This is a genomic window from Silvibacterium sp. (assembly GCF_047605705.1).
Classification (GTDB): domain Bacteria; phylum Acidobacteriota; class Terriglobia; order Terriglobales; family Acidobacteriaceae; genus Silvibacterium.
The window spans coordinates 57672-115342 of the sequence record NZ_JASGFD010000006.1 but is presented as its reverse complement, the minus strand read 5'-3'; the positions used below and the strand labels follow the sequence as shown (position 1 = coordinate 115342).

Here is a 57671-nt window from a genome sequence, read left to right as displayed (position 1 = left end):
ACTTCGCCTTGAATCTTGAATTCCTCGAGGCTCAGTTCTACACGCTCGCAACGACCGGCATGACGCTAAGCCAGGCGGGGCTTTCGATCGATAGCGGTAGCGGCAGCGCGGGCGGCAGCGTCACGGTCAAATCCAGCCCTATGGTTCCCTTCCTCTCCGGGGACTCGCTCCAGTCGTTCGCTATGGAAGTCGCGGAAGATGAGCAGAATCACGTGAAATTTCTCCAGTCCGCATTGGGTTCAAGCGCTGTTGCCATGCCGAACATTGATTTACTCAATAGCTTCAACGCGCTTGCCCAGGCAGCAGGACTGGGCAGTTCCTTCGATCCCTTCGCCAGTGAGACGAACTTCCTCATTGGCGCTTTTATCTTTGAGGACGTTGGTGTGACTGCGTATCAGGGCGCAGCAGGACTGATCTCCAGCAAGACGTATCTCGATAAAGCAGTGGGCATTCACGGCGTCGAGGCTTATCACGCCGCAGGCATCCGAACGCGAATCTTTCAGGCAGGGACCGCAGCCCAGCAGATCTCCCAGGCTGTGGCAGCAACGCGCGCAAAACTCGATGGCACCGGCAACGATGACATCGGGGTATCGATCAATTCCAGCGGAGCCGCAACGATTGTCGACAACGACTCCAACGGCATGACTTACGCGCGCACCACCACGCAGGTCCTCAGCATTGTGTATGGCGGCGGCGCGGCTGGAACGGGTGGCGCCTTTTATCCCGACGCCATGAATGGAACTATCAAATAGCCAGGTGACCGGGAGATGCGGACAGGTACAGCGGCTTCTGCTCGCATCCCGGCCCAGGGTCCGACAGATGGATAGTGCAGATAAATTTTCGACGTCCGGCTCGGAAATCGGAAGGAAGGCATCCAAGCTAGCGCGTACTCGCCAACTGGCCCTCGCCCTAGTACACCTGAAGAGCACTTCCTATCCCTGATGGACCACGTGCCCCCGAATCCGGCAGAAGATAATAGCGCACACATGCCTGCCGAAGGGACTGGCGTGCGTAGCGACTTGTCGCTTCTGCTCGCCATTCGAAAACGGGATCAAGGGGCGATGACAGAACTCTTCGACAAATACGGATCTCTGGTTTACTCCGTTGCCTTTCGTGTACTGCGCGACGAGAGCCAGGCGCAGGACGTGGTGCAGGACGTATTTTTCCAGACTTGGCAGTCGGCTCGCGACTGGTCAGGAGAGCAGGGCTCATTAGCAGCGTGGTTTGCAGTAGTTGCACGCAATCGTGCCATCGATCTGCTGCGGCGACGTCGGTACACCGATAATGTCGACGAGGTCATCCTTGCTTCCCCATGTAATGTGGAGTCAGAGGCGGAACGTATCGAATTGGTGGCTCGCGTAAGAACCGAGTTGCAGAGCTTTCCTCCCGAGCAACAGAAACTGCTCGAACTTGCATTTTTTGAAGGGCTCACCCACGCGGAGATCGCCGAACGGACAGGCGATCCACTTGGGACAATCAAGACCCGCATCCGTTTAGGTTTGAACCGTCTGAGGAAGGCGCTTGGCAGATGACAGATCCAGTTCACATCTCGCCTGACGATCTCGCGCTTTTTGCGCTGGGAGCTCTTTCTCCCGATGAGAGTGCGGCCGTAGCATCGCATGTATCCGGCTGCGAGCAATGCCGCCGCCAATTAGCAGAGTTACATGGCGACATGTCCCTGTTGGCCTTTACAGCGCCAGAAAGACAGCTCCCCGCGGCCGCGCGCGATCGCTTTCTTGCAAGCATCGCAACAGCGTCTAAGCAAGCGCAGGAAGAAAAAGTAAAGATACATACACGTCCTTTCCCGTCGCGCTCCTTCGCACGCTCCGCTCGCATCTGGCAATCCATCGCTGCCGTACTGTTCATTATTTTGGCGTTGCATGCTTACAAGGTGCACACCTTGCAACAGCGCTCAAGGGAAGACCGGTCACGGATTGCACGCCTCGAGAATGAGAACAGGGTACTTCGCACCGGTAACGCCAGGGCTCAGCAGATTTTTGAAATACTCACGGCTCCAGACGCGCAGCATATCGTTCTGGTCGCCTCGCACCTGCCGCCTGATCCTCAGGGCCATCTCACCTACATCGCTTCTCAAGGTTCGATCCTCTTTCAGGCGAGCCATCTGAAGCCATTGCCTCCGGGCAAAACCTACGAGCTTTGGCTAATCCCTGCCAATGGATCTTCGCCCTTGCCCGCAGGGCTTTTTACGGCAGACGCTTCCGGCAATGGCAGCGTCGTGCTTCCTCCGATTCCGCGCGGCATCGCGGCGAAGGCCTTCGGCGTCACGATGGAGCAGGCTTCCGGTTCAGCGACACCGACCCTGCCCATCCTATTGGCGGGTTCGACGGGATAAGCGTTGAGTCAATAAAAGACACAACTAAGAAATCCTCTTCGAAAGCAATCCAGTTCTCCACTTCGATGCGTTCATTCGGTGTGTGCAAGAGGAGCAACTCCTCACACAGCTAGGCGTAATCCGAGGAGAACCCATGAAGAAGTCCGTGATGAACGTTTTTGCCTGCGCGCTGTTAGTCGTCGCTCCAATCGTCGCCCAGGCCCAAAAGCAGGACCCGATGGTTGGCGGTGCTGCCATGTATGCCAGCAAGCCAATCCCCGTAAATGCATCCGCTGCCCCTAACCTCACGACATTAGTGACTGCGGTGAAGGCAGCGGGCCTTGTCGACACGCTTGCCGGCCCTGGCCCTTTCACTGTCTTTGCGCCTACCAACGACGCATTTGCAAAGCTTCCTGATGGTACGGTCAGCACTCTCGTTCAACCTGAGAACAAAGCCAAGCTCACGAGCATTCTCACCTACCATGTCGTACCCGGCATTTACGATTCGCAGAAGCTCATCAAAGAGATCAAGAAAGGACACGGTACCGCCACATTAAAGACGGTACAGGGCGAGCCTCTTTCTTTCGCCATAGACGGCAACGCGATCAAGATTACGGATGCGAAAGGCGGGTCAGCCGAGGTGACAACTGCTGACGTCTATCAATCCAATGGCGTCGTACATGTGATCGACAGTGTCTTGATGCCGTAGGCTTCAGGCATCCATGAAGACGCGGGGATGAGTCTAGGCCTAACCGGTGCCATCCCCGCTTTCTCTTTAACTCAGTGAAAATTCACTCGCACGCGTTAAGCCTTCCCACTCCGTTGTGACAATGCACTTCAAGTGAGCGAGGGATTTCGCTTTCATGTTCATTCAAGTCAATGATGGGTACGATGGGGCCTTTTCTGGGCTGAACTTCGGCTCCTTCTAGACATGACTGCATCGGCGGCTTGATCGAAATTGGATTTTATTTTGTAGCATTCGAGCGTCTTCCGGTCGAACGCCGAACATGCGGCAATGCCCCGGCTGCCAACTCCCGGTCGATCTACATTCCAGTGAAGATCAGAATTGCCAAAGGATGCGGAGCGCCCGAGCCCTTTGGCATGAGCGCTGATCATGTCCGCGCCCGAGCGATCGACCCTGGAGATAAAGGATGACGCCTCTATGCACGTTTCCGCTCTCGTGCTTGTTCTACTCTCCGCCTCTTACACGCAACGTGGAACGCACAACTTAAGTTCGGCAAAGATCAGGCTCAGTTCATGGCGAGCATGTCTCTGGTTAGCGCGGTGTGATGCTCTTGGTCAGTAGCAATGCCACAAAGAGCAGCGCCGAAATATCCATTGCACAACCGGCTACTAGCCGGCGTTTGAAACCGCAGACTGGGCTCGACGAACTGTCTTCTGCTAAATCTGCTTCTCATCATCGATGCTGCGCTGAAAAGGACGGCGTTTCTCGCCGGTGTTCTGTGGTTCTTGCTGCGATGTGAGCCATATGGCCCCGATATATTTTTCCTGAGTCACGAGGCGAGCGCTCCGTTTTCGTCCTTCTCACTTCACTGAGCTTCTTTGGCTCGTTCTCACTCGGCGGCAGCACGACTGGGCACGGAGAGCTCTCCCGCAGGCTGTCGCTCGCTTGCGTGTCTGCGCTGGGATCTGTGTCGATCCTGCTGGGCCTGGCACTCACGGGAAAAACCCACACCGTTCCCAATTGCAGTGCGGTCCCAATACTCCGGAAGGGGCCCTGGCCCGGGTGGGGAACGGCAGGACGCTTTTAGTCAACTCCGCGAACGAGGTAAAGAAAGTAAACGTGGGCAAAAACGTGCATGGCGTGATCTCTATTCGCATCTATAAGGGTGAGATCAACCTCCCGCCGTACGGAGAAAAACTTGTGCAATAACCTACGCTTACCAGGCGAAGTCTTGTAGCTGGCTCACCCTTAGCCGAAGAAGAATCAATGTGTCTCAAAGTACAAGTCGTGAGCTCTTGGCTTCGCAATTGCTCTCTTGACGAGCCATGGACTGTTCCAGGCTCATCTCAGGTCAGGATGCGGAAAGAGTAAGCGTCAAGACTCTCGGGGTCTCGAGCGGGGAGTCTGACCTCTAATGCATCTGCGGTCTGCTCAAATACCAAGGGGCCTGCGTGACCAAGCATCTCAACGCCATGGATGGGCTGCGGGTATACGCTGCTGCCCTTCGCGAGCGTCTTCACCCGTAGGATGCCGTCGCGTGGCCAACCGAGTGCAAACGCATAGATCTGGTTGCCCTTACGCGTAAAGCGAATATCCTCTGCCGTATAGGGTCGCGCATGCTGTTCGTTGAAGTTGTGCGCCCCTACGACATCAGGTGGCCCTTCACCGAACACCGCGAAAGGCCTGGTGCCATAGATGGCTTCTCCGTTCACAGACATCCACCCTCCGAGGTCGCGCAGGAATTCATGCTCGTCCTCATCAATGGAGCCGTCGCCGCGTACCGGTATGTTGAGCATCAGATTTCCATTTTTGCTCACAATATCGATGAGCATCTGTGCCACCGTGCTGGGGCGCTTGTAGGTATGCTCTTCGAAGAGCGATCGGCGGTAGTGCCAATCTCCGATGCATGTATCGGTTTGCCAGGGAGCCTCAAGGATGCCTTGCGCGCGGCCGCGTTCGATGTCCAGCATGGACGCACCGAGGTGTTCGGGAGTGTACTCTTTGGCTGCGACAATCGCCTCCTCATTGCGCCAATGAAGGTTCGCGTTATAGTAGTGGGCGACGACGTCGAGCCCAGCCTGGCCAAGTGGCAGTTCCGTATCGTCGAAATACAGCATGTCCGGTTTGTACTTGTCGACCATCTCCTTGCAACGTAAAAACCATTTGCGCGTAAATTCAGGATTGACCGGGGGAGCCTCCTCGTGCCACTTTCCATCTCCGCCTTCATGCCAGGCATTGGCTTCAGCGATGGTTTTGAGACCATCCGGCATGACGATGTTACGGCCTGTGTAGAGCTCTTGCGGATCGAGCCCATCCCACCACTGGCCTTTGCCATCTGCTTTCGCTAAGGTATACGCGTCGTAACGCAGACCTGCCATTGGACCCTCTGGATCGTAGCCGTATGCGGGCTGTAGCCAGTGCCAAGCGTGCGAAGAATGGTTTGAGATGCCGAACCGGAGACCGCGCTGACGCACTATCTTTTCCCAGGTACCAACGATGTCTTTCATCGGGCCAACCCTGGTTGTGTTCCAGTGGTTATGGGAAGAATCAAAGCAATCCAGGTTGTCGTGATGACAACCCAACGCATAGAAGTATTTCGCACCGGCGGCAACATACAAGTCCATCAGTTGCTCCGGCTGCCAGCGCTCCGCCTTCCACAGATGATCAATCTCTTTGAACCCGACTCTGGAAGGATGCCCATAAGTCTTGCAATGGAACTCGTATTGGGGATTGCCCTGAATATACATGTTGCGGGCGTACCAGTCGCCTTGTTCGGGTACGCACTGCGCCGTCCAGTGCGCCCAGATTCCGAACTTTGCATCGCGAAACCATTCCGGCATACGCCACTGTTTCAACGAATCCCAGGTGGGTACATATTTTCCCTTCATGATCTCGTTGGCACTTGAGCCAAAGGTCTGGGCTCGAAGGTGTCTGAGGAACGGAATAGACGCCGCGGCGAGTGCACTTTGCTTTAACAGCGAACGTCGGGATAGATTAAGTCGATTCATTGAGTCCCTCCCATGCAAAGTACGGTCTTGGGGGCTAAGGCCGTGCCTGCACTTCACTTCAATCTCTATAATGGAACATCATCATCTCTGAGCGTTGGCTGCCACGGCTCGGATGACGACGGATGTCGCCAGAGACAAGACTATCGGGGCCGACGAGTTAGGCCCTCTACATAGATTATTGCTAGACTTCGGACATTCGATTTCTCAGTTGAAGACATACAACAGCGTTGTCTGATCCCCTAGCTCGAGACCGCTGAGGCGTGGCTAATTTCGGACCAAGCTGCCCGGACTTTGAACACACGCAATCGAGCCTAGTCGCTAGTGGTGCGCGAAACTTTTCTAAACTTCCATGCTGAGAATGTTGCGCAAACCTTAGTCAGGATCGGTGCCCGTCCGCTAATCTGAAGCGCATTCGACATGAAGACCATTCCCTTCCGATGCTTACCCTTGCGGTTACAACATGGCGCGATCCGTAACAGTCAAGGGTACGGCGATGGCCCGGGTGCCCCTAGGGAGCACCCGGGCGAATGACTCTGGCAAGCCGCAAAGGTTCCTTTGGAACCTCGCAAGAACGGCGCCACAGTTTGGGTCTACCGCTGGCGCGAGTCGAACGGACAAACTCACACTGCGCAAGCAAATCGTGGGCACGGTTCGTGAGCTTCGCACTCAGGCCGAGGCGCAAAGGGGAGCCGAAGCGCCTCGCCTAAGCATCAACCGGCACGCGATTGAACAGGGCGGTCCTCCTCCTACCGTGGCCCGACTTGTCGAGCATTACAAAACTGAAGGAAATGCCCATGGACACACACGAGGGCAAAACTAGAGGAACGAAACTCGGATACCAGAGCAACCTCAAACTCTACATCCTTCCGCGCTGGGGCGACTATCCGCTGCGTCGTGTAACGAGTGTGGAGGTGGAGGACTGGCTGAAGACCCTGAAGCATCTTGCTCCGGGAACGAAGGCCAAGGTTCGCAATGTGATGAGCACCATCTTCCGGCACGCGATCCGCTGGGAATGGCTGTGGCAGAACGAGAACCCCATTACGCTAGTTCGGTGCAGTTCTCGGAGGAGGCGCACACCGGACACGCTCACCGCGGAAGAATTTCAGGCGCTTTTTCTTTGCTTGCCTGCAAGGGAGCGGGCGCTTGGTATCCTCTGCGCAACCACAGTGCTTCGCATCAGCGAAGTGCTGGGGTTGAAGTGGGAGGACATCGACTTCGAGGACAAGTCGATGAAGGTGCTGAGGTCGTACGTCGACGGAGCTATCGGGCCGTGCAAGAGTGAGACCTTGCAGCAGCCGGTCCCACTGGACGAAATCGCAGTCGAAGGGGTGCTGGAATGGCGCGCTCTTTGCGCCTATGGCGGGGACAAGGATTGGACTTTCGCCAGTGAGATCCTTTTTGGCGAGCATCCCATGTGGCCGGACAACCTGCGTACCAAGTTCCTCAAGCCAGCGGCGAAGAAGGCGGCCATCGCGAAGCAGATCGGCTGGCATACTTTCCGTCATACCTACTCGACGTTGCTGAAGGACAACGGAGAGGACGTGAAGGTAGTACAGGAGCTGATGCGGCACACCAACATCACGACGACCATGAACATCTACACGCACGCACTGACGTCGACCAAGCGGCGAGTGCAGAGCAAGGCGGTCGATGTGCTCTGCAGCCGTTCGCCGCAACCGGTCGTGGCGCAGTAAGGGATGTGTGTTCCCACGGAAATCGCAATTGTTCCCGGGATTATCTTGTAAGTGATTGAAAATTTTTGGTGGGCGCAGCAGGATTCGAACCTACGACTTCCACCGTGTGAAGGTGGCACTCTACCGCTGAGTTATGCGCCCGGGTGGGTTCGATTCTTAGATTAACATTCGATGAGCTTTATGCCAACTCGCCGCGGCGCTTCGCTGTGGATCGTGCGGCAGGAATCCGCGAAATATCCTTACGCGGCAGTCCTGCTGTGCGCCCCAGCAGGATTGCCGCGAAGGCTTTCACTCAGCGTGCGATGCTCGGCCCGATCCTTGTTTCAATTCCTGTCTCGATTCTTGTCTCGATCCGGGGCCCATACCGGCGCGCAGAGGGCATCGGCAGAATGCGTGCAGCCTGCGCCGCAGCGAAGACCAGCGTGCGCTGCAGTTCATAGGCAAGGAAGAGCATCTTGCCGCCGGCAAATAACAAGTAGGCTCCAAGCAGGGCGATCTGCGCGGCTACGCTGGCCCCGGATACAGCCAGTCCTGCAATTGCGCCGGACAAGAGGATCGAAAGCCCGCCTGCCGCGACCAGCATTCTCTGTTCTGCATGATGCCGCCGGACTCTCGTTCCGAGGAGCAGGGAAATGCTTCCGAAGAGTAGTGCATGGGCGGAGCCCAGGCCCATCAGCCATTCCGTTGTTGCCTGCGGTGCATAGCCGAGCACAACGGCTGTCACTGCCATCACTGCGCCGGAGCCGGTATAGAGCACGAAGCTGTGACGCCGGAGAGGTCCTTCCCCGATTGCCGCAAGCCAGTCCGTGATGGCGGCCAGAAGCAGCGCCGCCGCTGAGAGAACCAGCACGACGATCACGGCGAGCGCCTCGAAGAAGAGGTTGGTGATGGTGGCGCCAACGTAGAGAAACGCAGCGCCCAGCAGCAGAGACAATACCCCATGCACCGTGAGTACATCCGCGCGTGTCCGCATGCTCTTCAGCATGGGATGGCCACCTCCGCAGCCAGTTCTTCCGCGCGCACGCTGGCTCCTGCGCGGACGCAGAGCACCGGGCAGTTGACCTGCGCGATCACATTCATCACCGTGCTCGCAGGGAAATCTTCCTCGGTCAGCTCGTTCTCCGGCGCTCCCAGGACAACCAGGTCGGCGTGGGTGCGCCGCGCGAAGCTGGCAATCATGCATGCGGGGTCACCCGGTGTGACCACGTGCTCCACCGGCACAGTGTGCGATTCGTTGAAGGGCGCAAGGAAGCGTAACTGCTCCAGCTTCTGCGACAACTCCTCGCCCACGCTGTGAGAAACATGCAGGGCCAGCAGCTGAGAGCCCGCGATGCGATGTGCCGTCACCAGAGCCGTAAGCGAGGCGGCTGAGAAGTCCGTTGCTGCGAGGATGCGGCGCCAGCGTCCGGCCCAGGGAATGAGCGGCTCCGCGTCCGGAGCAACGGTGAGAATGGGACACGGTGCTTTGGCGAGCAGCTGGCGGGCGATTGTGCCGAGCGCGGCGCGTCCGGCGCCGGTGCGCGCGCGCGTTCCCAGCACCAGCAGATCGGCATGGTGATCTGCCACGGCCTGGAGAATGCGTTCGCACACCGTGCCGCGCTCGAGCACCGAGCGCACGGGGATGTTCTGCTCGCGCAGCTCGGCTTCGATGCGTTGAAATTCGCGGCGGGCCTGCTCATCGGCGGCGATGCTCTGCGGAGCGCCTTCGGGAAAGGCATAGCCCACCGGGTCGATGACATGCACGACCACCAGCGTTGCGTTGTGATGATGGGCAAGCTCCTGCGCATAGCGCAGCGCGGAGGATGCCTGGTGGCTGAGATCCGTGGCGACGACGACTGTAGAGAACTTCAGGAGGGTGTTGTTCATGGCGCGTCCCCTTTTTCAGGACTACTATCGCGCCAAGATGCGGGGTGGTGCCGTGACCGGCATCACCTCCGCTTGTGATGCCGGTCACTGGCTGATTCGTGTGTCAGTCCGCGCAGTTGACCAGCGCGTCGGGGTTCAGAATGGTCATGGTTGCGCCCTTGCGCGTGATCAGCTGACTGCGCTCGAAGCGGTTCAGCAGCCGCGTTACGGTCTCGCGGGATGTCCCGGCCATATTGGCCAGCTCTTCGTGGGTGAGGGCCATCGTAAAGCGCAACTCCGGCTTGCCGCAGGCCGCGGCGCGTCCCCACTCGAGCAGCAGTGTGCCCAGGCGGCTCGCTGCTGAGCCGGATAGCGCCAGGCGGCGCGCATCGAGAAAGACTTCCTGGTATTCCCGAGCCATCACGCGGGCAGTATTGCTGCCTACCTCGCGGTAGTTCTCAAGGAAGGACAGGAACTCGTGCCGCCGGATGGCCTTGAGACGCGTGGGTTCGAGCGTCTCTGCCGTAACCTCATGTGGAAGATTGTTCAGCGCGGCGCTCAGGCCGAGCACATCGCCTGCCGCAGCAAGCCGCAGGATCATCGTGCGGCCTTCCCTCGAGGTGGAGGAAAGCTTCAGCTGGCCGTCGCAGACAATGAAAATATCACGCAGCGCTTCGCCCTCTTCGAAGAGCACGGCGCGTCCCGGCAGGGAGACGAATACACCCATCCCGTCGAGGCGGGTGAGCGCTTCGTCGTCGAGGTTGCAAAAGAGGCGCAGGGAGCGCTGCGTGCAGTTCGCGCAGTTCTCTGCACCAGTGCGTCCGGAGTTTCGCATAGGCACCAAGATGGAAGAAGTCTGCAATTCCATGGTGCTCTCCTTTGGGGCTTCCCGCAAGCGCGCGGCAGCCTCACGAACGGGTGCGGCGATCATGCGGAAAGCGGCTGTTCGGCCGCGTAAGGTTGTGTCTGGGTGAGATTCACCGGGCGCGAACGGCGAAGTTGTTCGCCGGCCGGACGCCATCTGTCCACGGTCCATTCCGAGGTGCAATCCGCGCAAAGCCATACCAGTCGCTGTCTCCGCTCTTTCGAGCTCAGCTCCTGATCATCGATGCTGTGCAGGCTGCCGCTGCGGAAGTATTTCGCCTCTGTGCCGCAGGAAGGGTTGGCACAATGCATAGTCACGTCTTTCTTCCCATAACGGGAAACTGGTTGCAATTCTCTCCGCCGCGTCTTTCCGGCACAAAAAAGGCCGGCCTGCTCAGGAGGAGAAGTTCCGAGCAGGCGCGGTTGCGCCGCGTTCTTCGGCGGCGAGGAACGGTTCCAGCCTGGTGCTGCCAAAAACCTGTCCGCAGGTGAGCACCGGGCAGGGCGACTTCGCCATCACCTTGTAGGCTGTGCTCTCCCGGAAGGGCAAAAAGGGAAGCGCCGGGGGGACGCCGACGAGAATCCAGTCCGCGGAGATGCGCTCGGCGTGTTCCAGAATTCTCTCCTCGCGCTCTCCGCAGCTCACTGCAGTGAAAACGGGAACCGCCGGATTCGCAGGGACCAGGGCTTTGAGCAGGGCATTGCCCTGTGCCAGGGCTTGCTCAATCCCGTCGGAATCGGGAAGAGGCTGATCGAGAACATGCAGCAGAGTGAGTTCGGCCCGCGCCTGCGATGCGACCTCGATCGCAAAGGCTGCGTTCGCCCGGTAATTGCCGGCGAGCGAGACAGGATGCAGGATGCGCTTCGGCCGGGCATGCTGGCTGGAGAAGGCAAGAGCATTCGGGCCTACCGCGAAGATCGGAATCTCGATGCTCCGCAGCAGCTCGCTGGCGACCGAGCCCAGCACCAGTCGGCCGAACTTGCCCCGGCCGTGTGTGCCCATCATCAGGCGGCCCGCGGCCTTCGAGGAGATCTGCCGCCGGATTACATCAGAGGCGAAACCGTGTTCGGCAACGACATCGCAGCTCACGCCCATGGCCCGGAGCTGCGCGCCGAATTCGATGACCATGCCTGTAATGCGGCGGTCGAGCCGCTCCTGCTCCTGCGAGGGAAGCTGCTGCTCCTCCATGGCCAGCAGGTTGGCGGGGAGGATCGCATGCACCAGAGTGACGTGGGCCTCGTAAGCCGCAGCCTGCTCGACAATATGCGGCAAAAGGCTCTCGGTGTCGGTCAGGTCCGTCGCGACGACAATCCTGTCCGGTACGGAGAGCAGGTAATGGGTGGCCCCGCTGGGGGAAAAGGTGGACATGGGCATCCTCCTGGCTGCCTTACTATCCATGCCTTCGCTCTTTTGCTGCAGTGATGCCCATCACAGGTCCGCGCGATGTCATGGGCGCATGCAGGGTTGGCCGTTGAATCCAACAACATGCGATACTGCAAAGAGCATGTATAAACGGGTCGTCCTCAAACTCTCAGGGGAAGCTCTGGCCGCTGGCAAGGGCTTTGGCGTGGATGCGGTCCGTGTTCACGAGATTGCAGCCGAAATCGCTGAGGTTCACGCCCAGGGCGTGGAAATCGCAATTGTCGTCGGAGGCGGAAACTTCTTCCGCGGTGTCGCAGAACAGGCCAAGGCCATGGATCGCGTTTCCGCAGACAACATGGGCATGCTGGCTACCGTCATCAACGCGCTCGCCGTTCAGGACGCGATTGAGAAGCAGGGGCTGCATTGTCGTGTCATGACTGCGATCGAAATGAACCAGGTCGCTGAGCCCTATATCCGGCGTCGTGCCATCCGGCATCTCGAAAAGGGCCGGATTGTGATCTTCGCCGCCGGCACCGGCAACCCATATTTCTCTACCGATACCGCCGCCTCGCTTCGCGCCATGGAAATCAAGGCCGATGTATTGCTTAAGGCGACCAAGGTCGAGGGCATTTACAACGCGGATCCGGTCGTCACCAAGGATGCCGTCAAATTCGAACAGATTACCTACATGGAGATTCTGCGCCTTGGCCTGAAGGTCATGGATACTACCGCGGTGAGCCTCTGCAAGGACAATAATCTGCCGATGATCATCTTCAACATGAATCAACCCGGGAATATTCGCCGCGTCATCGCGGGCGAAAAAGTCGGTTCGCTGGTCACCGCCTGAACTTCACCCGGCCCTGAACGAATTCAGCCAGAAACCCGTCTAACGGGGGAGTGGTTTTGAGTATTACGAACCAATTCGCGCCCACCTCCCCCGTGGCGACCCAGAACACTGCTGGGTCCGCCGTGCTCGATCTTCCGGCTCAGGCCGGCGCAGGATCGTCTTTCCCTGCCGGTACCACCAGCCGCCCACGGAAAGAAGTGCTCCCGGCTCTCACTGGCCTGCGCTGCTTTGCCGCGCTGAATATCGTCTTCTTCCATTTTTCGAATCCGAAGTGGTTCGGACCCCTCGCGCCCGTCGTCGATAACGGCTATACGTCGGTCAGCTTTTTTCTGCTGATGTCCGGCTACATCCTGGCCTATAACTACGCCGACCGTGCCGCTTCAGGACAACTTCGTGCGGGGCGCTTCTGGCAGGCCCGTTTCTCGCGTCTCTATCCGGTTTACGTCTTCGCGCTCATCCTCTCGCTTGGCATGTTGGTGGCCGAGTGGCACGCGCGCAGCCATGCCCAGTTCTATCTCGGCATAGTCCTGACCCCGCTGCTCCTGCAGGCCTGGCATCCGCTGCTGGCCACCTTCTGGAATACCCCGGCCTGGACGATGTGCACCGAGGCCTTCTTCTACCTGATCTTCCCGGTGGTTATCCTCTGGAAGCGTCCGAAGCGTCTTGGACCTCTGCTGGCTCTCATGGCGGGCCTCTGGGTGCTGGGCATGGTCCTTCCCAGCCTCTACATGTGGCTGCATCCCGATGGCGATCTCCATCCGGGCCGCTACACGGACGGCTTCTGGATCCGTGCCCTCAAGTTCACGCCACCCCCGCACGTGCCTTCATTCCTTTTCGGCATCGCGCTGGCCGATCTCGATGCCATGATTCCGCGCGCCAGCCGCCGCCGTTTGCTTTTGGGCGTTCTGGGCATGGCTGGACTCTACGGCGTCCTCTATTTTGGCGATCGCATGCCCTATCCGCTGATGCACGACGGGCTGCTGATGCCGCTCTTCGCGCTGGCGATCCTGGGCATGGCGGGACGCAATCTCATTGCGCGCTTCTTCGGATGGCTGCCTTTTCGCACCATTGGCAAGGCCAGCTACTGCCTGTACATCATCCACTTCAATCTGTGGAACCTGATTCACGACTCCCATATTCTCGACAAGCTCCACCTGATCCGCTTCGATCCCTGGCTGAGCTATTTCCTGCTCGTGGTCGGCGCGATGATCGTCATGATCACGGTCGAGCGCCCCTGCCAGAAGTGGATACGGAGCTGGGGTGCGGCGCGGGCATAATTCCGTTTCGGAATAATCCTTAAGGTCTTCTTATTTCTGCCGATATACCCCTTTTGTGGAGGGAAGATGTCAGCAGAAAATCACTCACCCGTAGTTACAAAGCAGGCAGCCGCCGAAGTCGCTGGTAGCCTGCCGATTGCATTTCCTATTCAACCCCAGAACTCCTACTTCGCCTGTGACGGCATTGCCAAGATCGAAATCCCGCATGCGGGGCTTTGCGTTCGAGGCGACATCGTTGATTTGGGCGAGTCTGGCTGCTTTGTGAAGGCTCCTGCATTCAATCTGGAGCGTGGCACCCACGTCGAGGTGCTGCTCGAAACCCATCAGCTGAACGTCCGCGTGGCGGGTAGTGTCTCCGGGCTCCATCCACATGAGGGCGTCGATATTGGCTTTCTGTCGGTCAGCCCGCGCACGGCGCGCATTCTCGCCTCACTGGTAAGCGAACTTCAGGCTTCTTCGCTGACTTCGGCAAGTCCGAAGTCAGCGAATCTGGGAGCGGCGTAGGCTTTTCAAAGTTAGAGATAAATAAAACGGCCTGCCGGATATCCGGCAGGCCGTTTGTTGCTGGTTTCAGGATTGGCTATGCGCCGTTTCCGGAGGTCGACTGGACGTGCTCGCCAGCGTGGTTGCCGTGGGTGACGGCGGCGACGCAGGTCGGCTGGCCGGCGCTCGGATAGGGCGAGTTCTCGGTGCCCGTCAGTACGCCGGAGTTGGTGTTCAGCTCGAAGCCCGAGATCGTGTTGCCCAGGAAGTTCGTCGTGTAGAGGAACTTGCCGAAGGCAGGCTCAACCAGAACACAGGTCGGGCCGGTATCGGTCGAGTAGGTTGCCGAACCGGAGAGGCCCGAGGGCGCGCCCGTCGACTGCGTGATCTGGTAGGCGCTCACGCTGTTCGAGTTGTAGTTGGCAACGTAGATGTAGGTGCCGCTCGGATCGATCGTGACCGCGTCCGGATAGGTGCCGGTCGAGAACGGGCCGTTCTCAAGCGGGGTCAGCGCGCCGGTCGAACCGATCGTGTAAGCAATCAGCTGGTTCGTCGAGCTGTCCGTGACGTAGTAGAAACGGCTGGTCGGATCGCTGACGCTGGAGTTCGGCGTGACGCCGGCAGCGAACGGGCTGCCGGAGACCGTGGTCAGAGCACCGGTGCTGGTATTTACCGAGAAGGCCGAGATCGTACCTGCACCCGCCGACGTGTTCTGGTTCACGACGTAGACGAAGTCGTTGTTCTCGGTGACGTTTACGCTCTCCGGGTTCTCCTGCACCGTGAAATAGCTCACGTTGCCGTTCGTGATGGCCGAACCGAGGCTGCCGTCGCTGTTGATCGGATAAACTTCCAGGTCGCCGGGACCGGTATTCGAGCTCGAGTAACCAGGCGCGTAGGTGTTCACCACGTAGAGATAGGTGCCCGCAGCGTTGACCGCGATCGACGTCGGGGTGCTGCCCACCAGGTTATACGTGTTGCGCGGATAGAGCTTCGCGTCCGTGCCGATATCGAACTTCACGATCGTGTTGCTGATCTGATCGATCGTGTAGAGGTAGGAGCCGTTCGGCGAAGTCACCAGGCCCACCGGGTCGCGGTCGGTCGTGGTGTAGGGCGAGTCCTGAATCTGGGTCAGGGCGCCGGATTCGAGATCGACGCGGTACACGCTGATCTGGCCGGGGTCTTCCTTGTTGGCCGTCACGTAAAGATAGTCAATGGTGTTGCTTTCGCCGCAGGAGGTGATGCCCAGTCCGACTCCCAGCGAGACGGTGGCGGCCAGCAACCCCTTGCTCAGTTTGCTCAACTTCATGTGTTTCCTTCGTCCTGGCGGCCCAGGTGGTCGATGTCGGGAATGCTCCCGCTTGCATTGTAAATCCCGGTTTTGGTGAGCTCTGGGAGCTTCTCTTGCCGGGGCTTATATAGTTTGGGCGGTGCGATAGGCTCAGCGAGCCGGCCGCACCGCCCATATACTGCGCCGACCTTAGTCGGTGTGGCTGTCAGCCACGCACCAGGTGGGGTTACCCACCGTCGCATAGCTCGTCTTGGACACCAGGTCGGTCAGGACGCCGGAGTTCGGATCGAGTACATGGCCGGTCACCGTGCTGCTGGTGTAGTCGGCGGTGTAGATGTACTGGTCCGAAGGATCCTCGATGATGCAGCGCGGGCTCGACCCGGTACCGAAGGGCGCACCGCTGACACTGGCCAGAACGCCGTTCGTGGCGATCGTGTAGGCGCTGATGTCGCTGCTGGCGTTACCCAGGGTCGAGGAGGGGCCGTCGTTGGCAACGTAGAGGAACTTGCTCTTGCTGTCCGAGGTCAGCTGGACGGGATCGCCGGCTGCCGACTGGCTGTTTGAGAACGGGCTGTTCGAAACCGCCTGCAGCACGCCGTTGGTGCCCACCGTATAGGTGTCGATCTGATCCAGACCCGCATCCAGGATGTAGATGTACTTGGAGGCCGCGTCGGAGTTGATCGAGGTCAGGTTGCTGGAGGTGTTAGTGCTGATCGTCTGGGGGCTCGAAGAGCTCACCGTCAGCTGACCGCTGCTCGAGTTCACCGCGTAAATGTACGTGGTGTACACGTTCGAACCGGTAACCGCGTTTTCGTTCACGGTGTAGATGTACGAAGCGCCAACCTTGAAATCGACCGGGTTGCAGCCTACGGGGAAGTAGGAGAGCTGCGTGCCGTCAGCATTGGTCGCCTGCGAGTTCGTGATCAGGGACAGGCGGCCGGTGTTGGCATTCACGCTGAAGGCGGTGATGTCGCCAACCGGGTGATAAATGCCGGCGGTCGTCGGGTCAGGGCACGGATAATTGGTCGCATCATACGTCGTGCTGTATGAGGGCAGAGTCGTGCCTGCGCTGTCGGTGATCGGAGCGTACTGATCCAGCACGTACATGAAGGCGCCGCTCGAGCTCAGCGAGAAGCGGATCGGGCCGTTGCCCTGGCTCGTGTACGTCTGCTGGGTAGCAATGGTGCCGTCGCCGCCGACCGAAAAGACAGCGATATTGCTGCTGCTGTAGGTGTAGTCGGAGGTGTCCTCGGTGCCCGCGTTGAGCACATAGAGGAAGCGGCCCGTCGTTGAGATCAGGTCGCGTATGGGATTCGTTCCACCGGAACCGAACGGGGAGCCCTGGATTGCGGTGAGAGTTCCCTTGTTATTGGCAATCTTGAAAGCGCCGATCTGGTTGTACTCCGACCCGGTGACGAACAGGTAGGCGATGGTGTAGTCGACGGTGCAGGATGTAAGACTCAGGCAAAGACCTAGGGATACAACCAGGGCCAGGACCGACTGGCCATATTTCTTAAACTTCATGCGCTTCCTTCATCCTGGGTGTCAGTTCGCCAGGCAACTGGATCAGGGATTACTCCCGTCTGCATTGTAAAAGCTGGACGCGCTTTCGGCTATAGCGGAGGAAGCGGACGTCCCGTACACAGGCCCGTACGTAGGCACGAGCAAGTCGTTTACTTTGCAACAGGAAGGAGACGGCTGCGGGGGGCCTGCGGCTCCTTGCCTCTTCTGCGTTCATTGGACTGCCGCACGCTGTGGATGGTTAGGAGCTTCTGGAAAGATTTGTTGCGGAAATGGTGCTGGAGGACCCCTCCAGCCGCCGGTTTCTCCTGAAACTCCGCTCGGATCGAGGCTCTACGCCCTGGAATCGCCGCTTTACTTCCCAAAAAGAAGCGGCCGGAGGGTTTTGCCTCCGGCCGCCGGTCCTGCGCTGGTCTGGATTCGCTGATCTAGATTTGCTGATCTGGGCTACCAGACCACGCACGGGTCGTTGGGCATCATCGGCTGGCCCTTCTTGCATCCGAAGGCCTTGCCGAACTCGTCGAAGTTCTGCACCGTTCCATTGGTGCGGAAGCGGCCTGGCGAGTGCGGATCGGTAAGGGCCATCACCCGTGAGACCTGGTCAGTGCGGTTTTCGCACCACACCTGGGCAAAGGCGATGAAGAATCGCTGCTGCGCGGTGTAGCCGTCCTGCTTATCGGCGGTGGGGTTCTTGCCCTGTTCGGCCAGCACGGACATCAGAGCCTGGTAGGCAATACGGATGCCGCCGTTGTCGGCGGTGTTTTCGCCGAGCGTCAGCTTGCCGTTCAGCTTGGTGCCCGGAACCGGCTCGAAATTGCCGTATTCATTCACTTCGCAGCCCGTGCGCTGGTCGAATTCCTTCTTGTCTTCGGGCGTCCACCAGTTCACCACGTTGCCCTTGGCGTCGTACTGGCTGCCCTGGTCGTCGAAGCCGTGGGTCATCTCGTGACCGATCACCACGCCGATGGCGCCAAAGTTGACCGCTGGATCCTTGGTTACGTCATAGAACGGCGGCTGCAGGATGCCGGCAGGGAAGTTGATGTCGTTGTTGCTCGGATCGTAGTAGGCATTCACGGTCGGGGGCGTCATGCCCCATTCCTTCTCATCCACCGGCTTGCCGATCTTCTGGAGGTCGCGGGCGGTCTCGAAGGTGTCCGAGCGCTGGATGTTGCCGAGCAGATCGTCACGCTTGACGGTGAGCTTCGAGTAGTCGCGCCAGGTCTCCGGATAGCCGATCTTGCGGCGGAAGGCGGCCAGCTTGGCCTCGGCCTGCTTCTTGGTCTCCGGGCTCATCCAGGGAAGGTTCTGGATGTCCTTGTTGAGCGAGGCGTCGAGCGCATCCACCAGCTTGTCCATGTTTTCCTTGGCGGCCGGGGGAAAGTTCTCCTTCACCCAGTCCTGTCCCACGGCTTCGCCCAGGGAGCGATCGGTCAGCTGCGTGCACCGCTTCCAGCGGGCCGACTGCTGATCCTGCCCCTGCAGCGTCTTGCTGAAGAAGCCGAAGTGCAGATCGTCGAAGGAGGTGGAAAGCCAGGACGCCGCATCGTTGATGGTATGGAAGCGCAGGTAGCTCTTGATCGCGTCCAGGCTCTGCTGGTCGATGACCTGGTTGAACGCCTTGAAGTAGTCGGGCGTGGCCACGTTCAGGCTGGAGATGGCCGGCGCGGGCGTGCCACTGAAGAAGGAATCCCATTCGAAGTCCGGCGCCAGGAGCTTGAGACCGGAAAGGGGCTGCGGATGGTAGACATTGTCCGGATCGCGCATCTCGACGCGCGGCATCGAGCCCTTGGCCAGTGCGGTTTCGATCGTGAGGACGGCATCCGCTTCGGAAGCGGCCTTGTCGTCGTTGTCGCCTGCCAGCTTGAAGAGCGCCACGGCATAGGCCTTGTACTGCTCGCGAATCTTTGCCATGCGCGGATTGTCGGCGAGATAATAATCGCGGTCCGGCAGGCTCAGCCCGGCCTGTGAAACCCCGGCAATCTGCTTGGTGGCGTCCTTCTCATCCTGCTCACTGCCGAAACCGAAGAAGACGCCGGTGGCGTAGGTGTCCTGCAGCTGCGCCACGAGGGCAGCCAGGCCGCTCTTCGAGGAGAGTGCGTCGATCTTGTCGAGCGCGGGCTGGATCGGCTTTGCGCCCAGCTGGTCGGTGAGATCGGAGTTCATGCAGGCCGCGTAGAAATCACCGTACTGCTTCTGGAGGGGAGTTTTCGGATCGTCGGCGGCCTTCTTCAGGTCGAGGTAGAGCAGGTAGCGGTTGTGCTCAGCCAGCTCGTTGAAGCGGCCCCACCGGGACTGGTCACTCGGGATGGGGTTGTTCTTCCGCCAGTTGCCGCAGGCATAGGCATAGAAGTCAGTACAGGGATCGGCGGTCTTATCGATGGCGCTCAGATCGAAGCTGACCGGCGTCTTGGGCACCGTGGTGGGTCCGCTCGCGGCGGAATCGGCGGGCGCCAGGCTGGCTTGCGCCAGCGCGAGGCTGCTCGAAAACAAGAGGACACTGGCCATGCGAAACGGCTGCATTGGATCTCCAGAAAGAAAACTCCGCTTCCCGTGGGTGGAAGCTGGCTTGTTACAGGGCTTCTGTGCCCTGTTGGAAAAATTAACACGCATGCCGCAAAGAAGGACGCCGGGCGATGTCGCCCGGCGTCTATGAGTGCTGCGGAAAGCCCTGGAGGCAGTCCTAGAAGACCTTGAAGTGGATAGTCAGATACTTCTTCGGGTTCTGGCGGATTGCCGTTACCAGGTTGCTGGTGTTCTGGATCATCTCGTCGCTGTGGTTGTAGAGCGACGGGTTCTTCACCAGCTGGCCCAGTGTGCCTTCGCCGTTATCCACGCTGGTCAGCAGCGAATTCAGCTTGGCGACCGTGTCGTTCAGCTGCGCGGCGAACTTCGGATCCTTCGCCATCATGCCGATGGCGCCCTGGCCGTTGTTGATACCCGCCAGAAGCTGGTTCAGGTGATCGGTCGACTGCTTCAGATTGTTATAGAGTGCGTCATCCTTCAGCAGCTTGCCGGCCGAGCCCTTGCCTTCGTCGAGCTCATCGGCGATGTGCTGCATCCGGCTCACCATCTCGTTGGCGTGGTTATAGAGGGTGTCGTCGGCCACGAGCTTGCCGATGGAGCCCTTGCCGTTCGAGATGCCGTCCACCAGCGCCTGCAGCTGGTTCACCGTCAGGACCGCCTTGTTGTAGAGCGTCGGGTCATTGATCAGCTGGCCGATGGAGCCTTTGCCGCTGTTGAGCGAGTCGACGAGATTATCGACCTTGGCGAGGATCGTATTCAGCTGTTCGATCGTGCCCTGGCTCGACTTGATGACGTCGTTCAGGCTCGGTGTCTCGGTGGTCTGCAGCTCGGCGTTGTTCTGCACCTGCGGACCCACAGCCGTCTTGCTGGCGATGTCGACGACGGTGTCGCCGAGCACGCCGACCGTCTCCAGGCTGGTCTTGGAGTCGGAGTGGACCGCGTCCAGGTACTGCTTGCTGATCCTCATCGTCACTTCCACCGGCGTGAGCTTGCGCTCCGGCACGATGCGGATGCTCTTCACGTTGCCGATGGTGACGCCTTCGAGGTTTACCGGTGCGCCCACCTTGAGGCCCGCCGAGTTCTCGAAATAAGAACGGATGGTCAGCTTCCCGTTCCAGAAGCCGCCGGTGCTGCCCGACATAAGAAAGATAAGTGCGGCGAGAACGGAGAGTGCAACGATCACCAGCACGCCGACCTTCAATTGTGACCACTGAACTTGCTGCTGGTTCGGCACAGGCCCCCTTGGGGAATAAGGCTTAAGACTGCAATCGCGCTATGGTCAGAGCATAGCAAACACAGGTGTATGTTCCCTATACCCGCCTGTTGGATGCAGGCCGGGAAAAAGCTGTTGCAGGAATCTGCATTCTCCTGCGTTCTGAACGACTTGAGACTCTACAACTAGTCTTCGAGATGCACCGTGGCGATGGAAACCGTCCGGCTATGGGTGAGGGACAGGGCGATATGCCGCACTCCGAGCCGTTCGGCGAATTCTGCGGCGCGGCCGCTGAAGTGCAATGTGGGCCGCTGTCCGGGCAGGCGGCGTACCTCGATTTCCTTCCAGCTCACGCCGTGCTGGATGCCCGTGCCCAGGGCCTTTGCCCCGGCTTCCTTCGCGGCAAAGCGTGCCGCATAGCTTTCGGCGGCATTTTTCTTGCGGGAGCAGTAAGCGATCTCGCCAGGCGTGAAAACCCGCTCCAGAAAGCGCTCACCATAGCGCTCCACGGACTGGGTGATGCGGTCGATTTCGATGATGTCGATTCCTGTGCCGAGCAGCATAGCTCGAAGCTACCGCAAACCGGTGGCGCTTGCCAGCCATTGGTTTCGTCCGCGAGGGGATACACGGTGGATTCTTTAGCACACGAAAGTACCATGCCTCCGCGTTAAGCGATGGCGGTTCCGTTCCGATCAGAAAAGCATGCGTGAAGGTTACGAATCGATACCCATGCTCAAGCTCACCGCCGCCAGCGGAGAAGATCCCGAGCGGCTGATCCGCTTTCTGAGCGGTGTTCTGCTGGCCTGCGGAGGCTGGGTGCTCTCCCGCGCCCTTCAGGGCAAAGACATGGCCGAGATCGACTTCGAATTCGTCCGCTCTACCTGCGTCGAGATCTACGCCGCCCTCGTCGCCACCGGCCTGGAGCTCAGCAGCGATTCGCACTATCAGCTGGCCGAGCTTTGCGCCTGCACGCAGCGCCTCATGGACGACAAGGCCTGGGAGATCGCCCGCATTGACCTGGTGATTTATGGGGACGCGGCAATCGGTTCGGCCCTCTCCGAGCTTTCGCTGCGAAATATGTAGCCTTATCCCACCTCGACCAGCCCGTAACGCCGTTGCCAGGGGCCACGCAGCTGTGTCCAGACCATCCGCTTGGCCTCGTCGCTCGTTTCGCCGTGCTTGTTTTCGACGAATCCCGCTGCCTCGCCCTTGGCCAGCTCCAGCAACCCGCGATCGCGGACGATATTCGCCACGCGGAAATCCGGCAGCCCGGCCTGCTTGGTACCGAAGACTTCGCCCGGTCCGCGCTGCTCGAGATCGATCTCCGCCAGTTCGAAGCCGTTCTGCGTGCGCACCATGGCCGCGATGCGCTCTTCGCCGCCCGGTGACACACGGCCGCTGGTCATCAGGATGCAGTACGACTTTGCCGCGCCGCGTCCCACGCGGCCGCGTAACTGGTGCAGCTGTGCGAGCCCGAAACGCTCGGCGTGCTCGATGACCATCACGCTTGCGTTCGGCACATCCACCCCGACTTCGATGACCGTGGTCGAGACGAGCACATCAATGTCACCACGCTGAAAGCGCCGCATGATGACATCCTTCTCGTCCGCATCCAGACGGCCGTGCAGCAGCCCCAGCTTTAGCCCGGAGAGGTGCGTCGTCCGCAGGCGCTCGTACATTTCGGTTGCCGATTTGAGCGTCGGCTTCTCGAAGAGCTCTTTGTCCTTGTCGGCCGCCTTGCCCTTTGCCTTTTTCTTGCCTTTGGCTGCTTTGCCCTTTTCGGGCTTGGCCGGCTCTTCGGGCTCCGGAGGCGCGAAATCCAGCTCCGGCTGGTCGTCTTTGGAACCCTCGATCACCGGGTAAACGATATAGGCCTGGTGGCCGCGCTCGATCTGTTGCCGCAGCAGCTTCCAAACCTCGTCCTCGCGCTCGTCCTGTACATGCTTGGTCACGATCGGCGTGCGCCCCGGGGGCAGCTCGTCCAGCACGCTTACGTCGAGGTCGCCATAAAGAGACAGCGCCAGCGTGCGCGGGATCGGCGTCGCCGTCATTACCAGCACATCCGGATCGGCGTCGCCCGGCTTTTTCATCATGCGGAAGCGCTGCAGCACGCCAAAGCGGTGCTGCTCATCGACGACGACCAGCCCTAGCTTTGCAAACTCCACCTTCTCTTCGATCAGCGCGTGCGTGCCGATGACCAGCTGGGCCGTGCCGTTATAGATCTGCCTCCGGGCCAGTTTCTTTCGATCTTCGTCGAGCGATCCGGTCAGCAGCGTCACCTTGTATTTGCGGCCGCTCTTTTCGAGCAGCTTGCGGATGCCGAGCGAATGCTGCGTCGCCAGGATTTCGGTCGGCGCCATCAGCGCGGCTTGGTAACCATTCTCGATGGCCACCAGCATGGCCTGCAGCGCCACGATCGTCTTGCCCGCGCCCACGTCGCCCTGCAGCAGGCGCCGCATCGGCGAGCTCTGGCGCATGTCGCCGACGATTTCGCCCAGCGCTCGCTTCTGCGCGCCGGTGGGGTGGAAGGGAAGCACCTGCCGCAGCGCCTCGCGCACGTTCTCGCCGGTTTCGAAGGTGACTCCCGCCCGCTCTTTCAGCTTTCGCCGCTTCAGCTCCAGGCCAAATTCGAGATAGAAGAGCTCTTCAAAGATCAGCCGCCGAAAGGCGGGTGTAGCGAAGGCCTGCAGGGCGGTCATCGGCGTGCCGACAGGGGGGAAGTGCGCCAGCCGCAGCGATTCTTCGCGGCTCGGCAGCCCCAGCCGCTCGACCATGGCAGGCGGCAAAGTTTCGGGGATGCGTCCGCGCAGCTCCTCAAGTAGGTTGTGCTGCACTCGCCGGATCCACCGCGAGCTGAAGCGCGAGCCACCGAGCGACTCGTAGACCGGCACGATGCGGCCCACTTCGAGCATATGGGCCCCGTCTTCGGGATTGTCGGGCAGCACCTCGATCTGCGGCTGGATCATCTTGAAGCCCTTGGTCGAGCGCGATCCCTCGACCTTGCCGTAGAGCGCCAGCATTTGCCCAGGCTTGAACCGCCCTTCGAGATAGGTGCCCCGGAACCACATGCACTTCAGCGTCTCGAGATTCTGGCCCACGGTCATCTCGAAGATGGGCATGTTGCGGGTCTTGAGCGTGGCGGTGCCGCGCACCTCGGCGATGACAGCGGCCATCTCGCCAGCCTTCAGATCGGAGAAGGCTCGGGGATGTGCCCGGTCCTCGTAGCGGAAGGGAAGATGGAAGAGCAGATCCTCGACAGTGACGATGCCTTTTTCGGCAAGCGTAGCGGCGATCTGCGGGCCGATGCCCCGGACAAACTGAATTGGAGTATCGAGCTGCACCACCTCCCGATCCTACCAGCCACTGCGCGTGGGGCGAATCGCCCTGCGCGAAGCAGTACGGTAGACTCGTTTCACACTCGAGGAGAAGCTACAGAATGTCCAATGTGGTGCACCTGGACCGCATCTCGAAGTCCTATGAGAGCAAGGTTGCGGTCAAAGATTTGAGCCTGCGCATCGATGCAGGCACGATGTTCGGCCTGCTCGGGCCGAATGGGGCCGGAAAGACCTCCAGCATTCGCATGATGATCGGCATCACCATGCCGGACACAGGCACGGTGAACCTCTTCGGCAAGCCATTCACCCGTGAAAGCCTGCGCCGGGTCGGCTACCTGCCCGAGGAACGCGGCCTCTATAAAAAAATGAAGGTGATGGACCAGTTGGTCTTCATGGGCCAGCTTCGTGGCCTCGATCCAGAGGTGGCGGGCCGCCGCGCCCACGAGTGGTGCGAACGCCTGCAGATTCTCGATGCCGCGCAGAAGAAGACCGAAGAGCTGTCAAAAGGTATGCAGCAGAAGATCCAGTTCATCTCGACGCTGCTGCACGATCCCGAGCTCATCATCATGGACGAGCCATTTTCCGGCCTCGATCCGGTGAACGCCACGCTGCTGCAGGACACCCTCATCGAGCTTAAGAAGTCGGGCAAGGCCATTCTCTTCTCAACCCATCGCATGGACCAGGTCGAGAAGATGTGCGATGCCATCTGCCTTGTGAACGGCGGCGAAGCGGTGCTGTCAGGCTCGATGCGCGAGGTCAAGTCCCGCTATGAGCGCGACCGGGTTGAAATTGCCTACTCGGGGGACAACAACTTCCTGCAGCATCCGGCGGTCGCGTCTTATAAGGACTACGGCGGGCAGGCCGAGATCGCTCTTGCTCCGCATGCCGATGCACAGCAGTTGCTGCGCGCCGCTGTGGAGCGGGCGACCATCTATCGTTTCGAGCTGATGGAGCCTTCGCTCGAGGAGATCTTCATTCGCACCGTGGGGGAGAAGGTTCGTGCGTGACACTCTGCTGATCGCAAAACGTGAATACCTCGAGCAGGTCCGGGGCAAAGCCTTCAAACTCTCCACCATTCTCATCCCTGTGATCTTTGCCGCGCTCATCGGCGTGGCGGCCTTTTCCACGAGGAACTCCGGTACCGGTAAGCGCCTGGCGATTGCGGATGCGGATTTCAACTTCGCCAGCCGGGTCGCCGGGCAGATCGCCAATGACCGCGATGCGCAGGCCACCGTAGAGGTGGTGTCTCCAATTACACCCGCGCATCACGCCGAACTGGTGCATATGGTGGACCAGAAGCAGATCGATGGCTTCCTGTGGATCGATCGTTCTTCGCCGAATCATGTGACGGCGAAGTATGAGTCGCGCTCCTCGGGGGATTTCATCACCGAGAGCCGTTTGCAGAGCGCCCTGAACCACGCGCTCGTCGCCGACCGTCTCATCGCTCGTGGTATCGCCGAGAAGGATGTGGATTCGCTCACGAAGTCCGTCGATATCGGCACCATGCAGGTGAAGAACGGCCAGGAGGTGGAGAGCAGCGCTGTGGGCAGCTTCTGGGTGGCCTATGCCATGTCTCTACTGCTCACCCTCAGCGTCATGATGTACGGGATGAACGTCGGGCGCTCCATCATCCAGGAGAAAACCTCCCGCATCTTCGAGGTCATGCTCTCGACCGTGAACCCGATGGATCTCCTGGTGGGCAAGCTCGTCGGCATCGGTGCTGTCGGATTTACGCAACTTGCCATATGGGGCGCGGCTGGAGCGCTTTTCGCTGGTACGGCCATGGCCCAGAGCCTGCTGTCCAGCAATGGCGTGTCCCTCAGTGTGTCTCCGGTCGAGATCGCGCTCTTCGGGGTCTACTTCGTGCTCGGTTACGCTCTTTACAGCACCCTGTTCGCCGGCATTGCCGCTACCTGTGACACGGAGCAGGACTTCCAGCAATTCGCGCCGCTTGCCGCTGTGCCGGTATGGCTGAGCTTCGGCATGATCAGTCTGATCCTGTCGAATCCTAACTCCATCTGGTCGGTTCTCATCTCGTTCTTTCCACTTTGCGCGCCCATCACCATGTTTCTCCGGCTGGCGTCCCAGTTCCCGCCGGCATGGCAGATCGCCGTATCGGTCGGACTCATGGTGCTCTCTGTTGCGGTCGTGATGTGGTTCACTTCGCGGATCTACCGCGTCGGCATCCTCATGTACGGCAAGCGCGCCACACTGCCGGAGATCCTCCGCTGGCTGCGCTATAGCTAGAATGAACTCGTGAGTTCGGAACGCCGCTTTTCCTTCGGTCAGCGCGTGGCCGTGGCCATGGTGCCGCGCCTGACCGCCCTGATTCTTACTCTCATCGGCCTCACCCTGCGCTTCGAGGTGATCGCCGAGGAGGGCGCTGTGCCTGCGACCCCTCCGGCGAAAGGCATTTTCTGCTTCTGGCATCGCTGCACGCTGCCCTGCGGATGGTACTTCCGCAAGTTCCGCTGTTCCATCCTGATCAGCCAGAGTTTCGATGGTGAGCTCATTACTCGCACGCTTGGCCTGCTCGGCTATAACGCAGTGCGCGGGTCCAGTTCACGCGGCGGCGCTTCGGGGCTGCTTGCGTTGCGCGCTGTTCTCGTCAAGGGCGATCCGGTTGTCTTCACGGCGGACGGCCCTCGTGGCCCCATCTACCAGACCAAGATCGGCCCGGTGAAGCTCGCGCAGATGACCGGAGAAGAGATGGGCTGCTTCTACCTGCTACCGCAGCGCGCCTGGATCATGCGCTCCTGGGACGAGTTCCTTATCCCGAAGCCTTTCTCCCGCGTTGCCGTCAGCTGGGCCCGTGCGGTTCCGGCTCCCGGAGCAGGCGATTCGCCGGAGATGCTCGAAGCGAAGCGACAGGAGTTAAACCATGCGCTCGAGCGCGCACGCGCCCGGGCTGAGGCGCACTTTTCGCGCTAGATATCTTCTGGAGAAGCAAAGAGCAGGCCCAGGCCAGCCATGCCAATCATTCACTCATCTCATTCGTAATTCGACACGGAGGATATAGATGGGCACAGGAAAAATGCAGGGAGTCCGTAGAGTCCTGGTGACTTCAATCGCAGTGGGGCTGCTCCAGTTGTTGAGCGCATGTGGCACCAGTTCCGGATCGTCGAGTTCGCTTCCCGTCGTTCATGCAAGCGGCAATGAGGAGACGATTGTCCTGATACGTCACGGTGAGATTGCGACCGGAGGGCTTGGGCAATTGAGTTGCAAAGGCTTCGACCGGTCTCTGCTTCTGCCTCAGGTCTTTGCGCGCAAGTTTGGAACGCCCGATGCGATCTTCGCTCCGAATCCATCGGTTCAGGTGCATGAAGGGCCGGCGAAGGCCGGCTATTCTTATGTGCGCCCGCTTGCAACAATCGAGCCGACAGCGATTCGACTGGGCCTGCCAGTCAATACGCAATACGGATATTCCGACGTGGCGGCGCTACAGACTGCGGTGACCAGTTCTGCTTACGCGAAGTCGACGGTCTTTATCGCCTGGGAGCATGGTTATGCGCATAGATTCGCAAAGAATCTTCTGACCGCATACGGGGTGGACCCCTCTGTCGTTCCCACCTGGGCTGAAAGTGATTTCGACATGATCTATGTGTTTCACATCGAGCCTCCTGCTGCCGGGGGCTCCGGCGCAGGCCAGCTTACTTTTGAGGTGGAGCACGAAGGATTGAACGAATCGCTGGAATCTGCCTGTGCGGACTAAGACCATGGCTCCAGGGGGATCTGGAGGCGGTCAATCCCATAATCGGATCGCCACAGTCAGCGTTGCTCGGCCTCATGGGTGGATACCAGAAAGCGCCTCTTGCATTCGTCGCAGCGAAAGGCCCGTAGCCAGAAGAGCAGGCGTTCGAACAGCGTTCTGTGCGTGCGATGCGTGGCGCGCCGGCGGCAGTGTGGACAGGTGGGCCGAGGAGGACTCGGAAGCGGATCATCGTTCACGGCGGCAGAGGCAAACATGTGCGTATTTCAGCACAAAAGACCCTCCAGTGATATCACTCTGTGGTAACAGAATGGCAAATGCTTATTCATCGAAGCTGTGGCGAAGTTACGACGTAATGGATCGATGGCGCTGTTGAAGATCTTGCATGTTGAGTAGCGGCAAAAAGAAAGGCGCCGCCCGAAGGCGACGCCGTACTTCTTCATGAATTCGTTTTAGAAACGCATGCTGAAAGTGCCGGTGTACGCGCGCGGTGCGCCCACCTGCAGCGTGTTGTTGCCGACCCCGGTCGGATCGGAAGCGATAAAACCATTGGTGCCGATGGTCGAGTAATACTTCGCGTTAGCCAGGTTGTAGATGTTGAACTGCAGCTTGAGCTGATCGAAGATGCCGACCTCGTCCTTGTGATACGAGGTGCCGAACTCGGCCAGGAAGCGTCCATCCACGCTGCTGTCATCGGTGTAGGTGTAATAGCGCTTGGACATGTAGTCCGAACCGATGTGCGCGTCGAAGCCCTTGTGACCGTAGCTCAGCGAGTTCTTCCACATGAACTCCGGCGCGTCGACCACAATCTTGCCACCGGTCGCGATCTCCGTGCCGTCCGAGGTGTAGTTGTCGTTGTAGGTGGAGCGGCTGAATGTCAGGCCGTTGTAGAGCACCCAGCCGTTGCCGAACTGCACCGAGGCCGCGCCATCGAGTCCGTTGGTCGTCACACCGCCCACATTCGAAAGCAGGGAGGCATCGCCGGCGATCGCTGCACCTTGCTGAATGGCCAGCAGGCGGTTGCTGAAGTTGACGTGGAAGTAGTTCGCCTGGATCGATGCGCGGTTGTCCGTGTAGCGATAACCCACTTCCTCGCTCCACGAGCTCTCCGGCTTGAGGTTGTCGGTCAGCGCGTTGAAGCCTGCCTGCGAGGTGCCCCACGGTGAGGTGCCGAAGCCCGGTCCGCCGGTCTGGAAGGCGCGTGTGTTCTTCGCCACATCGGCAAAAACTTCGCTCTTCTGGTTCAGCTTCCAATCCACACCGATCTGCGGCAGGAACGGATTGCCGGATTCGAGGCTGCCCTGGGCATAAGAGCTGGCGACTGTTGTCGGAGCCAGGTCGAGACCGGTGTTGAAGGCCTTCAGGTTGCCGGTCTGGTTTGTTTCCTCGGCCTTGAAGCCCGCTTCAATCGTTACGTTCGAGGTGACTTTGTACTTGTCCTGCAGGTGCAGCATGTAGAGCGTGCTGGGAAAGTCGTAGGCCCACTGCGTGTAGAACGGGTTGGTGGGGAAGTCGTAGAGCGAGTGAATGGGGCTTGCCAGCGACGTGTTGTAAAAGCGCCGTGCGAGTGTGAAATCTTCCTTCTCGAACCACGCGCCGCCTTCGAGCGTGTTCTTGCCTGTTTCCAGGCTGACCGAGGTGAGGAACCCGCCGCGTTCGATGCCGTACTCGGAGGTGCGCAGTGAAATCGGCGAGACCGCTTCATAGTTGGAGTTGTAGGTCGGCAGGTAGGGCGTGAACCAGAGACCGTCGCCGTCATTGCCGTGGCCGTAGGCCGTGGTCTTCCAGAAAAGGTGGCTGCCGAGAGTGGTCTTGTAGCTCACGTAGGCCAGCCGGTCCCGGCGTAGTCCGGAGGCTCCGAAGTAGGCTGCATCTTCCGGGTCCTGGGCCGAGGTCAGCTTGCTCACCGGGTTGGGATAGGGGACTGTGCCGCCAGACTGATAAGCCTCGGCCGCTTGCAGCGCCTGGCCCCAGTTGCCGAAGTTATCCCAGTTGTAGCCGAGTGTCTTGACCCAGATCTTGTCGAGATCCTGGTAGTCGACTTCCTGACGATTCGAAATATCGGCATAAGCAGTGAAGGTGCCGCTGCCGCCGACCGGCTGTACATATTTGAAGTTGAACTGCTCGTAGCGCTGGTTGCGCTGGCCCGCGCTCTTCCACTTATCTGCGCGCTGCCACACACCTGCAAGGTAGAGCTTGCCGCCGCCGGGAAGCACGCCGCTGTCCAGCCGGCCGAAGCTGCGGATGCCGTCGAAGCTGCCGAAAGACTGCCGTGCATCGAAATGGAATTTATCGAGCGGATCGGAAGAGAAGAACTGCACAGCGCCACCAAGGTTGCTGGTCGAAGCCACTTCGAGCGCGCCGGTGCCCTGTGACAGTGTGACGTGGCCCATGTCTTCGTCGATGATCGCGCGGCTGATGTGGAGGCCGTTCAGGTTGCCATAGGACATGTCGCCGAGCGGCACGTCGTCGAGCGTGAAGCCCAGCTGGTTCTGGTTGAAGCCGCGCACCGAGATACGCAGAGCCCATTCATAAGCGCCATAAGGGTCCGCCGTCGTGACCTCCACGCTGGGCAGCTTGCCCAATACGGCAATGGAGCTGGTTCCGGGAGCCACCTGCAGCAGGGCGGTTCTGTCCACGGATTGCACGTCGCGGGTCTCGCCCGGCGCGGTCACGGTGACGGTCTCAGAGGTCGAGAGCTTCTGGTCCTGTGCGTTGTTGTCAGCATTCTGGGACGTGCTCTGCGATGCGTTCTGGGGAGTGGATGCAGGCGTGGAGCCGGCATCCTGCTGAGCCATTGCAGGCGCTGACACGAGAGCCGCGGCCAGCAGGAGCGGCCATTTGTTTGCGTTCAAAATTTCCTCCGGAAAACTTTCACGGGTCCGGTTCCTCTCCTTACAAAAAAGCGCGGCAACCGTGGTTGCTGCGCTCTGAGCAAGGGTCGCGCCTATGCATACTTGGTCTTTATGCGCGACAAACCGTACCAACTGGAGGAACATTAGGCGGGAGATTTGTCCCGCAGTTGAAATGAGGATGAATATCTGTTGAACGGGGAAACTATTTCGAGGGGCAGCGCTTCATTGCTCTCGCTTCGCGTACTAGAGCCAGCCCTTGGAGCGTGCGATCCGCGCGGCGTCCACCCGGTTTGCCGCTCCCAGTTTGCTGATGGCCTCGGAGAGGTAATTCCGCACCGTGCCCTCGGAGAGATGCAGCTCGGCGGCAATCTCCGCGCTCGATTTGCCTTCGCCCGCGCGCCACAAAATCTGCCGCTCGCGCTCGGTCAGCGGATCGGGGCCGCTGTCCCACGCTTCCGCGGCGAGATCCGGATCGATTACCCGTAATCCGCGATGCACGCGCCGCACCGCCTCGGCCAGCTCCGCTGCGGGACGGTCCTTCAGCAGATAGCCGCGTGCGCCAGCGTCAAGAGCGCGCCGCAGATAACCGGGCCGTGCGAAGGTGGTCAGGATGATCACCTTCGTCTGCGGATAGCGCTCATGCACCTCGCCGGCCAGCGTGAGCCCGGTCATCTCGGGCATTTCGATATCTGTGACCAGGACATCCGGCTTCTGCTGCGCGATCGTCGTCAGCGCCTCGCGGCCGTTCGCGGCGCGCCCGCAGACTGAAATGTCATGTTCTGTTTCCAGCAGCGCGGCCAGTGCGCCAAGGACCATCGCCTGGTCTTCCGCAATCGTTACTCGAATCGGCATTTTTTTATACAGAGCTCCATGCAGGTTGGTTCGGCGCCGAGGCAGCCGGGATACGGATGGTCAGCCGTGTTCCGCGCCGGTTCGCCGCGTCGCCGGTGGCAAACTGGCCGCCCAGCGCTTCGATGCGCTGCCGCATGCCGCGCACGCCGTTACCTTCTTCTTGCAGTCCGCCGCGGCCATCGTCTTCCACCGTCAGCACAGTCCCTTCGCTGCTCGTCTCAAAGTGCAGCAGGCAGCGGCTCGCCTGTGCGTGCCGCACGATATTCGTCACCGCTTCGCGCAGCACCAGCGAGAGCACGCTCTCTTCGCTGGCCGAAAGCTGCAACGGCTGCGGGTCGCACACCAGGGTTACTCCCGCTGCATCGAGCACGCTCTGCGCCCGTTGCAGCTCTGCCGAAAGACCTTCGGCGCGATATCCGCGGATCGCTTCCCGCACCTCGGTCAGGGCCTTGCGCGCGGTCTGCTCCACATCGCCGATCTCAGCGGCCGCGCGCGCCCGGTCCTGTTCGCCATCGCGCTGGATGAGTCGCCCTGCGAGCTCGGCCTTGAGCACGATCACGGACAGCGTGTGTCCCAGCACGTCGTGCAGGTCACGCGCGATGCGTTCGCGCTCGGCCACCTTGGCCAGTTGCTCGATCTCCTCGTGCGCCATCTGCAGCTTCCGGTTCGCGCGCACGCGCAGAGCCATGAAGCAGTTGCTGCCGCCGATAATCAATGTGAGGCAGGTGCCGAAGCCCCATATCCACGGGCTCGGCTGAACCAGCAGGCCTTCGACAAAGATCGTCATCGCCATGATTCCGACCGTGACAATGCCTACGGCCAGCGATTCCGAGACGAACGGAGCGAACGAGGCAACGTACAGGAACAGCCCATATCCCGCCGAGTTATAGCGGAAGTAGTAGATGCCGAGAGCCACCATGCCCAGCATGCTCAGGTACACGTAGAGCCGTCGCCGAAAGAAGACCAGCCCCACGTACAACGCGCAGAAGATCGCGTATACCACGCCGAACTGCAGCCAATATGCTCGGCTGTGGCGTGAGATAGGCTCGATAAAGAAGAAGACCGAGTAGACGAGCCATACGATGTCCCACCAGTCGGGCGCCGCTGTCCTCTCGCGGGTGACATTGCGGTGCAGACTGTCGAGAAAGCTTGCCATGTTAAGCCCTAGCCTCGCGGCGGGAGAAGACCAGCCATGCGGCTCCCAGCATGAGGCAAGTAAAGCCTATCAGAGCCTCCCAATGGCCGATCAGCGAGATGCCCGGCTTCGCCATGCCGAAGATATGCAGTGCGATCTGCCCGAAGTGGTAAGCCGGCAGCATCGGCGCCAGGTGCTGCATCCATTTCGGCAGCACGTCGAGAGGCATCCACAGGCCCGAGGCGAAGGACATCGGCAGGTAAACCAGGTTGATCATGCCGGGGCCGGAAGTCGGCGGCACCAGCAGGGAAATCAACAGGCCCATGGCGGCGAAGGGAACCGCACCCGCAATGGTGATGCCGATCAGTTTTGCGAACTCCAGCAGCGACACATGCGCGCCCGCCAGCGTAATGCCGATCAGCGTGAGCAGGCAGGTCACCACCACGGCGAAGATCGCGGCCGAGACAGTCTTCGCGAAGAGATAGGCGAAGCGCGGCATCGGGCTTGCGAGTTTCAGGTCGAGCCAGCCCTGCGCACGCTCCATGGCGATGCCCGCGCCGAGACCAAAGAGCGCCGTGCCGACCATGCCGAAGCAGCTGTAGCTCGCCAGCAGATAACGGGCATACGGGCTGTGGCTGTTGAGCGTGCCGAAAAGCAGGTAGAACATCACCGGGAAGCCGACCACCGAAAGCGAATAGGCGCGCAACCGCAGCATGCGCAGGAATTCGTAATGGGTTTCGTTACGGAAGAGGTTGACATAGTAGCCGAGGCTCAGCCCGGCGCGGGAAGTGGGAATGGCAGCGGTGGCCATAGGAATCTCCTTGAGGTAGAGGCTGCGTTTATGCGCGAATCAATGCGCGTTGCCGGAATCGGTCAGCGCCAAGAAGGCGTCTTCCAGGCTGTGCGAAGAGACTTCGAGGCCGCGCACCGTGGCGTCGAGGCGGAAGATCTCCCGCAGCGCCAGCTCTGCTTCGCCTGCCGTGATGACCACGGCTTCGCGATCCTGCTCGACGCTCAGCACAGTCGGCAACGCGAGCAGTTCTTCGTGCGAAAGCTCCGTGACGCAGCGGATACGCCGGCCCGAGACGCGATGGCGGATCTCCGCGGGTGTGCCCTCGGCCTGAATACGGCCTTTGTCGATGACCACGATGCGGCTGGCCAGCGTATCCGCCTCTTCGAGGTAATGCGTGGTCAGTAAGACAGTGCGCCCCGCCGCGGCCTGCCTCCGCACCTGCTCCCAGAGAGCCCGGCGCGAGGCAATGTCCATCCCTACGGTCGGCTCGTCGAGAATCAGCAGCTCAGGATTCCCGGCCAGCGCCAGTGCGAAAAGCACCCGCTGCTTCTGGCCTCCGGAGAGTGAGCCGAAGAGCCGGTCTTCGATGCCCTCAAGCCCGGCTGCCTGCACCAGCTCTGCCGCCGAGAGGGGATCGGGATAATAGCTGCGGAAAAGCGCGATGTGCTCGCGGACCTTCAGTGTCTCGGGCATGCGAGCCACCTGCAGCATCGCGCCAATATGCGTGCGCGTCGCGGCGTGGCGTGGATCGCTTCCCATCACTCGCACGCTACCGTTATTCGGAGAGAGCAAGCCCAGCAATAGCCGCGCCGTCGTCGTTTTGCCTGCGCCGTTTGGGCCGAGCAGCGCCACCACCTCACCCGGATAGAGCTCCAGGTTCAGTGCGTCCAGCGCCAGCGTCTGTCCATAGCGCTTGGTCACCGCGTGCAGCCGGGCACATGGCTCAGTCGCTGCAGGAATGGAGTGCATACGCGCGGGCTTCGGCTGGCCGTAATTGACGACGGGCTGCGCAAAGCCGGAGACAAAGGGAGTAGCGGACATAGAGGGCTCCTGTTGGAGAATCGGACTGCTGGGGGCTTGAAGGTGCTTCACGCGGGTTCTGCCAACATCACGTCTCCAGCATCGCGTCCCCGCGCATCTTGTCCCAGTGGGCTTCGTCACGCACGGCGAATGACAATCGTCATCCCCCGATTTCGCCATGTAACCAGCCCAGGTCAGGGACTGCGTTCTCTCCGGCCCAGCCCCTATACTGGGCACTGTGTTTCGAACGCCGTCAGTCCGGGCCCTTGCCGCTGCTTTGATCCTGATCTTTGCAGCGTTAACGTCCGTTTCTCAGGCGGAAAAGCCAGCCAGGTCCACGCCCGGCAAGCCCCTGGTCATTTACCTTCAGCCCTTCGGCATCCCGCGCGGACTCTTTGGCCGCGGCGGTCCTTTCGTCTGCTTTCATCAGCACAAGGTGGGCACGCGCCTCTTCTGGCTGGACAAAACGCATCTCTTCGCAGCCTTCACCATCAATGCCCCCTGCACCGTGCGCAACACCAGTGAGGCGGCTACGCTTCGCGGCCTCGTCTTCGACACCACCACTGGCGTCAGGATCGCGCAGCATGACTGGACCATCGATCAGGTGAGCGGCGAGGGGGGCGGTGGGGATTTCAATATCTTCCCGGGTCCTGGTGCCTCGGTGGTCGTGAAGCAGGGCGCGCGCCTCGATTTTTTCAACGATCATCTGAATGTGACGGAGTCCGGCGAGCTCGACACCGTGCCGCGTGGCATCTGGTCGACGCCCAGGCATCGCACCATTCCGCTGCTTACCGCCGATGGCCGTGTCTACGAGTTCTATTCCGCCGATCCTCTGCGCCTGAGCGACCGCATCTCACTCGACTCTTCCGACGACGTGCGTGCGGTGAAGAGCTGGACCGCCGGGGATGAGCGCATTGCAGGCAGTCTGTGCGCCGACAAATCGCCTTTTTCCTGCACCCACATTCTCGTCGAAACACCCGACTCCAGGTTCCTCGATCCGGACGGCGCTCCGTGGTCCTACACCGAAACCGGGAAGCCGGTCGCGCTTGAACCCCTGGGTTTCCTGGATGCAGGACACCTCGTCATTACCAGGGAAGAGAAGAACTTTTCGCATGACACGCAGATGCTGATCGTCACGCCGACCGGCGCGCGCATCCAGCTTCCGTCGATCGATAATTTCTCTCCGCGCCGTCTCGCTGGAATCTCAGGTGATCGCTTCGGCATCGAGATGTATGCCGTGGGCTCCTGCGATGACTGCATCGTGGCCAATGAGTTCGCCGTCGCCGAGCCGGACACCCGTAAGTTTCTCTTCGAGAAGCGGGGCACGCCCTATATGTCCGCGGGAGAGCTGTCGCCGGATGGGAAGTGGATGGCTATCCTCGACAACGACATGATCCTCTTCTATCCCATGCCACCTATGCCGCAATAAAACGGCCCGTCGAGTGACGGGCCGCTGGTTTTTCTGTACGTGGATTTACTGGTAGCGCCACAACGCCACGCCACCGTAGAGACCGTCCTCATTCGAGACGACGGTTACGTTGGTCGGCAGCGTAAAGTTGATCTCCTTCGCGTTGCCTCCGCCGATGTAGAGGTGATCCCAATTGAATGTCTTCTGGGTCTGATCGAGGGCTTTTTCAAGGAGCTTGTTCCAACGCTTTTTGCCGAGCTTCTTCAGGCCCTTTTTGCCCAGGTAATCTTCGTAAGTCTTTTTTCCCCATGGATGATGTCCGAGTTCGAGACCGGGGCATAGATGACCATTCGTGAAGAGCGCCGATCCCATGCCGGTGCCGAGTGTGATCGCCATCTCCACGCCCTTGCCGCTGATCGCGCCATAGCCTTGTACCGCTGCGTCGTTCGCCACATGGATGGGCCGGCGCCAGCGTTCATGCAGTGTCGCCTGCAGGGGAAAACCGACCCAGGAGGGATCGAGATTTGCCGCGGTCAGCGTCTTGCCATGCTTGATGACGCCGGGGAAGCCAACCGACACGCGATCGAAGGCCGTGAGCTGCTTCTTCAGCTTTTCGAGCCCGGCCAGCATCTTCTTCGGAGTCGCCGGCTCGGGGGTCGGGATGCGCAGCCGCTCGGAGAGCGGGTTCCCGCGCGCATCGAGAAGCATGACTTTCATGCCGGTGCCGCCGATGTCGACGGCCAGCGTAATGGGGTGCGGAAAATGCGAATTCGACTTGGCCATGTTGCTCCCAAAAGAAATATCGCGCCGTCACCGGCGCTTATTGAGGCGGCTCACCGTATGAGTGAGCCGGAATTACAGAGTCAGTAGCCGGACATCACGATCGGCAGTGTCGGCGTCGCGGAGCCCTGCGCATCCTCTATTGTGACGCTGAAGCCCTTGGCTTCGATTCCTGAAGTTACGTTCGGCAAAATCACCGAAGCATTGCCCGCCGCATCCGGACGGAAGAGCCCTGCCGCCAACGGAGGCTTGCCACCTTCGGGAATCAGCCAGAGTTCGTAGGTCTTATCGGCTTTCAGAGGATGCAGATTATTGGCCATGAACACCAGCGCGCCCTTGGCAGTGAGATACGTCGCATGGCCGGTGGGCTGCGTCGTTTGCCGCATCTCGGACAGCGTGACGTGCCTGGCGCCGGGTGAGGTCAGCGCGTCGGTCAGCAGTTGTGCGTGATCCGCCTGCGCCGTGAGCCGGTTGAGGTCCGCGCGATCGGCGATGAGCGTCTGCTGCAGCTGCACATTGTGATTGCCGAGCCATGCCGCTACGCCCACGGCCACCACTGCCGTCACCCAGCCCAGCCAGCCAAAACCTATCCCGTGTTGGGGAGCAGGAGAGTTGTTTATCGATTTTTCCGGATTTTCAGGCATCGACCGCTTTCGTACCGTTTCGCTTGATCGGTTACGAGCCCCTCGTCCGGGATCGGTCGGGGAGCCGCCTTCTTTGCAGCCCACGCCCGAATCAACCAGAATGGAAAGAGGTAGGCAGCGATCATACGATGAAGTCAAGGCTGGATAAGTTGCTTGTGGAGCGCGGTTTAACGCCGACCCGGGAGCGCGCGCAGGCGCTCATTCTGGCGGGCCGCGTACTGGTGGATGAACAGAAGGTAGAGAAGCCCGGAACCTCGGTCGCGGCTGATGCCGCGCTGCGCCTGCTCGGAGACGATCTCCGCTACGTGAGCCGCGGCGGTCTCAAGCTCGAGGGCGCCATTGCGCATTGGGGCATCGATCTCAACGGCCGCTTCGGCCTCGACATCGGAGCCTCCACCGGTGGCTTTACCGACTGCATGCTGCAGCACGGAGCATCGCGCGTCCTGGCCGTGGACACGGGCTATGGTCAGATCGCGGAAAAATTTCGTTCCGACCCGCGCGTCTCCCTGATGGAGCGCACCAACGCCCGCAAACTGACTCCCGGGGAACTGCCTGAAGGCATCGGTTTCCTCTCGATGGACGTGTCGTTCATCTCCGCGACGCTGGTGCTTCCCGCTGTGGTGGCTGCGGCGGTTCGCCCGGGTGGTGTGGGACTGGAGGCGGTGATTCTCGTCAAGCCGCAGTTCGAATCCGGCCGCGAGCATGTCGGCAAGGGCGGTATCGTGCGCGATCCCGCTGCGCACCAGCTTGCCATCGATCGCGTCCGGAACTGCGTCGAGGAACTGGGCGGCCGGCAAATCGAGGTGATCGATTCGCCGATCCATGGCGCGGAGGGAAACCGAGAGTTCCTTCTGCACGCGATTGGGCTCGGTGCGGGAAATCCTGTTCCGCCAGTGAAATAAGCATAAGAGACCGGGCCCCTGCGTTCGTTACACTGGAGAGGCATGTCCGTCGTTGCCATCATCTCGAAACCGCAGAAGCCCGAGCTGCAGACCCTGCTCCCTGAGCTGGTGCTCTGGCTGCGGGCCCGCCAGTATGACCCCGTTCTCGATCCCGTGAGCGGCAACTACACCCAGTCGGCGCGGATCGTCCCCCGTCACCTGCTGCCGGAGGAAGATCCGCAGCTGGTGATCGTCCTGGGCGGCGACGGCACTCTTCTTTCGGCGGCCCGCGTCTTCGCCAAGACGGGCACCCCGATCCTCAGCGTGAACCTCGGCTCGCTCGGCTTCCTCACCGAGGTCCGGCTCGCCGACCTTTACAGCACGCTCGAGGGTTGGTGCACGAAGTGCTTTACGACGGATACCCGCTGGATGCTCCACAGCGAGCTCTGGCGTGACGGCAAGCTTTACGCGCAGCATGAGGCGCTCAACGACGTTGTCGTCGCCAAGGGCACCATCGCCCGCATGGGCGACTTCCGCGTCACCTTCAACTCCGAGCTGGCTGCCGCCTTCCGTGCCGATGGTGTCATCGTCTCGACCCCAACGGGCTCCACGGCTTACTCGCTTGCCGCGAACGGCCCCATCCTGATGCCGAATGTGGATGCGATGATCGTCACCCCGATCTGTCCGCACCTGCTGACTATCCGCCCCATGGTCGTTCCCGGCGATGCGCGTCTCACCCTGCAGATTGTAGGCATTCCCGACCAGACGTATCTCACCGTCGATGGCCAGGAAGCAGTGCTGCTCAAAGTGGGCGATGAGCTCCATTGCAGCCGCTCGCAGTACAACGTGAAGCTGGTTCGCCTGGGGTCTGCCGGATTCTTTGACGTGCTTCGCGCCAAGCTCAAATGGGGCGAGCGCTAAGCTCGCTCTTCACCCGCCAAAGGGCAAAGCACAGTAGTGGCAACGGCACTCCATACGTCCAGAAGGCAGAGATGTGGTGCGAGGTTGCTCCATAGCCGGTGAGTCCGGACCGGCCATAGAACTGCGTGAAGACCAGCACCGCTACGATCGCCAGCACGACAGGCGCAGCGAGTATCCTCTGTCCGAATGCCACTGCCGCCCGCGGCAAAATCCGCGCGAAGTAATGCCCGCTGGCGACCAGGAACGGCGCGCCCAGCACGATGGCGATCCACCGGGGCGAGCAGTTTAGCCCGCGCTCCGCTGTCGCCATGTCGGCATGCGTGGCAAAGGTGCGGTTCGGCACGTAGGAGATGAAGTTCCCCACGCACATTAGGCAGAGCAGCAGCCAGAAAAGCCCTGCGATGGATTGATTTCGCGCCTCAGCCCGCCGCAGCCCCAGCCTCGTAACGAGGTACAGTCCGCCATTGCCGAAGAGCACCCCAGCGATGGCGATGAGCGCTGCCAGCCAGCCTTTGCCTGCTGCAAAGATCGGATCGTAGTCCACGTTCTCATCGATATCGCCCTGCAGTAGCAGGTTCGATACCGTGGCATGCCCGTAGTGCAGCGCCAGGGGATTGGCCTTTGCGCCGAAGGCCCACGCGGTGAAGGAGTGCGCGTACTCGTGCGCGAGATAGCCGATCGCATGCGTCAGCCAGAGCAGGGGAACAAGCAGCAGAACGAAGCGTGCGGTCTTCAGGAGCGGGTCTCCGGGAATGGGTTAAATAGAGCTTACTCTGCCCGCAGCGTCTCAGCCGGATCGATCTGGCCGATGCGCAGCGCGGGTGTCAGGCTGGCCGCTGCTGCTGCAAGCGCCAGCAAAGCGATGACCGCGGCCATCGTTACCGGATCCCAGGGCTTTACGCCATAGAGATAGCTCGCCAGCACGCGCAGCGCTCCGAAAGAGGCGAGGATGCCCACCGCCATGCCTGCGCCCGCAGCCAGCATCCCCGCCGAGCTCACCTGCACCATCGCCTGCCCGAGCGTCGATCCCAGCGCCATGCGGATGCCGATCTCGCGGCGCCTCTGCACCACCAGGCTCGAAACCAGCGATCCGATGCCGATGGTCGAGAGCACCAGCGCGAGGGCGCCCAGCGTGGTCAGCAGCAGTACCTGGATGCGTTGCATGGCAAGCTGCGTCGCCAGAATATCGTCCATCGACGAGAAGCTCGAGAAGGGAAGTGTCGGGTCGGCGGAGGTCAGCGCAGCCTGCATGGCCTGTGGCAAACCTGCATCAGCCCGGCCGGTCCTGACAATCCACGAAGGCTGGAACCAGGCATGGATGAGGCTGAGAAATTCCGGTCCGACCTGTGTCGCGGGCAGATACCAGATCGGCTCAGTCCCAAGAGGCTCGGACTGCGCCACAGCATGGGACTGGTTCTGCACATCGCCCACCACGCCCACGATGGTGATGGTCGAATGGCCGGTTTCAAAATGCCGTCCGACCACATTCGGCGTGTGGAAATACATCTCGCCGAAGCTGGCATTTACCACGGCTACCCGCATCGAGGTCGAGGTATCCGAATCCTGAATGTCGCGTCCGGCGAGCAGCGGAATCCGCAGCGTCTGGAAGTATCCCGGCGTCACGTAGCTCAGGCTGACCGCCTGATCGGTGCCGGCCTGGGTCCCTTCCAGAAACTTCACATCGTCGTTCACGAAGGGCTGATATGGCACGCTCAGTCCTACCGCCGCGCCCTCTACGCCCGGAATCTTTCGCATGGCATCGAGGCTGCGTGTCAGCAGCGCCTGGAAGGCCATCGAATCGTGGTAGCGCGCATCGTCGAGCGAGACCGTCGCGGTCGTCACGTTGTGCGCGTCGAAGCCCGGAGGCAGCGTCTCCAGGTGAATCAGCGTGCGCACCAGCAGGCCGGCTGCGGCCAGCAGGACCACCGTGAGCGCGACTTCCGCGCCGATCAGCCACTGCCGCAGCCGTCCCGAACCGGCCGAGACGCTCCGGCTGCCCGAGGATAACGATGTCCGGAGGTCTACCCGCCGCGCCAGCAGCGCAGGAAGCGCGCCGAAGAGCAGGCTCGAGATCACGGCCGCTCCCAGCGCAAAACCCAGAACCCGCAGATCGAGATGCAGGCCGCCCAGCGGCAGCATCTCCGGAGGAAGGAAGGTGTTCAACCCGCTCACGATGCCGAAGGCAAGCGCCAGGCCTGTCGCCGCGCCAGTCAGCGCCAGCACGATCGTCTCCGTCCATAACTGCCGCAGGATGTCTCCGAGCACCGCGCCGAGTGCCAGCCGCGTCGCGATCTCCTGCGTTCGACGGGAGACGCGCACCAGCGTGAGCCCGGCAAGGTTGCCGCAGGCGATCAGCAGGATAAAGCTCACTGCCAGCATCAGCGTGCGGACCTCGCCGCTCATGTCACCGGCCAGCGCCCTGCTCAACGGTACGGTGTAGACCCATGCATGCGCGTGATACCGGCTCTCAAGTTCCGCCATGCGCTGCAGGTGCAGCCGTCCTAGCTGCGCGTCGGCCTGTGCCCACGTCGCTCCCGGCTTCAGCCGAGCGAGTATCTCGCAATTCGTTCCGCCACACTCGCCGCTCGCATCGGAGGGATGCAGCGGCGTAAACAGATCCGGATCACCCGCGAGCCGTGCTGCCGCGGGCAGCACGCCTACCACGGTGTGTGCCTCGCCTTTGAGATCGATGGTCTTGCCTACGATGGAGGGATCGCCATGAAAGGCCGATTGCCACAGGGAATAGCTCACAACAGCTACCGCCGGTCCGTGCGGCATGTCTTCTTCTGCCGTAAATCCACGGCCAAGCTCCATCGGAATGCCGAGGACCTTAAAGTAATCGGCTGAGACGCGGCTGTCCTGCGCGTAGCGTACTGCGCCGCCCGCCGCAGCGCTGGCCTTCAGATTCACGCCTCCGGTGCCGCCGCGCGCAGCGAGCTCCACCGGCGCACCCGCATCCGTGAGCATTCCCCAGTCCGCGCTGGTGAAATCTTCCTGCTCGTAGGACGTCGCCGCATGCGCCGCTGTTTGCGGAGACTCTCGGTGCAGGTTCAGCATGGCCAGCCGTTCCGGCTCAGGATAGGGAAGCCCGCGCAGCAGGAAGCCGTCGACGAGCGTGAAAACCGCGGTGTTCACGCCGATGCCCAGCGTAAGGGTGAGAATCACGGCCAGCGAAAAGCCGGGAGCCCGGAGTAACTGTCGTGCAGCCAGGCGAAGATCGTGTGTGAACATGGGCAGCTCCCGAAGATGGTTCGCAGCAGTTCTTCTGCCGGATACGCAGCCGCCGGATGTCCGGTTCCGCCTTTTCGGGATATTCGAAGCCGGATCGCTTTCCCAAAACGAAACCCGCTGTCCGGGCAGGAGCAGCGGGCGGTGGGAGTGGTATTTCTGATGAGCTAGCTCTTGGTCAGCTCGCTCAGCAGGACCTTGGCCTTGGTGGACAGCGTCTGTGCGCCCTCCAGATCGTTCTGCTGCAGCGCCTGGCGCGCCTTTTGCAGAAACGCGCGAATCTGAACCACGGTTTCCTTTTCCGTGGCGGAGAGCGGCCGTTTCAGGTCGCTGAGTCCCTTTTCCGTACCGGAAATGGAGTCGCGAATCTGCTGCTCAGACGGAGTTGCGCCGCGTTCCCCGCTGGTTGTGATCTGTCCGATCGGTGAGTTTTCGGCAGGTTCTGTGGCTGCTGCCTGCTGTGTGGTCGTGGCCTGATCCTTGTTCGCGTTCTCTGTCGTGCTCTGTGTCGGCTTGCGACGGCGAACGGAGCGTTTGGGTTTCTGCGCCGGCTTGTCATCGGCATCGCTGCCCGCTACGACATTCGGCGTCTCCGGCGGGGGAACCGCTGGCAATGGTACTGCGCTCTGGTCGATGGAGCGCGTCGGGGGTGGTGGGGCCGTGGCCGCAGCTGGAATGATGGCGGCTTTTCTGTGATTGCAGCCGCTCGTCACAACAGTGATCGCCAACAGAACCGCCAGCTTACGTGCGGACGTCATTCTCTTGGTCCCTTTAAGGCAGATGAATTTGGTTCAAGAAAACTGCGCAGCTTGTTTTCGGGGAGGTTGGCGACTGGGAGACTAAAAACAAACGTCGTGCCCGCGCCTGGTAAAGATTCTACGTCAATCTGCCCATTATGGAGCTGGAGAATGCGATAGGTCATCGAGAGACCGATGCCGCTGCCCTCGCGCTTCGTGGTGAAGTAGAGGTCGAAGATGTGCGGCCGGATGTCGTCCGGAATGCCCTCGCCCTGATCCTGTACGCGCAGACGTGCCATGCGTCCGTCCTCGCCGAGCCGCACCGTGAGCGTACCGCCCCGGTTCATGGCCTGGGCTCCGTTGATCACCACGTTCAGCAGCGCCTGCTTGAAGAGATCGCTGTCGATCTTGACCATCACCGGCCGTGCCGGCAGGTCGCTGACCAGCAGAATATTGCGTGTCTTGAGCTCAGCGGCGGCCAGGGTGAGAACACTGGCGACAATCTGACGCAAATCCTGGTCCTTGAGTTGCAGCTCCACCGGTCGGGAGAAGTCCACAAGCGTCTGCACCACGCGATCGAGCCGCCGGATTTCGCTCTGGATAATGTCCAGGTGACGCAAGCCCGGGGCCTCCGCGTCGAGCTTGCTGCGCAGCAGCTCCAGGTGCACGACGATCGCGTTGATCGGATTCTTGACCTCGTGGCCGACACCCGCGGTCAGCCTGCCGATCGCCGCCATTCTGCGCGAAAGCTCCAGCTCATTCTCAATTTCCCGGACAGACTCGAGATCGTGCAGCACCAGCAGCGCGCCCAGCGATGTTCCGGACTCTTCCGCGCGATCGTCGTGGATGAAGTCCAGGGAGATCTCCACGCGCCGGCCCGTCTCTGTCACAACCTCTTCCTGCACAATGGCGATTCCGGCATCGAAGGCCTGGCGTACCGTCCGCCCCAGCACCGAATAGCGGTCGAAGATGTCATGCACCTCGGCGCCCAGGATGTCGTCCCGCCGTACCGAAAGAAAGCGCTCCACCGAGCGCGAGACCAGCACGGCCCGCGCGTCGCGGGTGAACAGCATCATGCCGTCCTGCAGGTTGGAAAGAATCTGGTCGAGGTTTTCCTTGAGCGCCGAGAAGACCTCCTCGACATTGCGCATGCGCCGTCCCAGCCGCTCAATCTTGTGCGAGACCTGGGTGACGGTGTCGCGCGAGGCTGGCGCGAGCTCGCCGGCTGGTTCCAGCTCGGCCTGAGAAAGGATATCGAGCCGCGCGCTGATCTCTTCCAGCGGAGCCAGGGCCACGTTCGTAAGAAAGGCCGCTGCGATCAGGGCCGCGAGGATTGCCAGCCCAATGTAGGTGAGCGACTCGATCAGCCACGGGCGGAAGGCATTGCGAAGGAATGAGGTGCGGATGCCCACCCGTACAGTGAGGAACGGCTGATTATCGCGCTCGAGCCCCAGGGTCAGGTTGTAGGCGCGTGGTTTGCCAAAAACAATTTGTCCGGCTCGGATCGGGGACTTCTGCAGCAGCGTCGCATATTCCTGCCGGTTCGGCAGCAGGTGATCCTCGAGTGCGGGATCGGGCGCAGTCACCAGCCCATAGCCGTTGCGGTCCGCAATCGAGATGTCCAGCACCGTCGGGGAGTAATTGATCACCGAGCTGATGAAGGAGTTCAGGCCCGCGTCTTCGCGCAGCGACTGCGCCACCGCCTGCCGCAATTCCGCGGGGTCGTTCGGATCGAACTGCTGATGCCGCAGCCCGTTCTCCAGCGCCTCGCGGACGGCAAACTGCAGCTGGTGGGCGATGACGTCCGTGGACGAATACGACTGATCGATATGCTGCTGCAGCAGCTGCGCCATGTAGAGCCACGACAGGACCGTGGCGATCAGGAACACCAATACGGTGATCGCGGCCGCGAGTTTTGTTTTCAGTCGCATGCGGGGCAGTCCGAGTGACCACTATGCCACGTAGCCATGCCCAGTGTAAGCCCGAAACGTCTCCATGCCTGCTCCGGCAGCACAGAGGCGTCCCGGGCGGCCAGGCGTCAGTGCTGCTGTTCCTGCTCGGAGGCGGCGTTTCCGTATTCTTTCAGCTTGTTGTGGAGGGTCTTCAGGCTGATTCCCAGCTTTTCGGCGGCGCGCGTCTTGTTGTTTCCGGTCGACTCCAGGGTCTTCAGGATCAGCAACTGCTCCGCTTCATCGACCGTCGCGCCCACTCGCAGCTGGATCGCATCTTCGTCGATCTCGCTGCCCGTAGTCGACCGTACCGTCCGCATGCCGAAGCCTGGAGGCAGGTGCCGCGCTTCGATCTGGTCTCCCAGCGAAAGCACAACGGCGCGCTCGATGGTGTTGCGAAGCTCGCGGACATTGCCTGGCCAGTCGTAGGCCATCAGCCGCGAAAGCATTTCGTCATCCACGCCGCTCACCCGCCGGTCGTGCTTGCGGCCCATGTCCTCGAGCATCGCGTCCACGATCGATGGAATATCTTCCTTGTGCTCGCGCAGCGGCGGCATGTGGATGTTGAACACATTGAGGCGATAGAAGAGGTCGCCGCGCAGGTGGCCGTCGGCAACCGCCGTCTCCGGTACCTTGTTCGTCGCCGCCAGCACCCGGACATCGACCGGAGCTTCCACCTTGCTGCCCAGCCGGCGCAGCTTGCGCTCTTCCAGCACACGCAGCAGCTTGGCCTGCGTGCCGATCGGCATTTCACCAATCTCATCCAGCAGCAGCGTGCCTTCCTCGGCCAGCTCGAAGCAGCCTGCACGGCGCTCCAGCGCGCCGGTAAACGCGCCCTTTTCGTGGCCGAAGATCTCGCTTTCGATCAGCGTTTCAGGAATGGCCGCACAGTTAACCGCTACAAACGGCTTCGGCTTGCGCGGGCTCAGTTCGTGGAGGGTCCGCGCCACCAGCTCCTTGCCGGTGCCGCTTTCGCCGGTGATGAGCACCGAAACATTCGAAGGGGCCACGCGCTCGATCAGCGCGAAGACCTCCTGCATCTTCTTCGAGGAGCCGACCAGCGGACCCAGCACGCCGGTGTCGCGCAGCTTCCGCCGCGTGACTTCTAGCTCGCGCTCGGTCTCTCGCTGCCGCGTCGCATTCTGGAGGATCGTCCGTAGCCGCGTCGGATCGACCGGCTTCTGAAGAAAGTCATAGGCACCCATCTTCATGGCGTCGACAGCCAGCTCGATGGAGCCCTGCGCCGTGAGCACGATGACGGCCTGCTGCTCCTTGAGATCGTGCAGACGGGAGAGCAGTTCCAGCCCATCCATGCGCGGCATCTTGAGGTCGGTGACCACGATGCCGGGCTGCCAGGCCTGGATGCGCTCCAGCGCCTCGAGGCCATCACGAGCCGTATCCGTGCGGTAGCCCCAGCCGGACACCAGCTCCGCAAGGCCCATCAGCGCATGCGGTTCATCTTCGACGATCAGAACTTTCTCTTGGTTAACCATAAAGTACTGCGGAGGCACTCTCTCTTTTATCACGTTGACGCCGCTTCCGCGCGCCTGGGACGCGGGTGCGGGCTGATCCGCGGGGCGCTCGGGGATGTATCCTTAGGGAAGCGATGGAATTCGAGATTTCCCCTACCGATCTGCAACAAATTCTTGCCGACAAGTCGGCGTCCGCAGCCACCGCGAACCCTCCGTCCAATTTCGTCCTGCTCGACGTGCGCGAGCCATGGGAGTTCGCCGCCGCCAGCATCGAAGGCAGCATCCTGATGCCCATGGGCGAGATCCGCTCCCGCATCCAGGAGCTCGATCCCGACGCTCACATCGTCACCGTCTGCCACCACGGCGTTCGCTCGCTCAATGTGGCGCTCTGGCTACGGCAGCAGGACTACGAAAACGTGCAGTCGCTCCGCGGCGGCATCGACGCCTGGTCCGCGCAAATCGATCCCGACGTGCCCCGCTACTAGCTCCGCTCGACGAGAGCGGACAGCTATACTCGACTGTCGATTCCTACTTCGCAGGAGTTTTTTGTAGATGTCTTCCAACGCCCTTGCCTTTGCCCGCGAAAATCAGTCCCGCTTTCTCGAAGAGCTCAAGACGCTGCTGCGTATCCCTTCGATTTCCACGCTCTCCGAGCATGCGAAGGACGTGGCCGCGGCTGCAAACTGGCTGGCCGCCGAGCTGAAACGCATCGGCATGGAGAACGTCGAGATCATCCCGACCTCCGGCCATCCGCTCGTCTACGCCGACTGGCTCCATGCAGAAAACAAACCCACGGTTCTCTGCTACGGGCACTATGACGTGCAGCCGCCCGATCCACTCGATGAGTGGACTACGCCGCCCTTCGAGCCCACCGAGCGCAACGGCAATCTTTACGCCCGCGGCGCGGTCGACGACAAAGGCCAGATGATGATGCACGTGAAGGCGCTCGAATCGCTCTTCGCGGCGAACGACGGCAAACTGCCGCTCAATGTGCGCGTCATTCTTGAAGGCGAAGAAGAGGTTGGCGGTGAGGGCATCGCGGCCTTCGTGCGGGAGCACGGCGAGCGCCTCAAGGCAGACTTTGCGCTCGTCTCGGATACCGAGATGTTCGCTCCCGAGCTGCCCACACTGTGTGTCGGCCTGCGCGGCATGATCTACACCGAGATTGAGGCTCGCGGCGCGAGGACCGACCTGCATTCCGGCATGTACGGCGGCGCGGCGCCGAATCCGTTTGTCGCCCTTGCGCAGATCATCGCTCAGCTCAAGGATTCAGCCGGCCGTGTCCTGATTCCCGGCTTCTATGACGACGTGAAGGCTCCGAGCGCGGATGAGCTCAAGGCCTGGGCCTCGCTGCCTTTTGACGAAGAGGCGTATCGCGAGCACGAAATTGGTTCCTCGCAGCTTACCGGCGAGTCCGGCTTCTCGGTGCTCGAGCGCACCTGGGCTCGGCCCACGCTCGACGTCCACGGCATGCCCGGCGGATTTACCGGCGCCGGTGCGAAGACCGTAATCCCGGCAAAGGCCGTGGCGAAGGTCTCCATGCGTCTCGTCCCCGACCAGACCCCGCAGCAGTCCTTCGCGCAGTACAAGGCCTATGTCGAATCGCTGAAGCCGAAGGGCATCGAGCTCGACGTGCGTCTGATTCACTCCGGCGACCCCATCGTCATCGGAACCGACAATCCCTACATCGATGCGGCCCGCGAGGCGATGCACGAGGTCTGGAACAAGGACACCGTCTTTGTGCGCGGCGGCGGATCGATTCCGATCGTCGGCGACTTCGAGCGCCATCTGAAGATTCCCACGGTGATGATGGGCTTTGGGCTTCCAGACGACAATCTCCACGCTCCGAATGAGAAGTTCCATATCGCGAACTACCATCGCGGCATCGAGTCGATCATCGTCTTCTTCGAGCGCCTGGGCGCGGCAAACTAAGCGGCTACACATGACAGGGAATCAAAAGACGGGAAATCGCCATGAGCTACGAACCGAATTCGAAACGCTATGATGCGGCTACCTTTCGCCGCTGTGGACACTCCGGCCTCGTTCTGCCGCCAGTCTCGCTCGGCCTCTGGCAGAACTTCGGTGGAGCGGATGTATTCGAGACCGGCCGCGCGGTGCTCCGCCGCGCCTTCGATCGCGGCGTCACACACTTCGATCTCGCCAATAACTACGGGCCGCCGTACGGATCGGCGGAAGAGAACTTCGGCGAGATCCTGCGCAAGGACTTCAAGCCCTATCGCAATGAGCTGGTGATCTCGACCAAGGCGGGCTGGGATATGTGGCCCGGTCCTTACGGCATCGGCGGCTCGCGCAAGTATCTTCGCGCCTCGCTCGACGACAGCCTGAAGCGCATGGGCCTCGATTACGTCGATATCTTTTACTCGCACCGGCCCAGCCCTGAGACTCCGCTCGAAGAGACGATGGGCGCGCTCGCTACCGCTGTTCGCCAGGGCAAGGCTCTTTACGTGGGCATCTCTTCGTACAGTCCCGAGGCCACGCGCGAGGCTGCAGCGATCCTGAAGAGCGAAGGCGTGCCGCTGCTGATTCACCAGCCTTCGTACTCGCTGCTCAATCGCTGGATCGAAGACGGTCTGCTCTCGACGCTGGATGAACTCGGCGTGGGCTGCATTGCCTTCTCGCCGCTTGCGCAGGGCCTGCTCACGGACAAGTACCTCAAGGGAGTGCCGCAGAACTCCCGCGCCTCAGCGGCCGGCTCTTTCCAGAAGGAATTTCTGAACGCCGAGAACCTCAAGCGCATCCGCGCCCTGAGCAACATTGCGAAGAAGCGCGGCCAGACGCTCGCACAGATGGCCATTGCCTGGACGCTGCGCGATCCGCGCGTGACTTCGGCACTCATCGGCGCGCGCAATGTCGAGCAGCTCGACAACTCGCTCGACGCACTGAAGAAGCTGAAGTTCACCGACGCGGAGCTGAAAGAGATCGACCGCCACGCGAAGGACTCCGGCATCGATCTGTGGAAGGGAGCCCGCGAGGGCACGGCATAACAACGGCGCATACAGAAAGGGCAGGCTCTGCGCAGAGAGCCTGCCCTTTCTTGTGAGTGTGTGGAATGCGCTTAGTTGTGATTCTTGGCGGAAGGCGTCAGCCTCTTCAGAATGAATTCCTGGATGACGCCGTTGGCCATGTTGGCCGCGAGGTTCACACCGAAGGTGCTGGCGACCAGGCCTGCGCCACGATCCCGCTCCGGATAGTAAGTCTCAGCCAGCGCGCCGGAGATGAGGAAGCCGCCCATGCTGGAGTAGTTCACCTCCAGCTTGCCGTTATCCCCATGGCAGATGAAGGCGCTTGTAAGGGAATGCACCAGCCTCGATTTGGTGGAACCCTCGCCCTGGTAGTAGTAGCGCGGATCCTGATGCAGCAGTGACGGCAGCACCGCGCCGCCAAAGAGAATGTCGGTAAATCCGTTGGCGTAATTCGCGCCGAAACGCTGCCCGTAACCGAGCCAGCCCTGCTGATAGTGCGGAGAGGAGTCGCCCGCCTGGTCTACCGCAGAGATGAAGCCTACGCCGAGAAAAGTAACCGGGTTGTACTCGGTGTGCAGCGCCAGCTGGAACTTCAGCTTGGTGGTCAGCGGTGCGGGGTTCTTCTCGTAGGTGGTGTAGAAATTCGGCACGAAGCCCAGCACCTTCTGCTGCTCTTCGATCTTCACCTGCTGCTCCGCAATGGCCGTGGTGTCAAGCGATGCCTTCACCGTTGTCACTGCTTCGGCGATATACAGGCGAATGCCGGAGACTTCGAAATACTGGCCCGGCGTCAGCGTGATCTCCTGCGATGTCCATTCTTTAAAGCCGGGCGCGTCCACTGTCACGTGATAGGCCACACCCGCATGCAGTCCGGCCCTGGAAAAGAAGCCGGTGTCACTCGCGGTCACCTTGTAGTGCTCATCTCCGGCATCGATGGAAACCGCGGCTTCGGGAATGACGTCGCCGCGCAGATCGGCAACGGTGCCGACCAGCGTGCTGCCCTGCGGCTCAGGGCTTGCAACCTGCTGCGCAGAAGCGCACACCACAGACGCGCAAAACATGAAAGTTGAAACGAACAGGGGTACGCGCATCGTCGTGGGTATTGCTCCTCATCATGACAAGAGTGTTCGGAGTGTAAGACTCACCAGCTCCCCCGTCTGTTGCAGAAATTTGCCCGATTGATCGCGAAATAAATCTTTCAGACACAAAATGACGATTACAAATGTCCATTTGGACAGCGAATCCGACACGGGATTCACCGCTTGCATCTACCATTGCGAAGCTTTTGCCGTAATCTGAAGAGAGGAGCAAACCTTGTCGAACCTGGCCGATGAATCCCGGACAACGCAGAGCGACCTGCCCGAGATCGAGACCATCCTGCCCCCGGGCGTCTCCGTGGAGGAGGGCTCGAATGGGAGCGGTTCCAATGGCGGTGCGGAAGTTGCGCCCTATATTGCGTTCGACCACGTCTCCAAATCCTTCGGCAGTCTTACCGTTCTGGATGACGTCAGCTTCTTTGTGAATCCCGGCGAGACGCTTTGCATCCTCGGCCGCAGCGGCGTCGGCAAATCGGTATCGCTGCAGCAGATCATGGGCTTCCTGAAGCCGGACTCGGGCAGCATTGTCGTCGCGGGCGAAAACATCTGCGGCTACACGGAAGAACAGATGCAGCTTGTCCGCCGCAAGGTGACGATGGTCTTCCAGAACGGCGCGCTCTTCGATTCGCTCAGCGTTGGCGAGAATGTCGCTTTCCCGCTGCGCGAGCGCCGCGAACTGGCGGAGGATCAGATCCTGCAGATCGTCAACGGTCTGCTCGACATGGTCGGCGTGTCCGGTATGACGGACCTGCTGCCGTCCGATCTCTCGACCGGCATGAAGCGCTCCGTTGCCATCGCCCGTGCGCTTTCTGCGCAGCCCGAAGCCATTCTTTACGACGAGCCGACGACCATGGTCGATCCGCTCATTGGCCGCCTGCTCGGCGACTTGATTCAGAAACTCAAGCATCAGCTCCGGCTCACCAGCATCGTCGTTACCCACGACATGCGCTTTGCCGAGCGCCTTGCCGACCGCGTGCTCTTCCTGCACCAGGGCAAGGCCCACTTCTTCGGAACCATGGAGGAGATGAGAGCGTCCGACGACGAAATCCTCCGCCAGTTCCTCGAACTCGATGCCCTGGTGCTCCCAGGGGTCTAGCTTTTTCATGTCAGATACGATCGCAACTGCAAAAGACTTTATCGGCACCTGGCGGCTGCTCGACTACGCCTTCATCCACGACGACGGAATCGTCGAGAAGCCATGGGGCACCGACCTCCGCGGCTATCTCATCTACTCGGCCGAAGGCTACATGAGTGGCAATCTCGGGCCCGCGCGGCGCAAGCGCGGCGTCATCGAGCGCATCTCTCCCGATCCCACCACCGATCGCCCGCGCCGCAACCGCAACTACATCGCTTACACCGGCCGCTTCACGGTGGAGGGTCCACGGGTGATCCACCACGTCGAGGCAAGCCTCTTTCCGCACTGGGTGGGACGCCCCGAGGTGCGCGAGTACAGGTTTGAAGGCGAGCGTCTCACGCTGCGCACCGGGCCCCTGCGTGCCGGCCGCCACACCATGGTGGCGCAGCTGCTGTGGGAGCGCGTTCGCGGCCAGGTTTGAGCTCACGGTAAGCCGGTAGATCCGCCGCGATTTTTCGCTGGCTTTGCTGCTGCTCCATGCGCTACATTGCCCGGCGATGTCACCCCTCACAGAGAATGCCAGGAAATGGGCGGCGCCCGCGGTGCAGATCGCTGCGGCAGGCCTCGGCGCTGCCGTCGCAGGACCTCTCGGGGGCGCTATTGGCGGCTGGCTTGCAGGTGCTCTCGGCGCCTCAGCCGGCAAGCTCGTCGAAACCTATGCCGAGAAGTTCGGGGACAGCGCAGCCGACAAAATCTTGAGTCTGGGCGAGGATTCGCTCCTCGATAAACTCAAGGATCCTGCGCGTCATCTCGACGATCTGTATCGGCAGACGCTGCGCGTGAGCCTGCAGCAGCTGGCGTCGCAGAATACGGATGCCGAGTCTGCCGGATGGTTCAGGAACTGGGAGGTGAGCCTAGCGGCTCCGCAGCCGCTTGCGCTCGACGCCGTAGAGCCCGAACAGTATCGCAGGCTCGATGAGCTCTTCTGCCGCACGATGATCCGCATCGATGCCGAGGGCGCGGCCATTCGGGAAGGCAACAAGGTATCGATTTCACTCACGCTGCGTGAGCTGCCCGCAGCGCTGCGGACGAGCCTGCTGGCCCAGCTTCCGCCGCTGCTCGATGAAAACTTTCGTTCGCTCATCGTGACGCCCGACTACGAACAGGCCTGGAAGAGCAGCCAGCTCGCCTTCCAGGAGGCAGTCGGGGGCAAGCTCGACAGGATGGGCGCGGATATCCTCGGAATCCGCTCCGATCTCCATACCCTGGTCGAGACACAGCTTCGTGTTGCTGAGGAGAACAGGCGTCTCGAGGCAGAAAATGCCCGCCTCCAGGCGCAGCTGCTCGCCTTTGCGAACGCGCAGCAGACGGCACAAAGCGCCACGCTGATCAGCCTGCTCTCCATTCGCGATTTCTCCGGCGCGATCCATCTGAAGACCGAAGCCATCGACAAACGCCGTCTCCAGCTCGGACAGGGAAGTGCAAAGCCGGAGGAACTGGCTCGCGACCTTTTCGAACTCGGCATGATCTATGAATTGCAGCGCGACTGGCCGAAAGCCCGCGACACCTATCGGGACGCCTGGAAGATCGATCCCACCTTCGAGCATGGATTCAAGTACGGCTACGCCGCCCGCACGCTGAACGATGACTCCACCGCGATTACGGCGTATGAGCAGATTGCCGGCATGCCCGCCTCCGATGGAGACCACGCGGCGCTGCTGACAAATCTCGGCATCCTCTACAGCCGCAATGGGCAGAACGCGAGCGCCGAGAAGTCGTATCTCGAAGCGATCGAGCAGTACAGCAGGCTTGCGATTCTGCAGCCGGATCGGTATCTCGCCGACCTGAGCGGGACATACGGAGATCTCGCCCAGTTCTACGCGGGTACTGGTGCCGACCCCGCGAAGGTAAACCAGTTGTATCTCCAGGCGCTCAACCCTCTGCTGGAAGCGGGGAAGAGCGATCCTGTGCGCTGGCTACCTCTGATCGCCGAGATGTACACGAGTCTCGGCAATTATCAGGCGCAGGTCGGCAAGGATAGCAACGCCGAGCTGAGTTATCGCAAGGCGCTGGGAGCGTACACTGAGGTGCGCAGCCGTAACGGCGCGGTGGATATCGGCAAGGTCGCCTATACGCTGGGCCGCTTCGCAGCGCTGGAAAGTCGCATCGCCCCGGCTGAAAAAGCTTCAGAAGAATACGAGACGGCAATTGCCGCCATGCGCGTCCTGGCTCGCCAGGCCAATCTCGCTATTTACGGTCCGTTGCTCATTGAAGCCCTGTTCGGCCGCGCGCAGTGGAGGGCCTCGCAGAACCACATGGCGGAGGCGTGGTCCGATGCTGTAGAAGCCGGACAGTGGATCGCTCCGCTATGGCAGGCTGCTCCCAGGACCTATGGCGATCTCCGGGCGCGGCTGCTGATCTTCCAGGCCGGTGTTGGCTGGCGTCTGCCCGAACAGAAGGAGCATCTGTGTCCTCTGGCCCAGGAAGCCCTTACCTGCGCGAGCGAAGTCGCAACGCGGGAGAGGGCTCAGACCCTTGTGGCGCAGCTCTGCGGGGCAGTCGCTGCGCCTGCGGCAAATTCCTGAGCCTGTCGCCGCTCCATCCACATCCAATCGAACAGCTATCATGAGGAGCAGGATTGTGCCGGATCTCGCGGGCTGCGAACGGTCATCCTCACTTTTCAGCCTGCCGCTGAACGAAGCACTGACCAGAGTACCGACCTGACCACAACCGAGAGTTTTCCGGAGATTCCACGCCCCGATGTCTGCCCCACCCCCTCATTCCGCACGCCACCCGAAGTGGATTCTCGTATTGCTCGGCGCGCTCTGCGTGGTCACGCCCTTTGCGATCGATATGTATCTTCCTGCGTTCTCGCACATTGCCCGCGAGTTCCACACCGAGACGCACGACATCTCTCTCTCGCTTTCGAGCTACTTCGTCGGCTTCGCCATCGGCCAGCTCTTCTATGGACCGCTGCTTGACCGCTTCGGACGCAAGCGCCCGCTCTACTTCGGGCTCATCGCCTACGTCGTCTGTTCGATCGGCTGCGCCATGGCGCCCAGCCTGCATGCCTTCATCGCACTGCGCGTGCTGGAAGCTCTCGGCGGATGCGCGGCGCAGGTTGCCGCCATCGCCATGGTGCGCGACTTTTTCCCCGTCGAGCAGAGCGCCCGCGTCTTCTCGCTGCTCTTTCTCATGATCGGCGCATCACCGCTGCTTGCGCCCACCATCGGCAGCGCGCTCATGTCCGGTCTCGGCTGGCGCTGGATCTTCATCGTCCTCGCGGCCATGGCATTTGTCATCCTGGTGGTTACATTCTTCCTGTTGCCTGAGGGCCACCAGCCGGACACCTCAGTCTCTTTGCGTCTTTCACCGATCCTCGCCAATTTCTGGAACATCTTCGTCACCCCGCAGTTCCTCGTCTATACGCTGGCCGGTTCGTTTTCTTTCGCGGGGCTCTTCACCTTTGTCGCGGGTTCGCCCATTGTGTTTATGGATGGCTTCCATATGGGCACGAAGGGTTTCGGCATCACCTTCGCTGTGCTGGTGATGGGCTTTATCGGCGGCAATAATCTGAATGTCTTCCTGCTGAAAAAGTTCAACAGTCAGCAGATTTTTCTCGCGGCGCTCAGCGCACAGACGATCCTCGGCACAGCGTTTCTCGCCGGAGCGCTGGCTCATGTGCTCGATCTGCGCGGCATGATGGCGCTCTTTTTCCTCTACCTCACCTGCATCGGCTTTACCTATCCGAACGGCGCGGCCATCGCGCTTGCACCCTTTTCGCGCGATGCGGGCAGTGCGTCGGCGATGTTCGGCTCAGTACAAACGGGTATCGGCGCGATCATCTCCATGAGCATCGGTTTTCTCGGCGCACAGGCCGTCATCGGCATCATGGCCGGAACCGCCATCGTTGCGCTGCTGTCTCTGCTCATCGGCCGCCGCTCCGTCGGCGAGCTGATTGTCGGCGAGGACGGCCCGGTCGCAGTCGCGCACTAGAGCCTGTTGGGCTCGTCCCGTTGCTACACTAAAAGGGTGAAGATCGCGCTCGCCCAGATCAACCCCACCGTCGGCGACTTCGACGGCAACAGCCGCAAAATCCTGGACTTCGCCGCGCGCGCGGCCCAGGGCGGAGCCGAGCTGGTGCTCTTTCCCGAGCTGTCTGTCTGCGGCTATCCGCCTGCCGATCTGCTCGAGAAGCCAGCCTTCCTCGCCCGCGCCGGGCAGGTCGTCGAGGAGATCGCAGCGAAGACCGCTGGCCTCGGCATCGCCGTAATCGTTGGCTATCCCACGCCCGCGCCGCATGGCAGCGGCAAGCACGTCTCGAACTCCGCGGCCCTGCTGCGCAACGGCCACGTTGAATTCGTGCAGACGAAGATGCTGCTTCCTTTCTACGACGTCTTCGACGAGCAGCGTTACTTCGCGCCCGCCGATAAGCAGCGGCTCTTCTGCTTCGATGGCCAGGACATCGCACTCACTATCTGCGAAGACGCCTGGAACGACAAGAGTTTTTGGGAAAATCGGCTCTACAGGGTCGATCCCATTGAAGAGCTGATGCGCGCCGGCGGCCGCATCATCCTGAACATCTCGTCCTCACCTTATTGGTGTGGAAAGCGTGAGACGCGCCGCAGGATGCTTGCCGCAATCGCGAAGCGCCATCATGCGCCCGTGCTGCTGGTGAACCAGGTCGGCGGAAATGACAGCCTGGTCTTCGACGGCTCGAGCCTGGTCATCGGAGCCGACGGGGAAGTGATCGCGCAGGCGAAATCCTTTGAAGAAGACCTGCTCATCGTGGATATCGCTGTGCCGCAGGCGAAGGCTGCGCCTATTGTCGAAAACGAGCATGAGGCGATTTACAACGCGCTGGTGCTTGGCACACGCGATTACATCCGCAAGTGCGGCTTCTCGAAGGCGATCATCGGTCTCAGCGGCGGCATCGACTCGGCGCTCGTAGCGGCGATCGCCGTGGAAGCCTTGGGCGCGGAGAACGTGCTCACCATCGGCATGCCCAGTCCGTATTCCTCGCAGGGTTCCATCGATGACAGCCGCCAGCTTGCCGCGAAGCTCGGCATTCGCTACGAGGTGCTCGGTATCTCGCAGCTCTTCGACGGCTTTCAGCAGACGCTTGCGCCGATGTTCGAAGGCCTCAAGCCCGACATCACCGAAGAGAATATCCAGTCGCGTATCCGCGGCAACCTGCTGATGGCTCTCTCGAACAAGTTCAATGCGCTCGTGCTCACCACCGGCAATAAGAGCGAGATGTCTACCGGCTATTGCACGCTCTACGGCGACATGGTCGGCGCGCTTGCCGTGATTGGCGATGTGGTGAAGACCGAGGTCTACGAACTCTGTCGCTGGATCAACCGCAACGGCGAAATCATTCCCTACGCGATCCTCGAGAAGCCACCATCCGCCGAGCTGCGGCCCGATCAGAAAGACACCGACTCGCTGCCGCCCTACGAGGTTCTCGATCCTATCCTCGAGGCCTACGTTGAGCGTTACGAAACGACCGAGGCCATTGCTGCTTCACAGAATGTCGATCTCGAGCTGGTTCGCCGTGTTGTCAAACTGGTCGAACGCAGCGAGTACAAGCGCCAGCAGGCCGCGCCGGTCCTCAAAGTCACCGCTAAGGCGTTCGGTATGGGCCGCCGTTTCCCCATTGCCGTCAAGGTTCAGGTATAAGCAAGTTGAGAACACCCACGGGAAACGAGGAATTCATGTCTTCTGCCTTTCGCTCGGCCAGCCGCCGGGTTTCTGCTGTGATTCTGGCCGCCACGCTCTCCACCGCTACTTTTGCCTTTGCGCAGGACGCGCAGCCCCAGGCTGCGGGTGAGCCGCAGTTTCCGCCGGTAGTTG

49 protein-coding genes and 1 tRNA gene (2 of these 50 cut by a window edge) are annotated in these 57671 nt (G+C 60.9%); 25 read left to right on the top strand and 25 right to left on the bottom strand.

Annotated elements, in window-relative coordinates:
* The 4 genes from QM649_RS03855 to QM649_RS03840 form a co-directional block, all read left to right on the top strand.
* A protein-coding gene (locus QM649_RS03855; protein ID WP_415197691.1) for a ferritin-like domain-containing protein crosses the window boundary here: on the top strand, nt 1–752 show its 3' portion. 157 nt of this gene lie to the left of the window's left edge; only the last 752 of its 909 coding nucleotides appear in the window; its start codon lies beyond the left edge, outside the window; its stop codon occupies nt 750–752.
* Between the two features lie 234 nt (nt 753–986).
* Nucleotides 987–1532 (top strand): RNA polymerase sigma factor, encoded by a 546-nt coding sequence (locus tag QM649_RS03850; protein ID WP_415197690.1) that lies wholly within the window; start codon nt 987–989, stop codon nt 1530–1532.
* The gene (locus tag QM649_RS03845) at nt 1529–2353 is read left to right on the top strand and encodes an anti-sigma factor domain-containing protein (protein WP_415197689.1); all 825 of its coding nucleotides are present in this window, start codon (nt 1529–1531) and stop codon (nt 2351–2353) included. The genes QM649_RS03850 and QM649_RS03845 overlap by 4 nt, the downstream gene beginning before the upstream one ends.
* Nucleotides 2354–2486: 133 nt before the next feature.
* Nucleotides 2487–3041, top strand: a complete 555-nt coding sequence (locus QM649_RS03840) for a fasciclin domain-containing protein (RefSeq protein WP_415197688.1) — start codon at nt 2487–2489, stop codon at nt 3039–3041.
* 1322 nt (nt 3042–4363) lie between these two features.
* On the opposite strand, the gene QM649_RS03835 is transcribed toward QM649_RS03840, so the two are convergent.
* Complete coding sequence (locus tag QM649_RS03835; protein WP_415197687.1) at nt 4364–6025, bottom strand: alpha-L-fucosidase; 1662 nt, start codon at nt 6023–6025, stop codon at nt 4364–4366.
* A 794-nt stretch (nt 6026–6819) separates the two neighbouring features.
* Here QM649_RS03835 and QM649_RS03830 point away from each other — a divergent pair.
* Entirely contained in the window at nt 6820–7719 is a 900-nt protein-coding gene (locus QM649_RS03830) for a tyrosine-type recombinase/integrase (protein WP_415197686.1), read from the top strand.
* Nucleotides 7720–7785: 66 nt separating this feature from the next.
* Here QM649_RS03830 and QM649_RS03825 read toward each other — a convergent pair.
* The 5 genes from QM649_RS03825 to QM649_RS03805 all read right to left on the bottom strand — a co-directional run bounded on the left by QM649_RS03825 (nt 7786) and on the right by QM649_RS03805 (nt 11797).
* A tRNA-Val gene (locus tag QM649_RS03825) sits at nt 7786–7860 on the bottom strand.
* Between the two features lie 151 nt (nt 7861–8011).
* Entirely contained in the window at nt 8012–8704 is a 693-nt protein-coding gene (locus QM649_RS03820) for a hypothetical protein (RefSeq protein ID WP_415197685.1), read from the bottom strand.
* Nucleotides 8698–9585, bottom strand: coding sequence for a universal stress protein (locus QM649_RS03815; RefSeq protein ID WP_415197684.1), 888 nt, complete (start codon nt 9583–9585; stop codon nt 8698–8700). The genes QM649_RS03820 and QM649_RS03815 overlap by 7 nt, the downstream gene beginning before the upstream one ends.
* 103 nt (nt 9586–9688) lie before the next feature.
* Nucleotides 9689–10432, bottom strand: coding sequence for a Crp/Fnr family transcriptional regulator (locus tag QM649_RS03810; RefSeq protein WP_415197683.1), 744 nt, complete (start codon nt 10430–10432; stop codon nt 9689–9691).
* A gap of 390 nt (nt 10433–10822) precedes the next feature.
* A complete protein-coding gene (locus QM649_RS03805; protein ID WP_415197682.1) occupies nt 10823–11797 on the bottom strand; it encodes a universal stress protein in 975 nt (324 codons plus the stop codon).
* 136 nt (nt 11798–11933) lie between these two features.
* Here QM649_RS03805 and pyrH point away from each other — a divergent pair, with 136 nt between their 5' ends.
* The 3 genes from pyrH to QM649_RS03790 all read left to right on the top strand — a co-directional run bounded on the left by pyrH (nt 11934) and on the right by QM649_RS03790 (nt 14419).
* Nucleotides 11934–12638 (top strand): UMP kinase, encoded by a 705-nt coding sequence (gene pyrH / locus QM649_RS03800; protein WP_415197681.1) that lies wholly within the window; start codon nt 11934–11936, stop codon nt 12636–12638.
* Between the two features lie 56 nt (nt 12639–12694).
* Nucleotides 12695–13915 (top strand): acyltransferase family protein, encoded by a 1221-nt coding sequence (locus QM649_RS03795; protein WP_415197680.1) that lies wholly within the window; start codon nt 12695–12697, stop codon nt 13913–13915.
* 66 nt (nt 13916–13981) lie between these two features.
* Nucleotides 13982–14419, top strand: coding sequence for a PilZ domain-containing protein (locus QM649_RS03790; RefSeq protein WP_415197679.1), 438 nt, complete (start codon nt 13982–13984; stop codon nt 14417–14419).
* 76 nt (nt 14420–14495) lie between these two features.
* Here QM649_RS03790 and QM649_RS03785 read toward each other — a convergent pair whose 3' ends face one another.
* The 5 genes from QM649_RS03785 to acpS all read right to left on the bottom strand — a co-directional run bounded on the left by QM649_RS03785 (nt 14496) and on the right by acpS (nt 21506).
* Nucleotides 14496–15704, bottom strand: a complete 1209-nt coding sequence (locus tag QM649_RS03785) for a lactonase family protein (protein ID WP_415197678.1) — start codon at nt 15702–15704, stop codon at nt 14496–14498.
* 171 nt (nt 15705–15875) lie between these two features.
* Nucleotides 15876–17210 carry a beta-propeller fold lactonase family protein gene (locus QM649_RS03780; RefSeq protein ID WP_415197677.1) on the bottom strand — a complete coding sequence of 445 codons (1335 nt, stop codon included), beginning with the start codon at nt 17208–17210 and terminating at the stop codon, nt 15876–15878.
* A gap of 444 nt (nt 17211–17654) precedes the next feature.
* A complete protein-coding gene (locus QM649_RS03775) occupies nt 17655–19712 on the bottom strand; it encodes a M13 family metallopeptidase (RefSeq protein WP_415197676.1) in 2058 nt (685 codons plus the stop codon).
* 175 nt (nt 19713–19887) lie between these two features.
* Entirely contained in the window at nt 19888–20964 is a 1077-nt protein-coding gene (locus tag QM649_RS03770; RefSeq protein WP_415197675.1) for an MlaD family protein, read from the bottom strand.
* Nucleotides 20965–21128: 164 nt separating this feature from the next.
* On the bottom strand, nt 21129–21506 hold the full coding sequence (gene acpS / locus QM649_RS03765) for a holo-ACP synthase (RefSeq protein WP_415197674.1): 378 nt from the start codon (nt 21504–21506) through the stop codon (nt 21129–21131).
* Between the two features lie 139 nt (nt 21507–21645).
* On the opposite strand from acpS, the gene QM649_RS03760 reads away from it, so the two are divergent.
* Nucleotides 21646–22026: a hypothetical protein gene (locus QM649_RS03760; protein ID WP_415197673.1), complete on the top strand. Its 381-nt coding sequence runs from the start codon at nt 21646–21648 to the stop codon at nt 22024–22026.
* A 2-nt stretch (nt 22027–22028) separates the two neighbouring features.
* Here the strand turns inward: QM649_RS03760 and recG are convergent, their stop codons facing one another.
* Entirely contained in the window at nt 22029–24287 is a 2259-nt protein-coding gene (gene recG, locus QM649_RS03755; protein WP_415197672.1) for an ATP-dependent DNA helicase RecG, read from the bottom strand.
* Nucleotides 24288–24379: 92 nt separating this feature from the next.
* Between recG and QM649_RS03750 the strand changes: the two genes are divergently transcribed.
* The 4 genes from QM649_RS03750 to QM649_RS03735 all read left to right on the top strand — a co-directional run bounded on the left by QM649_RS03750 (nt 24380) and on the right by QM649_RS03735 (nt 27990).
* On the top strand, nt 24380–25285 hold the full coding sequence (locus tag QM649_RS03750; RefSeq protein ID WP_415197671.1) for an ABC transporter ATP-binding protein: 906 nt from the start codon (nt 24380–24382) through the stop codon (nt 25283–25285).
* A complete protein-coding gene (locus tag QM649_RS03745; RefSeq protein ID WP_415197670.1) occupies nt 25278–26525 on the top strand; it encodes an ABC transporter permease in 1248 nt (415 codons plus the stop codon). Before QM649_RS03750 ends, QM649_RS03745 begins: the two co-directional genes overlap by 8 nt.
* A gap of 9 nt (nt 26526–26534) precedes the next feature.
* Nucleotides 26535–27209 carry a lysophospholipid acyltransferase family protein gene (locus QM649_RS03740; RefSeq protein ID WP_415197669.1) on the top strand — a complete coding sequence of 225 codons (675 nt, stop codon included), beginning with the start codon at nt 26535–26537 and terminating at the stop codon, nt 27207–27209.
* A 127-nt stretch (nt 27210–27336) separates the two neighbouring features.
* Nucleotides 27337–27990, top strand: coding sequence for a hypothetical protein (locus QM649_RS03735; RefSeq protein WP_415197668.1), 654 nt, complete (start codon nt 27337–27339; stop codon nt 27988–27990).
* A gap of 449 nt (nt 27991–28439) precedes the next feature.
* Here the strand turns inward: QM649_RS03735 and QM649_RS03730 are convergent, their stop codons facing one another.
* From QM649_RS03730 to QM649_RS03710, 5 genes are all read right to left on the bottom strand, one after another.
* Nucleotides 28440–30842 (bottom strand): TonB-dependent receptor, encoded by a 2403-nt coding sequence (locus tag QM649_RS03730; protein WP_415197667.1) that lies wholly within the window; start codon nt 30840–30842, stop codon nt 28440–28442.
* A gap of 243 nt (nt 30843–31085) precedes the next feature.
* Nucleotides 31086–31694: a response regulator gene (locus QM649_RS03725; RefSeq protein WP_415197666.1), complete on the bottom strand. Its 609-nt coding sequence runs from the start codon at nt 31692–31694 to the stop codon at nt 31086–31088.
* 4 nt (nt 31695–31698) lie between these two features.
* Complete coding sequence (locus tag QM649_RS03720) at nt 31699–32850, bottom strand: sensor histidine kinase (RefSeq protein WP_415197665.1); 1152 nt, start codon at nt 32848–32850, stop codon at nt 31699–31701.
* Between the two features lies 1 nt (nt 32851).
* A complete protein-coding gene (locus QM649_RS03715; protein WP_415197664.1) occupies nt 32852–33640 on the bottom strand; it encodes an ABC transporter permease in 789 nt (262 codons plus the stop codon).
* Nucleotides 33641–33679: 39 nt separating this feature from the next.
* Nucleotides 33680–34663: an ATP-binding cassette domain-containing protein gene (locus QM649_RS03710; RefSeq protein WP_415197663.1), complete on the bottom strand. Its 984-nt coding sequence runs from the start codon at nt 34661–34663 to the stop codon at nt 33680–33682.
* 256 nt (nt 34664–34919) lie between these two features.
* Here QM649_RS03710 and QM649_RS03705 point away from each other — a divergent pair, with 256 nt between their 5' ends.
* Complete coding sequence (locus tag QM649_RS03705; RefSeq protein WP_415197662.1) at nt 34920–36071, top strand: hypothetical protein; 1152 nt, start codon at nt 34920–34922, stop codon at nt 36069–36071.
* Nucleotides 36072–36116: 45 nt separating this feature from the next.
* Here the strand turns inward: QM649_RS03705 and QM649_RS03700 are convergent, their stop codons facing one another.
* Entirely contained in the window at nt 36117–36833 is a 717-nt protein-coding gene (locus QM649_RS03700) for an ROK family protein (protein ID WP_415197661.1), read from the bottom strand.
* Nucleotides 36834–36913: 80 nt separating this feature from the next.
* The gene (locus QM649_RS03695; protein ID WP_415197660.1) at nt 36914–37474 is read right to left on the bottom strand and encodes an anti-sigma factor; all 561 of its coding nucleotides are present in this window, start codon (nt 37472–37474) and stop codon (nt 36914–36916) included.
* Nucleotides 37475–37602: 128 nt separating this feature from the next.
* Between QM649_RS03695 and QM649_RS03690 the strand changes: the two genes are divergently transcribed.
* Together QM649_RS03690 and QM649_RS03685 are read left to right on the top strand one after the other, a co-directional pair.
* Complete coding sequence (locus tag QM649_RS03690; RefSeq protein WP_415197659.1) at nt 37603–38376, top strand: TlyA family RNA methyltransferase; 774 nt, start codon at nt 37603–37605, stop codon at nt 38374–38376.
* 42 nt (nt 38377–38418) lie between these two features.
* Complete coding sequence (locus QM649_RS03685; protein WP_415197658.1) at nt 38419–39276, top strand: NAD(+)/NADH kinase; 858 nt, start codon at nt 38419–38421, stop codon at nt 39274–39276.
* On the opposite strand, the gene QM649_RS03680 is transcribed toward QM649_RS03685, so the two are convergent.
* The 5 genes from QM649_RS03680 to QM649_RS03660 form a co-directional block, all read right to left on the bottom strand.
* Nucleotides 39257–39820: a hypothetical protein gene (locus tag QM649_RS03680; RefSeq protein WP_415197657.1), complete on the bottom strand. Its 564-nt coding sequence runs from the start codon at nt 39818–39820 to the stop codon at nt 39257–39259. The two genes, QM649_RS03685 and QM649_RS03680, sit on opposite strands and share 20 nt — an antisense overlap.
* Nucleotides 39821–40044: 224 nt before the next feature.
* The gene (locus QM649_RS03675) at nt 40045–42507 is read right to left on the bottom strand and encodes an ABC transporter permease (protein ID WP_415197656.1); all 2463 of its coding nucleotides are present in this window, start codon (nt 42505–42507) and stop codon (nt 40045–40047) included.
* A gap of 164 nt (nt 42508–42671) precedes the next feature.
* Nucleotides 42672–43262 carry a hypothetical protein gene (locus QM649_RS03670; protein WP_415197655.1) on the bottom strand — a complete coding sequence of 197 codons (591 nt, stop codon included), beginning with the start codon at nt 43260–43262 and terminating at the stop codon, nt 42672–42674.
* Nucleotides 43259–45172, bottom strand: a complete 1914-nt coding sequence (locus tag QM649_RS03665) for a two-component system sensor histidine kinase NtrB (RefSeq protein WP_415197654.1) — start codon at nt 45170–45172, stop codon at nt 43259–43261. The genes QM649_RS03670 and QM649_RS03665 overlap by 4 nt, the downstream gene beginning before the upstream one ends.
* Before the next feature lie 107 nt (nt 45173–45279).
* Complete coding sequence (locus tag QM649_RS03660; RefSeq protein ID WP_415197653.1) at nt 45280–46683, bottom strand: sigma-54-dependent transcriptional regulator; 1404 nt, start codon at nt 46681–46683, stop codon at nt 45280–45282.
* A gap of 113 nt (nt 46684–46796) precedes the next feature.
* On the opposite strand from QM649_RS03660, the gene QM649_RS03655 reads away from it, so the two are divergent.
* The 3 genes from QM649_RS03655 to mgrA all read left to right on the top strand — a co-directional run bounded on the left by QM649_RS03655 (nt 46797) and on the right by mgrA (nt 49667).
* Entirely contained in the window at nt 46797–47147 is a 351-nt protein-coding gene (locus QM649_RS03655; RefSeq protein ID WP_415197652.1) for a rhodanese-like domain-containing protein, read from the top strand.
* Between the two features lie 67 nt (nt 47148–47214).
* Nucleotides 47215–48594, top strand: coding sequence for a dipeptidase (locus QM649_RS03650; RefSeq protein ID WP_415197651.1), 1380 nt, complete (start codon nt 47215–47217; stop codon nt 48592–48594).
* Nucleotides 48595–48635: 41 nt separating this feature from the next.
* A complete protein-coding gene (mgrA, locus tag QM649_RS03645; RefSeq protein WP_415197650.1) occupies nt 48636–49667 on the top strand; it encodes an L-glyceraldehyde 3-phosphate reductase in 1032 nt (343 codons plus the stop codon).
* Nucleotides 49668–49738: 71 nt separating this feature from the next.
* Here mgrA and QM649_RS03640 read toward each other — a convergent pair whose 3' ends face one another.
* A complete protein-coding gene (locus tag QM649_RS03640; RefSeq protein ID WP_415197649.1) occupies nt 49739–50737 on the bottom strand; it encodes a carboxypeptidase-like regulatory domain-containing protein in 999 nt (332 codons plus the stop codon).
* A 304-nt stretch (nt 50738–51041) separates the two neighbouring features.
* Between QM649_RS03640 and QM649_RS03635 the strand changes: the two genes are divergently transcribed.
* The 6 genes from QM649_RS03635 to QM649_RS03610 form a co-directional block, all read left to right on the top strand.
* Entirely contained in the window at nt 51042–51839 is a 798-nt protein-coding gene (locus tag QM649_RS03635) for an ABC transporter ATP-binding protein (RefSeq protein WP_415197699.1), read from the top strand.
* 7 nt (nt 51840–51846) lie between these two features.
* Nucleotides 51847–52299: a lipocalin-like domain-containing protein gene (locus QM649_RS03630; protein WP_415197648.1), complete on the top strand. Its 453-nt coding sequence runs from the start codon at nt 51847–51849 to the stop codon at nt 52297–52299.
* A 121-nt stretch (nt 52300–52420) separates the two neighbouring features.
* Entirely contained in the window at nt 52421–54403 is a 1983-nt protein-coding gene (locus tag QM649_RS03625; RefSeq protein ID WP_415197647.1) for a hypothetical protein, read from the top strand.
* 175 nt (nt 54404–54578) lie between these two features.
* A complete protein-coding gene (locus tag QM649_RS03620) occupies nt 54579–55814 on the top strand; it encodes a multidrug effflux MFS transporter (RefSeq protein WP_415197646.1) in 1236 nt (411 codons plus the stop codon).
* A gap of 36 nt (nt 55815–55850) precedes the next feature.
* On the top strand, nt 55851–57497 hold the full coding sequence (locus QM649_RS03615) for an NAD+ synthase (RefSeq protein ID WP_415197645.1): 1647 nt from the start codon (nt 55851–55853) through the stop codon (nt 57495–57497).
* A gap of 35 nt (nt 57498–57532) precedes the next feature.
* Nucleotides 57533–57671, top strand: partial view of a DsbA family protein gene (locus tag QM649_RS03610; protein WP_415197644.1) — the beginning only. It continues 830 nt past the right edge of the window; the window shows 139 of its 969 coding nt (coding positions 1–139); the start codon lies at nt 57533–57535; its stop codon lies beyond the right edge, outside the window.

Bases quoted from the DNA above. Each gene is read 5' to 3' on its own strand.
- QM649_RS03850 (WP_415197690.1), top strand. From the start codon at position 987: ATGCCTGCCGAAGGGACTGGCGTGCGTAGCGACTTGTCGCTTCTGCTC.
- QM649_RS03845 (WP_415197689.1), top strand. From the start codon at position 1,529: ATGACAGATCCAGTTCACATCTCGCCTGACGATCTCGCGCTTTTTGCG.
- QM649_RS03840 (WP_415197688.1), top strand. From the start codon at position 2,487: ATGAAGAAGTCCGTGATGAACGTTTTTGCCTGCGCGCTGTTAGTCGTC.
- QM649_RS03835 (WP_415197687.1), bottom strand. From the start codon at position 6,025: ATGAATCGACTTAATCTATCCCGACGTTCGCTGTTAAAGCAAAGTGCA.
- QM649_RS03830 (WP_415197686.1), top strand. From the start codon at position 6,820: ATGGACACACACGAGGGCAAAACTAGAGGAACGAAACTCGGATACCAG.
- QM649_RS03820 (WP_415197685.1), bottom strand. From the start codon at position 8,704: ATGCTGAAGAGCATGCGGACACGCGCGGATGTACTCACGGTGCATGGG.
- QM649_RS03815 (WP_415197684.1), bottom strand. From the start codon at position 9,585: ATGAACAACACCCTCCTGAAGTTCTCTACAGTCGTCGTCGCCACGGAT.
- QM649_RS03810 (WP_415197683.1), bottom strand. From the start codon at position 10,432: ATGGAATTGCAGACTTCTTCCATCTTGGTGCCTATGCGAAACTCCGGA.
- QM649_RS03805 (WP_415197682.1), bottom strand. From the start codon at position 11,797: ATGTCCACCTTTTCCCCCAGCGGGGCCACCCATTACCTGCTCTCCGTA.
- pyrH (WP_415197681.1), top strand. From the start codon at position 11,934: ATGTATAAACGGGTCGTCCTCAAACTCTCAGGGGAAGCTCTGGCCGCT.
- QM649_RS03790 (WP_415197679.1), top strand. From the start codon at position 13,982: ATGTCAGCAGAAAATCACTCACCCGTAGTTACAAAGCAGGCAGCCGCC.
- QM649_RS03785 (WP_415197678.1), bottom strand. From the start codon at position 15,704: ATGAAGTTGAGCAAACTGAGCAAGGGGTTGCTGGCCGCCACCGTCTCG.
- QM649_RS03780 (WP_415197677.1), bottom strand. From the start codon at position 17,210: ATGAAGTTTAAGAAATATGGCCAGTCGGTCCTGGCCCTGGTTGTATCC.
- QM649_RS03775 (WP_415197676.1), bottom strand. From the start codon at position 19,712: ATGGCCAGTGTCCTCTTGTTTTCGAGCAGCCTCGCGCTGGCGCAAGCC.
- acpS (WP_415197674.1), bottom strand. From the start codon at position 21,506: ATGCTGCTCGGCACAGGAATCGACATCATCGAAATCGACCGCATCACC.
- QM649_RS03760 (WP_415197673.1), top strand. From the start codon at position 21,646: ATGCGTGAAGGTTACGAATCGATACCCATGCTCAAGCTCACCGCCGCC.
- QM649_RS03750 (WP_415197671.1), top strand. From the start codon at position 24,380: ATGTCCAATGTGGTGCACCTGGACCGCATCTCGAAGTCCTATGAGAGC.
- QM649_RS03725 (WP_415197666.1), bottom strand. From the start codon at position 31,694: ATGCCGATTCGAGTAACGATTGCGGAAGACCAGGCGATGGTCCTTGGC.
- QM649_RS03720 (WP_415197665.1), bottom strand. From the start codon at position 32,850: ATGGCAAGCTTTCTCGACAGTCTGCACCGCAATGTCACCCGCGAGAGG.
- QM649_RS03715 (WP_415197664.1), bottom strand. From the start codon at position 33,640: ATGGCCACCGCTGCCATTCCCACTTCCCGCGCCGGGCTGAGCCTCGGC.
- QM649_RS03710 (WP_415197663.1), bottom strand. From the start codon at position 34,663: ATGTCCGCTACTCCCTTTGTCTCCGGCTTTGCGCAGCCCGTCGTCAAT.
- QM649_RS03700 (WP_415197661.1), bottom strand. From the start codon at position 36,833: ATGGCCAAGTCGAATTCGCATTTTCCGCACCCCATTACGCTGGCCGTC.
- QM649_RS03695 (WP_415197660.1), bottom strand. From the start codon at position 37,474: ATGCCTGAAAATCCGGAAAAATCGATAAACAACTCTCCTGCTCCCCAA.
- QM649_RS03690 (WP_415197659.1), top strand. From the start codon at position 37,603: ATGAAGTCAAGGCTGGATAAGTTGCTTGTGGAGCGCGGTTTAACGCCG.
- QM649_RS03685 (WP_415197658.1), top strand. From the start codon at position 38,419: ATGTCCGTCGTTGCCATCATCTCGAAACCGCAGAAGCCCGAGCTGCAG.
- QM649_RS03675 (WP_415197656.1), bottom strand. From the start codon at position 42,507: ATGTTCACACACGATCTTCGCCTGGCTGCACGACAGTTACTCCGGGCT.
- QM649_RS03670 (WP_415197655.1), bottom strand. From the start codon at position 43,262: ATGACGTCCGCACGTAAGCTGGCGGTTCTGTTGGCGATCACTGTTGTG.
- QM649_RS03665 (WP_415197654.1), bottom strand. From the start codon at position 45,172: ATGCGACTGAAAACAAAACTCGCGGCCGCGATCACCGTATTGGTGTTC.
- QM649_RS03660 (WP_415197653.1), bottom strand. From the start codon at position 46,683: ATGGTTAACCAAGAGAAAGTTCTGATCGTCGAAGATGAACCGCATGCG.
- QM649_RS03655 (WP_415197652.1), top strand. From the start codon at position 46,797: ATGGAATTCGAGATTTCCCCTACCGATCTGCAACAAATTCTTGCCGAC.
- QM649_RS03650 (WP_415197651.1), top strand. From the start codon at position 47,215: ATGTCTTCCAACGCCCTTGCCTTTGCCCGCGAAAATCAGTCCCGCTTT.
- mgrA (WP_415197650.1), top strand. From the start codon at position 48,636: ATGAGCTACGAACCGAATTCGAAACGCTATGATGCGGCTACCTTTCGC.
- QM649_RS03640 (WP_415197649.1), bottom strand. From the start codon at position 50,737: ATGCGCGTACCCCTGTTCGTTTCAACTTTCATGTTTTGCGCGTCTGTG.
- QM649_RS03630 (WP_415197648.1), top strand. From the start codon at position 51,847: ATGTCAGATACGATCGCAACTGCAAAAGACTTTATCGGCACCTGGCGG.
- QM649_RS03620 (WP_415197646.1), top strand. From the start codon at position 54,579: ATGTCTGCCCCACCCCCTCATTCCGCACGCCACCCGAAGTGGATTCTC.